Consider the following 51,057-nt stretch of genomic DNA (forward strand, 5'->3'; position numbering starts at 1 on the left):
TTTTAATCTTCAAAAGTTTAATCAGAACTGGATTACTAATCCGGTCTAAATCTCTTATAACCAAACTTGAGAAAGAACCCGATTTTAGATTACTGGAGCCTTTTGTTTTTACTTGTTCTTTTTAACTAAACTATGCCAGTATCCATAACCGAAATAGATGACTAGTCCAATTCCAGTCCAGATGCCGTACATTTGCCACGTGAACGGTTGTAGCTGTGTCATTAGATAAATACATGCAACAAAGGAAATCAATGGGAAAATCGGGTATAAGGGTACTTTGAAAGCTGGAGTTAATTCTCGGGTATTTTTACCATGTCTTAGGAAGATAACTCCAATTGAAGTTGAGGCAAATGCTAATAATGTACCAATATTAACCAATTCAGTTATTTTATCGATTGGTAATGCCGCTGCAGCAATGGCCGCAGCCAATCCTACTAATAATGTACTATTTGCTGGAATACTATTTTTATTTACAGACTTAAACTTCTTAGGTAATAGTCCATCACGACTGAATGAATAGATTAAACGTGTACCACCGTACATGATAACTAGTAAGACAGTGGTCATTCCCATTACTGCCCCAAGAGAAATAATTCCAGAAGCCCAATTTTGATTGAGAATATTTAATGCGTGTGCGACTGGATCAGCAACATTTAGTTTTTTGTAATTAACAGCCCCAACTAAAACAAATGAGACAAGACTATAAAGAACTGCTACAACTAGTAATGAGGCAATAATACCGATAGGCATATTACGTTTAGGATTTTTAACTTCTTCGCTGGCTGTAGAAACAACGTCGAAACCTAAGAAGGCGTAGAAAGCAACTGAGGCTCCTTTACCAATACCACTCCAACCAAACGGTAGGAAAGGATTATAATTTTCTGGCTTAACAAAAAAGGCTGCTACTACGACGAATAGTAAAATAACGAAAATTTTGACGTATACCATAATGGCATTGATGCGGACTGATTCTGTTAGCCCTTGTAGTAGGAGCACTGTTGCTAATAGAACAATTACAAATGCGATGATGTCGAAACGACCCTGAGGATTGCCATTAGTGTGTGCAGCTGATTGCAATGCTTTTGGTAGTGTAATTCCAAAACCTGCTAATAGATTTCGAAAGTATGCCGACCAGCTTACAGCTGTTGACGCGGCTGCAAATAGATATTCAGAAACTAAGGACCAGCCAACTATCCAGGCAACTATTTCCCCATAAACAGAATAAGAATAAGTGTATGCACTACCTGCTAGAGGAATAGTTGATGCAAATTCGGAATAACAAAAGGCTGCACCGATACAAACTAATGCCGCAAATAAGTATGTGAAGATAACACCTGGACCAGCGTAGTTAGCGGCGATGATCCCTGGAGTAATGAAAATACCAGAGCCGACAATAACCCCAACCCCCATGATAACTAGGTCTTTAGCAACAAGGGTTCTAGTAAGAATGACATTTTTATTTTGTAGGTCATGTATAACATCTTTTTTTCTAAAAAGTGACGGCATTTGTTTCTCCTCTAATTTGACTCTAATCTTATTAGTATAATATGAATTACACATTGATTGAAAGTTACAAAATAACTTTTTTGAACTAAAGTGATACTATTTTAATTAATGACTATTAACAATTATTGAGGGGTGAAATTATGTCATTTGATTTTGATAAAGTAAACAATCGTCGTAATACCGCTTCGGAAAAGTGGAACGTTAAAGAAAACGAGTTACCAATGTGGGTAGCTGATATGGACTTTCAAACTGCTCCTGAAATTCTTGAAGCTATGCATAAGTCAATTGATGGTGGTATTTTTGGTTATCAATTCGTACCGGATAAGTATTATGAAGCAGTGGCAAATTGGTTTGAAAAGGAACATAATTTCAAGCCTGATACTAAATGGATGCTTTTTAGCACAGGAGTAATTCCTAGTATATCTGCTGTTATCAGACATTTTACAGACGTTGGCGATAATATTCTATTGCAAGAGCCTAATTATAATTCATTTTATGGTGTAATTGAGCATAACGGTCGTAACGTTACAAATAATGAATTGATCTATGAAAATGGAACATATAATGTGGATTGGCAGGATCTAGAAAAGAAATTATCTGATCCACAAACTACCATAATGATAGTTTGCAATCCTCACAATCCAACCGGCCATATTTGGAGCAAAGATACACTAACTAGGATTGGTAAATTAGCTAAGAAGTACAATGTTATGATCATTTCCGATGAGATTCACGGAGATATTTCAATGCCAGGACACGGTTATATTCCATTTTCATCATTGGATAGTGAAGTTGCCGAAAATAGTATCTCTTTGGTTTCACCAACTAAGACTTTTAATATGGCACAATTACATGCTTCGACAATTATTGCACCAGACAGCAATATTCGCACTAGAGTTGAGCGTGCACTTTCGATTGATGACCAAATTGAACCTGGAATTTTGGCTATTGATGGAACTATTGCAGCATATACAAAGGGTCACGAGTGGTTATCAGAATTGAAACAATATATCAGCGGCAACCGTCATTTGTTATCTGATTATGTGTTAAAGAATATACCTGAATTAAGTGTTATCAAGAGTGATGCGACTTACTTGGCCTGGATCGACTGTACTAAGGTTACTGATAATTCAGCTGAATTAAATGATTTTATTCGTAAAGAAACTGGATTGTACTTGGCAGAAGGTACTAAGTATCGTGGTAATGGTAATCAATTCTTACGTATTAACTTAGCGACAAACAGATCTCGTGTTCAAGATGGATTAGAACGCTTGGAACGTGGTATTCATGCATATTTAAATAATAAATAGTTATTTATAAAGACCTGGATCGATAATCCCAGGTCTTTATTTTTGGTTGTTGATAATTTTTCTCCCGTAACAAATTGTAGCTATCAAAAATCCGACTATTACCGATAAGCCAGTAGTAACTTCAAGTGGCCCATTGAAGAATAAATTAATTAACAATATAACAACTAGGATACCAATCGCTAAGTATAGTCGCTTAATAGTTTTGTTTTTCATGATTGCTCCTCCATTAATAAAAATAGCGTAACAGACATTAGGAGCTTATAAAATCAATATCATATATAATGATATTAATAAAAAATGGAGGTGTCACATGCCACAACAAAAAACTGGATTTACCAACATACAATTGCTGGATCCTAGCATTATTGTCGACTTGCGTTACGCCACTACCAATAATTTTACCGGTAAGGTTATTTATGACTTTACAACTGCAATTGCTAGGGCCGGTACTGCTGAGAAATTAGCATTAGTCAGCAAATCTTTGAAAAATCAAGGATATAGAATTAAGGTTTGGGATGCATATCGTCCTGTAAAAGCTCAAGAAAGATTGTTTGAAGTTTATCCAGATCCAGAGTTTGTCGCTAAACCCAATCCTAATTTTTCACATCAAAAAGGTGTTACTTTTGATTTAACACTTTGTGATATAGATGGTAATGAACTAGAAATGCCAACAGCTTTTGATGATTTTTCAGAGAAAGCACATCGGGATGCACCGTGCACTCCTGAGGCAGAGTCTAACTATCAAATATTAGATACTGCTATGCATAAGGCAGGATTTGTAGGGTATGAAAACGAATGGTGGGATTATCGAGATGCTGACATGGATGATTATGGTCCAGCGAGTGCTGATCCTAACGATTATAAATAATTGACATAATTTTGAGATTACTATAATCTCAATGTAACTTATATACAGGCTTCTTTTAGAAGAGCCTGTATTTTCTTTTTGAGGGGGGAAAACAAAAATGGGACTGTATATTTCAGCAGTTGTTATTTTGGTACTTGTAGCTATCAGTAATTTAGCCGCCAAGTTTATCAGAGTAGTACCTAGGTCATATATTAATTTACTTATGGGTATTATTTTTGCATGCATACCTCTCATAAATGAACTGGTAATTGGTTTCGATTCTGAATTTTTCATGGCCTTTATCATTGCACCGTTATTGTTCTTCGAGGGACAACAAACCAGAAGTTTCTTGGTTCAACGAAAGTTCAAAGAAATATTGGGTACCGCAATTGTCTTAGCCTTGTTATCAGCAATTGTTGGATTGTTTGCCGTCAATCAAATCTTTAATATTGGATTGCCTCTCGCATTGATCATGATTGCTATCAGTACACCAACCGATGCAACAGCGTTAGATTCGGTTCGTGAAGGTCGAGATGTTCCTAAAAGAACAGAAGTCGTTTTGAAAATGGAGTCATTGTTTAATGATGCCTCCGGCATTATTTTATTGCAGGCGGCTGTCTTGTGGTTTAAAACTGGAGAATTATCCTATACCAAAAACTTTAGTGATTTCTTGATCTCGGCTGTGGGCGGCGTGATTTTAGGTGCTGGTGTAGCATTTATAACGATGATTATTCGTCAGATGATTATCCGTAGTCGTTGGAATGAAACTTCGTCGCATTTGATAATTTATTTTGCGACACCAATACTTATTTATTTGATTTCTGAACGTATTGAATTGTCAGGAATTATTGCAGTTGTTAGTGCTGGATTGATTTTTAACGGGGAAATGAGTCGAAGTAGGTTTTCAATTCCTCGCTATCTTAGTTTTTTCAATCAAACAGTTAGCTTTGTTGGTGGAGCGTTGAATAGTTATGTGTTTGTTGTGCTAGGTATTTCAATTGCAAGAATTGTCACAGATCAGCGTGAAGAAATGACCTCGACTTTGGAATGGCTCTGGATCGGTATTACCATCTACGTTTTATCAACCACGATCAGATATTTGTACGCCAGATTTTTATCTAAGAATTCTCGAATTGAGGCAGTGACCTTTGCATTCGGTGGAGTTCACGGCGCAGTTACCCTTGCTTTGGCCTTTTCATTGGCGGGGATGGGTATTAAAGGTACCAACTTTGATTTGATATTATTGACAGAATCAGTTGTTATTATTTTGAGTATGTTGGTGCCAACGATATTGTTCAAATTCATTTTGAATCCTATTCTTAATGAAGGTGATATTCGTTTAAAGTCGAAGCGAGTTCGTGAGAAGATGGTGGGAATAGGTATCAACTACGTTCATGATTTGGAGATATCTCCGGCGGTCAAAGAAAGTGTCACGTTTGATTTGTTGGATCAGACACGTCGAACAACCGTTAAACAATTTCTTGATCAATGGCGTGGTGTTAATAATAGACGTTATGTTTTTACAGGTTTTCAAGCCGTGGAAGAAAGACAAATTTTGATGAATGCTTTTGAAAAAGAAAGAGAGTTTCTGTATGAGTTATTAGATGGTGTGGCCTTAGACGAGGCACAATATATTTATAATGTTTACAGTGAATTGTTAATATCCGAATCTTTAGTTTTGGATTATTATGAGTGAAAATAGTGCAATCTAAAATACCCCTCGTATTTACATAGTAAATGCGGGGGGTATTTATATCTATTAATCTTTTGAATTATTTAATTATCATCATTAATACAGGAACGACGAACAAACTTAAAATAGTTGTCTCAGTGACCATAATAGCCGCATAGTTTGAATCAGCGTGATACAATCTGGCGACAACCGGTGCATTGGTCATAACTGGCATAGCTGCTTGAATTATGAAGACTTGTTTCATCAAAGCAGGTCCAGGGATGAATAAGAATAAAAAGCTCATCAGTAGTGGGGCACAGATGAATCTTCCGAATAAGATGCCGACGTTTTCTTTGTGAAGTGCGATGTTTGTTAAACCGGCATTGTAAATTGAAATACCTATAAAAATCATTGATAGTGGGATAGTCAAATTACCAATGTATTGAAAGTCGGACATTAGGAATGTTGGTAATTGAATGTGTAGTATGACCAAAATCAAACCAATGATGAATCCTAATAGTGGTGGGGAGAATAATTTTGATAAGGTTGTTTTCCAATTGAAGGAACCCTTTTTTTCTCCGTCCACTTGGATCAAATAAGTTCCCAAAGTCCAGAAGAAGGTCGTATTAGCCATGTAGTAAACTAAAACATAAGGCAAGCTCTCAGGCCCAAATAGTGCCATATTTACAGGTAGACCGACGAAAACCGTATTGGAGTTAAAAAACATAGAAGAGAACAACCCTTGGTGATCCTTATCTATGTGAAGAACTTTTATCATTAAAACAGAGATACCGATCAATATTGTCATTGATAGGCAAGGTATTACTAGATTAGGTAGCAACTTGATTAATTTTCCAGCTGTAAAATCATGTGTGATCGTATAAATCATATATGCAGGTAAGGCAACTTGAGTAACTAACTTTGCAATTAATTTTGTTGCATCATCTGAAAACCAGTCTTGTCTAGCTAAATAGTAACCTACTGCAATTAAAACGATAATTATTAAAATACCTTGAACACTCTGAAAAAATACTCCCATTTGAATTGCCTCTTTAGAAAAAATATATGTATTTTATCTTACACCTTTTTTGAAAAGTGTTAAAAGCTAATCTTCCATAGTTTCTGTTTCTTCATCGGCATCAGAAGCAGTTGCTAAGCTGTTTTTTGCAGCTGCTTTATCAAGTCTATGTTCCCTGACGAAATAGACTATTGTCATAACCACAAGAAATACTACACCAACTAATAGTGAAACGGTAGTTTCTGGATTGAGAAACATGAAGAATAAAATAACAAGTAATGAGGCAATAGCAAGGTAGTTACTTAGTGGATAGAACGGCATTTTGAAGGGATGTTCAGCCATATGTTTGGCGTTTACCTTCCTAAATCTAAGTTCACTGAACAAAATAACAAACCATGGGACCATACCTGGTAAAACACTAGAGCTGTATACGATTACGAAGATATTGTTGGAAGTGTGAAAAATTGCTGGCAAAGCAAAATTTAAAACTAAACCTAACAAGATCCCTACAGACATAACGATTACAGGAAGATATGGTACGTTATGACGAGATAACTTTGTGAAAGCCTTGGGAAGACGGTGTTCTATACCTAATGTATAGAGCATTCGGCTAGAACTAAAGATTCCTGAATTACATCCTGATAAGGCAGCAGTTAAAACAACGAAGTTGATGATTTCAGCCGCAAAGGTGATTCCAAATTTAGCAAATGTTTCTGTAAAGGGAGAACCAATAGTTCCCAATTTGTTCCATGGATAAATAGTAACGATGACAAAAATTGCTCCAATATAGAAGATCAAAATTCTACCGACGATAGATCTGATTGCATGAGTAATAGTTTCTTGGGGATTTTCTGCTTCACCGGCAGTAATACCAATAACCTCAATTCCTTGATAGGATGCTACAACGATAGATAAGGCGAAAATAAATCCTTTGAGTCCACCAGTAAAGAACCCGCCATTTTTCCAAAGATTGCTAAAACCTATTGGATGACCGCCGTTACCAACTCCCAAAAGAATTATTAGTAATCCTAAGATGATCATAAAAATAATTGTAACTACTTTGATGATTGAGAACCAAAATTCCAATTCGCCATAAGCCTTAACAGAAGTCAGGTTGGCAACACCTAATGTCACGACGACAACAACTCCAACTATCCATTGAGGCATATTAGGCCACCAAAAACTCAAATAAGTTCCAACAGCTATAACTTCACTAATACCAACAACTAGCCATTGAAAGACGTTGCTCCAAGCTGTAAGGTATCCGACTACGGGGTGAATATATTCAGTTCCAAATTTGGCAAATGAACCAGTTGATGGGTCAACATAGAGCATTTCGCCAAGCGCACGCATAACCATGTACAAAATTAATCCTGCGAGACCATAAGCAAGTAATACAGAAGGACCGGTCCACTTGATTGTTGAAGCAGATCCCATAAATAACCCAACTCCAATAGTTCCACCCAGAGCAATCATTTGCATCTGACGTGAAGAAAGGCTTCGTTTTAGTTTTTCTTCTTCCATAGATAAATCCCCTTTCACCTGTTTAAGGATATTAAACAAATGTACGATATGTTGATACCATAATACTATATATTTTCAGTAAAGTACGTAGTTTTATGAAAATAATTCCATTAAAAATACAAAAAACACAAAAAGAGTTCCTAATTATTAAGATTAGAAACTCTTTTTATAAAAATGTTCGTATTTTAGATTAAAATTCTTCTTCAGCTTCTTCTAAAGCCTCATCAGTCGAAGTAGTATTGATTGGCTGATGGTCACGTCCGCGTTCACGAACGAAGTAAATAACAGTCATAATAACTAGGAAGACAACACCGACCATTAGTGAAACAGTCGTTTCTGGATTCAAGAACATGAAAACCAGGATAACTAATAATGCTGCAATGGAGAGATAGTTACTAATAGGATATAAAGGCATTTTGAAAGGATGATCTTTCATGTGTTTTGCATTTGATTTTCTGAATCTTAATTCACTTATTAAAATAACAAACCATGGCACCATACCTGGTAAAACACTAGAACTATAAACAATAACGAAGATATTACTTGAAGTATGGAACAGTACTGGTAATGAATAGTTCAAAATCAAACCAATCAGAATTCCTAGTGAAATTGTGATGACAGGAATGTATGGAACTTTGTGATGTGATAATTTCGTGAATGATTTAGGCAAATATTTTTCTATACCTAATGTATACAACATACGGCTAGAACTGAAAATACCTGAATTACATCCTGACATGGCAGCCGTTAACATGACAAAATTAATGATTTCAGCCGCGAAGGTAATACCTACTTTGGCAAATGTTTCTACAAAAGGTGAGCCGATAGTACCTAATTTATCCCAAGGATAAATTGAAACGATAACAAAAATAGCACCAATATAGAAAATTAAAATTCTACCAACGATTGAACGAATGGCGCGAACGATATTTTCTTGAGGATTTTCAGCTTCACCAGCAGTAATACCGATAACCTCAATACCTTGATAGGATGCCACGACAATTGATAGGGCAAATATGAATCCCTTCAGTCCGCCGGTGAAGAAGCCACCATTAGTCCAGAGATTGCTAATACCAACGGGATGTCCACCATTACCGACACCCAAGACAATGACTAATAGTCCTAAAATAATCATAAAAATAATTGTAATAACTTTAATTAAAGCAAACCAGAATTCCAATTCACCATATGCTTTAACAGAAGTGAGGTTAGCGACACATAATGTTACAACAACAACAACTCCGGCAATCCATTTAGGCATTGTCGGCCACCAGAATTCTAGATAAGTTCCAACGGCAATAACTTCACTGATTCCCACTACTAAGTACTGGAAGACATTACTCCATGCCGTTAAATATCCAACTACGGGATGGATATATTCAGTCGCAAATTTTGCGAAAGAACCAGTTGATGGATCAACATAGAGCATTTCCCCTAATGCTCTCATGACCATATATAAGATTAAACCTGCCAATGCGTAAGCCAACAATACTGAAGGTCCTGTCCATTTAATTGTTGATGCAGAACCCATGAAGAGTCCTACACCGATTGTTCCACCTAGAGCAATCATCTGCATTTGTCTTGATGATAAGCTACGACTAAGCTCTTTTTTTGCCATACATAATCCCGCCTTTGAAACTGTTCATTAATAGTGAACATGTGTGTTAATAGTATGAAACATATCATACACTTTGTTTGTGAAATTGTCATATTTTTTTGAAAAATTTTTTATTCATTGGATATTTACGATAAATTGCCTATTATTTATAGTAGGCATTTGAAATGCCACAAGGAGAAGTCAATTGAATACTAGAGAAAAACGTTACTTGATTGTCGCAGATATTTTTATTTTAATACTCGCAATCTATCCGATTTTTTTGGGCGCCGTTGTTGGTGGCTATGATCCAGGATTTCATATGGGAAGAATTCAAACTCTTGCTAGCAATATTTCAGCGGGACACTTTCCTAATCCAATCGGTTATGAGTATTTGAACAAATTTGGATATGGGGTAGGATTTTTCTACGGAAACCTGTTTATTTATCCATTTGCACTTTTACACCTGTTAGGACTGAGCCTGTATCGTTCTTACATTGTTTATATAGTTAGTTTTGTTATTTTAAATATTTTTTCAATTAACTTTGTTGTTCATAAGCTATTCCATAACTCTTGGGCAACAATTATTTCAGCCCCCATCTACTTAAGTTCATATTATTTATATGGGGTAATGTATTATAGAGCCGCTGCCGGTGAACTTGTTGCTCTGGCAATTATACCTTGGATATTGTTGAGCCTATTTAAGATAGTAAAAGGCGAATATAAGTATTGGTATATGTTAGGAATAGGTTTTAGTTTATTGTTAGCAACGCACGTGTTGTCATTTTTAATCACTGTAAGTGCAGCAATCTTTATTTTTATTTTAAATTTAAAGTCGGTCTTTAAAGACAAGAAAATATTCTATTCATATGTTAAAGGGGCATTTTTATTCTTAGGATTATCAGCTGTCTTTTTATTCTCATTTGTTGAGCAGTACTTGGTACAAAAGTATGTTAATACTTCCATTGATGGTAGCGGAAAATATCTGATAATACTCAATGCTAGTTCAATGAAGCCAGTATTTGATACTAAGCAATTTATAGCGGTCAATGGAACGTTTTTAGTTTTATTACTATTATTTTCTTTCGTTTATTATTTGTATAAAGGAAGAGGATTTCATTTTCCTGACAGAATCATTCCGCAATCGTTTTTGATGATATTGGTATATGGTCTACTGATGTTGTCGCCATACTTATTACATATTGTCGTACATTTTTTCAAACCAATAGTGCTGCTGCAGTCAGCAACGAGAGTTAATGTTGTTATATTGCCTTTATTAACATTTATCGTGGCAAATACTTTAGGAAATATAATTAGTAACTTTGGTAAATTAAAATTTCCTACAGTTGCAGTTTTGTTTGTTGTTATAGCCGTTATAACGGTAATGTTTCCAATCAAAACTAACTTGGATATTGTTGCCCAGAAAAAAGGACCAATTCCGACAGATAACGTAAGTATGGGAGAATATGAGCCTAGAGAATTCTTTAATTACAATATGGCTAATGAATTCAAGACAAATGATAATTTTCTTGGAAAATCTGAGAAGTACAATGTTATTAAAAATAATCATAAGCAGGTGCTTATTAAGGTAGAAGATAACAGTCATTCTCGAACAATAATGTTACCGAGAGTATATTATAAAGGCTATCAAGTTAAATTAAGTTATAACGATAAGTCAGTTACTGTTCCAGCTGCAACTAAGAATGGATTAGCCGCAGTTAGATTACCTAGTGGTTTCAAGTCAGGTACGATAACTGTTATGTATAAAATGACAATGGCTGCTCGCATTGGTTGGACGATATCAATCATTAGCTTGCTTTATATAATATGGGCAGCTTTGAAACGATTTCGAAAGGTAAAGATATAGTTCAAAATATTTGAAATTACTATCTTGTTAATTTAAAGTACTAGGGATATATGTATAAATTAATATTGAGAGGGAAATATTATGAAGGCAGTAGTTATTAATAAATACGGTAATAGAGACGAATTGCACATGGAGAACATTGCAATTCCTGAAATTGCTGATGATGAAGTATTAGTTGAGGTTAAAGCAACTTCAGTTAATCCAATTGATTGGAAATTACGTGAGGGTTATTTGGCGGAAATGATCCCGTTGAAATTCCCGATTGTATTGGGATGGGATGTGGCTGGCGTTATAACGCGTGTTGGTCAAAAAGTTCAGAACTTTAAGACTGGAGATAAGGTGTTGGCCAGACCTGACCTAACTAACCGTGGAACATATGCAGAGTACACAGCTGTTAAAGAAGATAAGTTAGCTATGTTACCAGATAATGTTTCATATGAGGAAGCAGCTGCCTTACCATTAGCAGGACTGACAGCTTGGCAAGGTATTTATGAGAATCTAGATGTTAAGTCTGGGCAAACCGTTCTAATGCAAGGTGGAGCCGGTGGTGTTGGAATTATCGCTATTCAGTTATTGAAACATATCGGAGCGCATGTAGTTACAACTGCAAGTTCAAAGAATAAAGAATTCCTTGAAGATTTGGGTGCTGACGAAATCATTGATTATCATGATACTGATTTTTCAACAGTATTAAGTAACGTTGATGCGGTCTTTGATACTATTGGTGGAGATACTCTTGAGAAGAGTTATTCAGTCTTGAAAGATGGTGGACGTCTAGTTACTATCTCTGGTGCTATCGATGAAAAATTGGCTGCTGAAAAGAATATTAAGGCTAATAGTGTTTGGTTAAGACCTAATGGTAAACAACTTACTGAGCTCGTTAACTTGGTTAGTGAGGGTGTCGTTAAGGTCATTATTGATAGTACTCATCCATTCAGTGAAGATGGCGTTAAGAAGGCTCAAGAAGTTAGTGAATCGCATCATGCTAAAGGTAAAATCGTTATTACGATGAAATAGAAAATAGTCCAACAAAAATGTATTTTTTGTTGGATTATTTTTTTAAAATTTGTATAAAAAATCATGGATTCATTGCAACGTATGTTCGCATACTAGTATATTTAAGATAGCTTTAAATAATTTTTGGGAGGAAAAGTTTAATGAAGAAATCATTGATTGTAAGTGGATTATTGTTTTCAAGCATGATTCTAGGATCAGTTGCTACACCTGCTGTAGTTCAAGCTGCTGATGATAATACAGTAACTGAATCTGCCACTACATCAGATTCTACAAAGACTGGCCAAATTAGTAATAACGTTACATTTAAAGATCCAGATAATAAGACATTGGTTACAATGACAATGTATGGAAAAGTTGGCGAAAACTTAACTGTACCTCAAGGTTCAGATGCATTGAAAGGTTATTACTTCAATGGGGCAGTTCCTGTATTCCAAGCCGATGGTAGTTCATATTCTGTTACTGTCACAAAGGCTGGTAACTATGACAATGTTGCTACTTTGAACGTTAGTTATTATGCTGGTGACAAGACTAATATCGTTGGTACAGAACAAGTTTCAGGACCTAAGAACACTGTTAAGAAGTTGAGCAGTATTCCATCAGGTTATAAGTTGGCAAACGCAGCTGATGTTAATGTTAACTTAGGTAAGGAAACTACAAATTCTGTAAGTATCGAAGTTATACGTCCAGTTGCTAATACAATTATTTTTAAGACAGCTGAAAACCAACAAGTTGGTACAACAACTGTTTCTGGTGAAAAAGTTGGAGATTCTGTTGCTATGACAGATGCTCAAATTCCAGCTAATTACACAGTTACAAATAAGAATGTAACATTACAAGCTGACGGTAATACTCAAATTGTTACAGCTACAAAGGCTGATGCATCAGGTATTACTAGTTATAAGACCGTAGGTACAACTGGTGAATTTGGTGCTAGAATCTATAGACAAGATGGAACACTAATTAAGGGTCGTGGATTAGGTTCTAAGACAGCTTGGAGCATCGATAAGAAGTTAGTTCTTAATGGTGTTACATACTATCGTGTTGCTACAAACGAATTTGTCAAAGCAGCTGATGTTACATTGTCAGGTGTAGAAGATGGTTCAAATACTGATAATAATGGATCAGAAACTACTGTAACAACTCCAACGGACGCTGTAAAAGCTGATAGAGCTGTTGTTACAACAACTTCAGATGATCCAACATACTTGTACAAGGGTAACGGCCAAAAGATTTCAAACCGTGCCTTGCTACCACATTCAGCTTGGCAAACAAGCAAGATGGCAACTATTAATGGTGTAAAGATGTATAAAGTTGCTACAGATGAATGGGTTCCAGCTACTGATATTAAGTAATTTATATAGTTTTATATTTATGAAAGTCCTTTTCAAACTTATGTGTAAGTTTGAGGGGGCTTTTTTTGTTTTCTTTTGGTTTTTATTTATTTGGATTTGAGTATAAACGGTTCATATGCTGTTTTTAACAATATTTTAAATATGGAAAAAAATACTGATTTTACAACTATTCAGTTAATTAAGATAAAGGGAGTAATTTGGTTGTTAAGCTGGGATTTAATAATACTAATTCAAAGGGGCAATTAAACAAAATACGTGCCCTAGCAAGCAATACGAGTTGGGTAACTGATAAAACTGCAATGATTAATGGCGTTAAAATGTACCGCGTAGCAACTAATGAATGGGTTGCTGCCAGTGATATTAAGTAAAATAAAAACACACGAATTCTTTGGAATTTGTGTGTTTTTTTAAACTTTTCAAAATACGTTTTTTAATACATATTTTGAAAAGTTAATTTTTGGAAATGTTCAAAAACCAATTGATATAGGCGTTTTGATGTAATATATTGAAGTTGTTCCAAAGGAACGGTGCGAAAGTTTCAAGGTCTTGAAACAAAAAACAACTCAAAAATGAGTTGTGAATGTATATTAATCTTTTGATTTATCCATGAAGTTTAGCAAAGCTAATATCTTTTCGGATAGTGCTTCACGATCATCACGAGATAGGTGAGCAAGGTAATCTAATAATTCTAGATATTGAATACCTGAATGTTCGGGCTTATCAAATAATTCAGGTAATTTTAAGTTAACAGCGTTAGATATTCTGGTTAACTTATTTAATGAAATGTTACTGTTAACGCCACGTTCGAGTTGAGAAACCAAACTCTCGCTGACATCGGCTTTTTCTGCTAATTGTTCAATGGTTAAACCCAGTGACCTTCTTTTGTCACGTATTATTTTACCGATTTCGTTTATCATTCATATACACCTCAAATTGTTCCTTATGCAACCTTAGTTGAGAACTAAGATGATTTGAACAGATGATAGTACATTTTTTAAATCGGATTATGTAATATAATGATTTTAAATACATGTACTTTATAGTCAAAATTACAATAATGCAAAAGAGATTGATTTTCTTAGTAATAAAGTTTTACAGTACTTGTTTTATAAAAATCAAGAAGAATAGTGAGGAATGCAAAATGCTACAAGTTGAATTAGTTCCGTATCATCATAATGTAGATAAAGAAGAAAGAAAATATGTTTTTACAGAGAATTTGAATATGAGTATAGATAAGTTGGAAAGGGATCATAAAAAGGTAATAGATGTGGACTTTTTTAACACTAAGGATGCATCTTATGCTGCTATTAAGTATAAGGATCTAAGTTTTAGCGAGAAGCAGTATTTGGTAGAGAAGGAAAAATCTCGTCGAAGAAACCTAGCTAAACTTCAAAATAAAACTGAAGATAAGTAGAGAATGCTTTTTATTTTATCTTTATATGTAATATAATACATATTAGATATTAAAACAGGTATTATTATAATAAGAAGGAGCTTTAGTTTTTTGAAGAAAAAATATTTATTCTTTTTTTCCTTACTTGTAATAGTTATTTCTCTTACAGGATGTTCACCATTGGGGAGAATGAAGAAAATTACAGAATATAATCATTTATCTAGTGATGATAAGAGATTGGTTACTATCGTATTTCGTAATGCTCGATCAACGGGTGTCGTTGGGGGTGGTGGACAAACTTTGGATGTTGATATGAAAATCAAGAACAATACTAAAAAAGCTATTCGATTTGATAGCTCGAAAGTAAGAGTTACAGCTGGCGGTCCACCGATGAAATCTGCCTATAACAAAAAGTTTGTATTAGTACCTGGAGCAAGTAAGACACTAACTAGTATTTTTCCTAGATTACCTGGTCAAATGACCGTTGGAGCTGGATATTTTTATTATGACCAGAAGAAATACAAAATGACATACACGTACTTACTATTTAATGGTCATGTAACATCTAAGAATTTATTTGATGTAGTGGCACAAGAGATAAATGGCAAGGGCAAAAGGTAATTTTAGGCCAGCTTCAGAAGAATACCAATATTGTGCATTAACAAGGGGGAAGTAGTATGAAATATTGTCCAAGATGTGGCAAACAAGTTCCTGATGGTTCGCAATATTGTACTTCTTGTGGATTGAGGTTGAATGAGGCATCAGAAATAAATTCGAATTCAAAATTTAATCAGCAGAATGAGGAAAATCGGCAACAACAAGCGAAGCAGGGAACGGGCAAGGAAATGTCATCGGAATCAACGAATATTAGATATGCAGGAGGATTACTTGGAAATATTAAACCAGAAATATTTTGGCCTATTGCAGGAATTGCATATTTTTTGATTTGCATATTCAATCGATCGAGTTTTATTTTTGGATTTATACTTCCAATTATTAGGGATCCAAAGGATTCACGGGAATGGAAATATTGTATAATCACGATCTTAATAGTACTAGTTTTAGTAAATCTTTAAAAATCAGGGGGAATTATGTTAAAAGGACAAATGAATTTAAATTCAATCTATTCATATAAGAACAATCTAGGGTATCTATCGAAATCAAAAATGATGATTTTAGTACATGCCCGAGGTAACTATGAGTTCTTCTTTGGTAGGAGAGCATTAGGTGGAACTGCTAGTAGAAGTGGTAATGAATATATAATCAGTTTTGAAGATTCAGGATTAGTTTTTATGCAAGTTAATAAAGGTGGAATGTTTACAGGTGATAATTCATTTATGCCCAGGAGCAAATTTTCTCGCATACAATTTGAGAAGAGAAGTTGGATAGGCGGACATTACACTTCTAGTCAGTACAATATGAGCTTGTGTAGTAATAGTGGAGAAGTGATTGATTTTACTGTTTATACTATTAAATCCGGAATAGATTGGTTGGAACAGTACACAGTGACAACTATTAGTAACTTGGACTATTATTTGCGAGAAACAGGATGGTCAAACACAAGTAGTTCAGTAGCTCCTGCTTCATCAGAGCAAGGAACTGTTACGCCCGAACTGGCTACAATCAATGATGTTGAAGATGAAAAACAAGTTGAAGAACCACAACCGGTTGCCGTTGAAAAAACTACTAATGTAGTACCTAATCCATCGAGTCAAAATGACGATACAAAGTCACAATTTAAGTTTTGTGCAAATTGTGGAAATAAGATGGACATTGATGATGTATTTTGCCAAAAATGTGGGACTAAATCAGAAGTATAGGGGGATGTATTATGAATAAATGTCCTAATTGTGGACAACCAGTTAATGAGAATCAAGATTTCTGTATTAATTGTGGATATGATTTAAAGCAAAATAACAATATAAGTTATCAACATGTGCAAGAAGTACCAACGACATCTAAATTGCCAGAGATGACATTTGAACGGCTAAAGAATGATACTACTGCCAGTGGTCTGAGTGGAGCGAGTCAAATTGTTGGAGTAGTTGGACTTTGGATGGACTATACGATGATAAGTGCGATTGTAGGTATTGTCTTGGCTATTATGGCGAAGAAAAGAGCAATCAATAAAAAAAGCTTAGTCCTTGCTAATAGAGGATTATTATGGTCAATTGTTTCATTAATATTCAAGATCATAGGTATTTTATCTTATTTGTTTATTATTGCTGTATATTTATCAGCTTACTATTATTAAAAAGACGAAATCTGATGATTTCGTCTTTTTATTCAAAAACATTGTATGTAATTTCGTCGTCTTTGGCTTCCATTAAGTATCTGTCAGAATTATCTGGATTGAGGATTTTTACAGTATATTTATTGCCCCACATTTTGGTAACGTGTTCTGACAATTTGAGTATTTCATGTTTAAGTTCTTTATCAGAATCATCGGTATCATCGTAATAAAGGTAGTAGTGATAATAATTAGCAAAGTTACTGTCATCGCGCGGATCCAGAATAATATCTGATCCATCAATAGAGACATCGACACCAAGTATAATATCGTGTTTATTACTCCATGTAATTAACTCACTAACCTTTTCTTTATCAGAGGTATGCATATCACGATATGAAGGTGTTTGACTCCATACCGCGAATGATGTCACGATAATAAGTGTTAGAAGCATTATTATTCCCCAGAGTGTGCCATGGTTTGATTTTTTATTGCTGACACTTATGGGTTGATTGTTAGACAATTTGTTTGGATTATCATTCAAAGTCGTTGAACGGTGTTCTTCCTCAGAAATTTTAAATTTGTATCCACATTTAGTACAAAAAGCGGCTGAATCAGCAAGCTGTGTTCCACATTTAGGACAGTATTTCATATAAATATCCCCCTTTATAGATATTATATTAACTATTATATTATATAATGGTTAATATAATACATAAATGCGAAAAATAAGGGGATAATTATGCAGAAGTGTAAAAACTGCGGACATATGAATCCGAACCAAGCAAAGTTCTGTGAAAAGTGCGGTTCATTATTGTCCAAAAATAATATTGTAGTCAAGGATTCGAAAAAAACAAAATATATTCCATGGATTGTAGGAGTATTATTAGTTTTTGTATTTATAGGCGGGAGTGGTTATTTCATCTTTAATCACTTTAAGCCGGTTCATCAGCGAGAAACTAGGAATGAGCAAACAACCAAAAATAAAAATAAATCTGTTTTATTTGATAATAAAGGTTCGGATTCAAAGAAAACAAAAAAGTCGGGAATAACAACTGATTCATCAATTGCATCAATATTATCTAATGATTTGTCAGGAATAAATGGTGAAACTTCAGCATATTATTTTGGAATAAACGATAATAAAAAAGCGTCATATGGTAATTATGACGCTGAGCAAAGAGCTGCTAGTGATATAAAATTATTTATTATGGCGGCGGCATATCGAGAAGTTTCTCAAGGAAATATTTCTTTATCTGATAGATATACATTAACGGATGCTGATAAAGTTAGTGGTACCGGTGTTGTACAAAGTATGCAATCGGGTGATTCACTGACTTATGAAGATTTAATTAACTATATGATTACTAAAAGTGATAATACTGCAGCAAATATTATTACAAAACAAATTGGTGGTATTTCAGTCGTCAATGAAGAGATTAACAGATTAAATTTAAACGATACAAGAATGGAAAGAATGTTGATGGATCAAGATGCGTTAGATTCTGGCAAGGATAATATGAGCTCAGCCTATGATCTGGCATTGTTCCTGAAAAAATTGTATGAGCACAAAGTTGTGTCAACTAAGTATGACAATGAAATGTTATCTATATTGTCTAACGACAGTAATCATTCCAAATTGCCGAACCAGGTAAATACTGATACTGTGATTATTTATAACAAGACTGGTGAATTCGGAACGTATGGTGTTGAAAACGATGCTGCAATATTCAAACATGATAATAAGGCTTTTGTTTTGGTAGTAATGAGTCAGGACGGAAGTTCTTCTGAACAAAAATCAGCAATGAGTTCACTAGGTAAGGACGTTACCCAGAAAGTTCTAGGAGATTGATATGAAATTCTGTGTATATTGTGGTAAAGAAATACCTAACCAAGCAAAGTTTTGTGTATATTGTGGGCAGCAGCAACCAAAAGGTTCAATAAGAGAAGATTCACAACCCGTTAGTTCTAAATCAGAAGGAATCTACGATATGGCTACCGGTAAATTAAATTCGTATACTGGAGGACATGGTTCGGTACATGTTAATTTAACTGAAATGTTCAGTGAGGTTTTTGAACACCATACCTCTGAAGAAGCCGAAAAAATATTTATTGCGGGAACTAAATATACAACTCCAGATTTAGATGACACTTCTGATAACTGGACTAAACCATGGTTATTTTTCAGAGTTTTAAGTTATTTTTCGTTGATTCTAGTGGTTCTTCTTGGAGCCGCATATCTTCTGGGTGGCGTTATGGCGGTCCCAGGTGTAATGATTGTTTCAGCACTTGCAGTTCCGTTTTCAGCCGTTATTTTTTATTTTGAATGTAATGCTTTTCAGAATATTAGTATTTTTACGGTTATGAAAATATACTTTATTGGTGGTGCACTTTCACTATTGGCAACAATGTTTTTGTACCAGTTTGCTATTTATAGTAATAGTGGAGAGGTAGGGTTGTGGAGCGCATCAGTTATTGGTTTCGTTGAAGAATTGGGTAAGCTAATAGTAATAATATATTTTGTTAATAAAATCAAAACTAACTATATTTTGAATGGTATTTTAATTGGTGGATCAGTTGGCGCAGGATTCGCTACGTTTGAAACGGCCGGATATATTTATTATTCTGGAGATTCATATATCATTACCGCACTTCTTCGTGCAGTCACAGCTATAGGTAGTCATTTAGTCTGGGCAGCGATTACTGGTGGAGCAATAATGCTATTGAAAAAAATGGGTACAAATATATCGTTTGAAGAATTATTTGATTCACATTTTTTGATATTTTTTGGATTAAGTATTTTCTTACATGCAATGTGGGATTGGACATTCATCGGTTGGGTTAAATATATCTTTTTGATTACCGTGGCATGGATAATATTATTTGTCTTAATGAATGCTGGAATTAATCAAGTGCATGCGCTTAAGAGTCAATCATGACTCTTAGTAACAATATTTAGTGACCAACAAGCAATAATTAAGAATATTAATAACATTAAGAATGAGTTTTTAGCACCGACAGCGGTCTTGGCAGAATAGCTAAGGCCGTTGTTTACGTTTTGTGAGAGAGAAATAACGGTTGAAACGAGTGCTGTACCCACTGCTCCAGCAAACTGTTGGACAGTATTGAACATACCATTACCATCAGCGTTTTGACTTTCATCTAATTGTTGTAAAGCGTTAGTCATAGTATTTCCCATAACAGACCCCATACCAATCATTAGTAGAATATAAATCGATAGTATATATAAAGTTGTTAGATTTTTTCCTTTAATGAAAAACAGGAACATGGCAATTATCTGTAGAGTGATCCCAAACATTATTGGTTTTCTAGCTCCCAACTTGTCATAAATCGTACCACTCAATGGTGCTAGAACGGCACCAAGTGCAGCTCCCGGTAAAACAATAAGGCCTGCAGTTAAAGCAGTCTGATGATTTACTAATTGAATATAATTGGGAAGTATGAATGATATTCCCAAGGCGATGATTTGAATTAAAAAGAAGGCCACCAAATGTAACGAAAATGATTTGTTTTTGAATATTTTTAAATTTAATAATGGGGAATTTGTTCTTGATGAGTGTCTGATAAAGAGAATTAGGGCAATGATTCCAATGACGATAGGAACGAAAAAATTAAATGGTGTTTCTTTAATTGATGATAAATTGCTAAAACCAATAATGGTTCCAACAAAAGTAGCTGCTACGTAGATTAATCCAATTACGTCTAGTGAGCTATGAGTTGGTTTAGAGCTCTGATGAATGGATAATAACCCTAATATTAGAGCGAGTATAACTACTGGCATTAAAAATAGGAAAATTTCACGCCATCCATAAACATCAACAACTAATCCACCATAAGTCGGACCAATTGCTGGAGCAATGGCTGTGATTAATGTTCCGATTCCCATTAAGAGACCGATTTTGTTAATGGGAGCTTGTTCCAGTATGATATTGAACATTAGTGGTAGGGCGATTCCAGCACCGACACCTTGTATAACACGACCACCGACTAACTGAATGAAGTTAGTGGCTGTAATATCTAAAATCAAACCAATAAGAAATAATATGGCCGCAGTGGTGAACAGCTTTTTTGATGTGAAATTCTTTTTGAGGAAGGCTGATAAAGGCATCATAATAGAGGCGACGAGCAAGTATCCAGTTGTCATCCACTGGATGCTTGCGGTGTTGACACTAAATTCTTTCATTAGAGTGGGAAAGGTAATGTTAGTCGCAGTTTCAATAATTACCCCACAAAATGACAATAATCCGGTGGCAATAATTGAAAGCACTAGTTTTAAATTTAATTTACGGTTCATGAGATCTTCCTTTTTTTAAATTTGTTAGAATTAGAACTAAACAATAAAGTTATAACATAAGTCGGCAGATATATGCTAGTATTGATTTAAAGTTCGAATTATAACAATTGGAGAAGATCATGGATAGATCATTGGGAATATTGATTAAAAAAGCTAATAATGCGGTTAATAGGGATGCGGATAAGTTTGCACAAACACTTGGATTGACGAGCGTGCAAATAAGTATTATTGACTATGTATCACGTGAAGAAAACAAAAAAGATATTTTTCAAAAAGACGTTGAAAGTGAATTTAATATTCGTCGAGCTACTGCCACTAGTGCTCTAAAGTTGATGGAAGAACGTGACTTGATTGTTCGAGTACCTATGAAAAAGGATGCCAGACTGAAAAGAATTATTCTTACGCCTAAATCACATATCTTATCTAAAAAGATATGTGAATATTTTGATCATGCCGAACAAAATATGATAGCAGCAATGGGGGATAAAAATAAATCCGTTTTTAAAAATGCTTTAAGACAAGTAATAGATAAATTATCGGATTAGAATTAAGCGTTATAACGATAAAAGAAATTTGACAAAAATCAAATTCAAGCATATTCTCATAACCATAAACCAAACGGGAGGTCATACAATATGTTTTTAGCCTATACTCAAACAAATAACAGTTGTTGTTGTGGTTCGCATCTTACGCGATCCACTAGTTTGAGTTGCTAATCATCATTGATTGACTCAAGTTTAAGGATAATCGCGTAAGGTGCAGATAAATTTATCTGCACCTTTTTTTATATCCTAGAAATGATTTTAGAGGGGGAGAATTAATACTATGAAATTTAATACAAAACTTATTCACGGCGGTTTCAGTGAAGATCCTACAACAGGAGCTGTCTCAACACCTATCTATCGTTCTTCAACGTTCCATCAACACGAATTGGGTGCCAATCCAAAGTGGGAATATGGACGTACTGGTAATCCTACACGTGCTTCACTAGAAAAGTTGATTGCCCAAATTGAAAATGGTAAGTACGGCTTTGCTTTTGCATCTGGTTCGGCGGCCATCCATGCGGTATTTTCAACGTTTTCAGCTGGAGACCATATCGTTGTTGGAAATGATGTCTATGGTGGAACATTCCGCTTGATAAACAAAGTTCTCAAACGATTTGGTATGGAGTTCACATCGGTTGATACACGTGATTTTGATGCGGTTGAAAAGGCTATTCAAGATAATACTAAAGCAATTTATTTAGAAACTCCTACGAATCCTTTGTTAAAGATTACTGATGTCGAAGGTATTTCTAAAATTGCTAAGAAACATAATTTAGAGACAATTGTTGATAATACTTTTGCTACACCATACAATCAAAATCCATTGACCTTAGGAGCGGATGTGGTGGTTCACAGTGCTACTAAGTATCTTGGTGGACATAGTGATGTTGTTGTTGGATTAGCTGTTACAAGTGATGAGAAAATAGCTGAAGACTTGGCATTTTTACAGAATTCGATTGGTAGTGTTCTAGGACCTGATGATAGTTGGTTATTGATGCGTGGAATCAAGACTCTTGGAGTTCGTATGCGTGTCCATGCTGATAATGCAAGATTAGTTTATGATTATCTTGATAATAATGACAAGGTATCTAAGATTTATTACCCTGGTAATCCAGAATCAGTTGGTTATGAAATTGCCAAGAAACAAATGCGTACATTTGGCGCTATGATTTCATTTGAGTTGCAACCAGGACTTGATCCTAAGAAGTTTGTTGAAAGTTTAAAATTAGTAGACTTAGCAGAGAGTCTTGGTGGAATTGAAAGTTTGATTGAGGTTCCCGCCGTTATGACGCATGCTGCTATTCCACGTGAGATTCGTTTACAGAATGGTATCAAAGATGAATTAGTCAGATTGTCAGTTGGTATTGAAGATTCAGAAGACCTCATTGGTGATCTCAAACAAGCTTTTGATCAGATTTAAATTAGAGAATGTGGTAAAGTACGTTTAATTTCTGAGTATAACCTAGAATGCCCCCGTATTTACGTCAGTAAATGCGGGGGTATTAATATTTAAACGGAAGAAGTTGTGCTTTTTTGCGCGTTTACGCTACAAATTTAGTTATGTCACAACTACTTTACTTTATTTCGTAATGAATTTTCGTTGTATTTGTTCAAGCGTTAAACCTTGTGTTTCAGGGACACATGCGTAAGCAAATATCCATGCAAGTACGTTGAATGCAGCAAACACAATAAAGGTTTTGCCAATTCCTAAACCTGAAATCATAATTGGAAAGATATATCCGACGATGAAATTTGACATCCATAAGAAGAATGTTGCCAATCCCATTCCAAATCCTCTAATACTCTGTGGGAATATTTCTGATAACAAGACCCAAACTATTGGTGCAACGGATCCTTGGTAACATGCCAAAAATGTCATTAAACAAAGAATTACGCCATATGGAAGTACGGCTCTGCTTAATATCTTAGTCATAGCTACCAAAGCAATCAATGAGACGGTCGTACCTGCTATTCCTGTCAGCATATATTTACGTCGACTTACCTTGTTAATAAGGCGCATACCAATTATTGTAACGACAACAGCTACAATACCGTTACCGATATTAGCGATTAATGATGCGCTCTTAGTGAATCCAGCATTGGTGAGGATAGTAGTACCGTAATACATCATTATATTTATACCCATGAATTGTTCCATTATTCCTAAACCAGCACCAATGAAGACTAATCTGCGTATCCATGGTTTCTTTAGTTCTTTAACGGGTTGAACTTTTTTATTATTTAATTTCATTATTGAATGAACAGTTTGTATTTCACGATCACTATCTGAACTTTTTCTTCTGATTTTTGATAGAACCTTTTTTGCCAGTTTGTCTTTACCCATCATAACTAGCCAACGTGGTGATTCTGGTGCAAATTGCATTCCGATAAAAAGTGCGGTGGCTGGAACCATTCCGAATCCCAGCATATAGCGCCAAATGTGTGGAACATGGACAAAGGTTCCTAGTAGGGCGTTAATTACGAATGCCAATAATTGTCCACCAACGATCATTAATTCATTTTGGGTGACCATTTGTCCACGAAGTTCAGTTGTGGATATTTCTGACAAGTAAGTGGGAACAACTACAGATGCACCGCCGACACCTAATCCAACTAAAATTCTAAATAAAATAATAGATGTAACATTAGGTGATAAGGCGCATCCAAGAGTTCCTACAAAAAAGAGAATTGATAGTGCAATAATTAGACGTTTTCTACCAGCTTTATCTGATAAGTGACCAGAGATAATAGCCCCGAATGCGGCACCTAAGGTTACACTACTGGTAACTAGTCCTTCGTTAGAAGGAGATAGATTCAACTCCTTAGGACTTGCCATATAATCAATGGCTCCATTGATAACACCAGTATCAAATCCGAATAGTAGACCACCTAACGTAGCAATTTTAGCGATACGTTTTAAATGGCGATCTGACTGAGTATTTATAACTTGTAGTTTATTTTCATTGAGTATCTCATTTTCTTCTCGCATTTAACCACCTCTATATTATTTGGAACTTAAGAAAATTTGATTGAAAATAATGTAAACTACACAAAAAAGCCGAGTATTAAAATACACGACTTTCATATTTTTATGGTAATAAGTGTGTAGCTAATACACTTTTCACTATAACACTAAAGTTTTTCTAATGTTTAGTACTACCCTTATTACGACTGATATAAGTAATTTTGTTTGCCTTTTTCTGTAAATATTTTAGAAATATTCGAGTAGATCTTCTTCTTTAAGTTTAGCTTTTGCTTCACTATCAAGATCTAAGACGATTTTACCTTTCTTTAGAACGATCAATCTATTACCGTATTTAACGGCTTCAGTTAAATTATGTGTGACCATTAAGCAAGTTAGCTTCTTTTCTTGAATGACTTTGTTAGTTAGTTCCATTAACTCTTGACTAGTTTGTGGATCGAGTGCAGCAGTATGCTCATCTAGTAATAGTAATTCAGGTCTTTGGATGATTGCCATTAAGAAACTGAGTGTTTGTCTTTGACCACCAGATAGCTTTTCGGTGAATGTATTTAAACGGTTATCTAGGGTGGGTAAGTCTTTTGTAAATGATTCAAATTCCTTCATGTGATCATTTAGTTTACGTAATCTTAATCGTCTAGGGAGTCCACGACGTTTAGCTAATAATAAGTTTTCGGCGACTGTCATTCGTGGTGATGTCCCCAACTTTGGGTCTTGGTAAACACGACTTATATAACGGCTTCTTTTAGCAAGATTTGTAGAAGTAATATCATCGTTGTTAAGTAATATCTTGCCTGACGTCAACGTATTTGCACCCGTAATAGCGTCTAGTAATGTTGATTTACCGGCACCATTAGTACCTAGAACTACTATGAAGTCTTGTGGTTTGATTGATAAATTAATGCCATCGAGAATATTCAATTCTTGATTGTCATTGTAGATAGTTTTAACGGCATTGTCTATTTCTAATAATGATTTCATTTACTTTTGACCCCGTTTCTAAAAACTCTGAAAAATTGTGCTCTAATTGTAGGTAATGCAAGACATAATGCAAGGATGATAGCTGAAATTAATTTCAAATCATTTGTATTGAATCCTAATTGTAGGACGATCATCAAGATCAAGCGGTAAACAATAGAACCAATTACGATTGTAATGAGTCTGGCACTGAGTGAAACATCTGGGTAGATAACTTCACCGATAATAATGGCTGATAAACCTATAACGATAGAACCAATACCCATGTTGACGTCGGCAAATCCGTTTTGCTGTGCAATGAGACCACCTGTTAAAGCGACGATACCGTTAGAAACCATAATACCGATAAACTTCATCATAGTTGTGTTGATACCCATAGAGGCTGCCATGGTTTCATTGTCACCTGTTGCGATGACTGCTTGGCCTTTTTCGGTATTTAAGAAAATAATTAATAAAAAGGTAATAATAGCGATGATGACAATTCCTAAGAAGATGCCATTGAAGTTAACTGGTAATTTATCCAATCCGTAACGGTTGAAGATGTTATTTGGTTTTGTTAAGGACATATTAGCTTTACCAAGAATACGTAAGTTAACTGAATATAATGCTGTCATGGTCAAGATCCCGGCAAGTAAACTAGGAATATGTAATTTTGTGTACATAAATGCTGTAGCGAAACCAGCTAGTGAACCGAAGATAAAGGCGATGAGTAAAGCTAGTTCAGGTGAGTAACCATGTTGAATGAAGATAACCGCAGTAACAGCTCCTAATGGAAAACTTCCTTCAACGGTCATATCAGGAAAGTCGAGAATTCTAAATGTGATGAAAAGGCCGATGGCCATGATAGCCCAGATGAAGCCCTGGCTGATTGTTGATATTATTAGATTCATTTTATGATCTTCCCTTCTTTTTGAGCTCGTTTGATGACAGATTCTGGGAACGTAATATTAAGCTTTTGAGCTTGTTTTTCGTTCAAAATCAAATGGCCTTTTTTAATGAATGTAACGGGCATTGTGGCTGGCTTACCTTTGCCGCGAAGAATCTTAACGACATCTTCACCAGTTTGTTCGCCGAGTTCATATTGACTTAATCCATATGTAGCAAGTCCGCCGTCAGACACCATAGTTGTGGCGGCTGGAAAAACAGGAACATTTTGTTTAGCAGCAATGCTCGATAGTAATTTCATACCACTAGCAACAGTATTGTCAGTAGGTACGAAGATTGCTTGTACCTTTTGAGAAAGACTAGTGGATACTTGTTCCAAATCATTAACGTTACTAATACTTGAAACCGAAACGGTCATACCTTGCTTGGCGGCTAACTTCTTCATTTTTTTCATTTCAGTTGTTGCTGACATATCACTTGAAGTATAGATAATACCGATATGTTTGAGATCAGGCATTATATCTTTAATTAATTGGAGTTGGCTATCTAGTGGAGCTTGGTCTGATACACCAGTTATATTACCGCCTGGTTTAGTATTGCTAGGGATGATACCAAATCCCTTAGGATCAGTAACAGCACCCATGACGATAGGAATAGTTGAAGTTGCATTTTTTAGTGATTGAACTGAAGGAGTAGCAATTCCGACAGCAACATCGACATTGTCTTGAACAAATTGTTTACTGATAGTTCTTAGATTACTTTGGTCCCCTTGAGCATTTTGAAATTCAATTTTGATGTTTTTACCATTGATGTATCCATGTTTCTTTAAAGTATCGTCAAGTCCCTTATTGATCTGATCTAAGGCTGGATGTGACATCAATTGAAGTACACCTACTTTAGGAATCTTGTTCTTAGCTACCGTTTCATTGTGGCCTGTGTAGAAGAACGCGAATATTAAAAAGACAAATAAGAAAATAATAGTTCCGTATAAACGTTTCATATGTTTCATTTTTTTCTCCCCCGTAATCCTGATAATAAGTATTATAAAAAACAAAAAGACAATCTCATAGCTTGTGAGATTGTCTTTGAACAAAAAAATCCCACATGGACTTAATCTAGAAATTCCATGTGGGCTTAAGTTTTAAATTAAACTAGTTTAATAGGCCGACACGGATATGATCCTCTTCAGGTCACATCCATATCGGATCAACCTGAATTATCGGCTTTGCCAACGCTTATTTACAATGTTTAGAGAAATAGTATTTGTCATAATGAAAATCTCCTAACAGTTTTTTTCAGCTGAATTCAGTTGAGTAGTTGATGTCAAAAATCATATTTCAAACTTTAAACTTTGTCAACGGTTTAATTTAAAAAGGTCATATCTGTGTTCAATGAAATAGAGTATTTGTTACCATAGAAGCCTTGATAAATAAGGGATATACTTACACTATTGGCTCAAATATTTTTTTATAAATAAAACATATTACTAAATAATGTTAAGTAGTGATATTATTAAATAATAATTTAAGGTGACGATATGAATAAAAAATATTTACGAATAGGTGTAGTAATTATCATTGCTATTTGTGCAACGGTTTTTACACACTTTGACTCATTTCTATACAAAGATCCAATTATAAAAGTAGAATCAGTGAAAACTTTGGAAAGAAATAAAAGTACTGATGAGTATAAAAATACAGATACTCAAGTAAAACAACGTCTTACGGGCAAATTCTTGAATACCGATAAACGTGGACAACCGATATCCGTTGATAATACATATTATCAATCACAGTTAGTTGACCAGAAGTTCCGAGTGGGACAACAAGTCATGCTAACAAAAACTGGCAGGCACTATTCGGTTAACGATGTTAAGCGAGATACTGTTTTAGTGTTCACGATTGGTATCGTTTTGGTACTGCTATTTTGTATGCAGTTTAGTCGAGGTAAACTTCTAACTAGTGTGCTATTGAATTTGGCAGTTTATTATGGATTTATGAGAATTCTAATTAATACACATAATAGTATCTTATTACTCATGACTGTTATAACGGCATTACTGATTTCTGGAATTGCTTTGATAGTAATTCTGGGGCCGACAACGGATGCATTAATGGCATATTCTAGTACAGTTATATCAACCACTATCGCAATTTTATTGAGTGTTCTCTTATTAAGTATTTCCAACAATAGTGGTGTTCATATGGAACTGACGGACTTTGGATTACAACCTTATTTTAGTGTATTCATATCACAGGTTATCTTCAGTGTATTGGGTGTTATTTTGGATGAAACAATGGATATATCTTCATCGTTGATAGAAATGAAAAAAGAAATTTCAAATGTATCGGAGAAAACATTATTTCAATCTGGAATTAATATTGGAAGAGAGCTAGTGGGACCGCTAATAAATATTCTTCTGTTTATTGTAATCGCTGAGCACTTGAATGTTGTTTTACTTTATTTGAGTAATGGAAACTCAATTAATTATACTTTTGAAATGACTTTGAGTTTAGGCTTTGCACAACTGTTGATTAGTGGAATTGGGATTGTTTTAACCGTTCCAATAACTAGTTTCATTGCTAGTAAAATAATTACAAGGAGGGCAGTCTAATGCTATATCTATTAGGTGCTTTCGTAATTTTGTTGTTATTAGTGGCCGGAAGCCGAGGATTATCACTCTTATTTGGTCTAGGAATAAATATTATTTCAATTGTGGCCTTGTTAATCCTCATTGCGGATGGATTCAATGTTTTAATAACTACAATGATTGTATCAGTAATTATTTTAATTGTAGCTATATTTATGAATGTAGAGAATCCAAGTACTGCTAATATTGCTTTTAAAACGTCGCTATTGATTATGGTTGTGATTATTCTAATAACGATACCAATAGAATATTGGGCTAGCGCTCAAGGAATGGGTGTTGAAGATCAGGAAGAGTTAGAAGGATTTTCATTAGCTGCAGGAGTTTCGTTCCCTCAATTAGCTGTTGCAGTTATTGTAGTCAATAGTTTGGGAGTGATATCTGAAACGAGTGTGGCCATTACTAGTGGATTGAATGAAATTGTTGAGAATAAACCAACACTTACGCCGACTGAGATTTTTAATGATGGATTTTCAGTTGGAAATAGAATTTTGATTACACAGACAAATACACTGTTGTTCAACTTTTTTGCGACAACTTTTCCGTTGTTCTTTTTAATTCATTCATTGAATGATAATCTAGGAGAAATAGTTAATGACAAATTAGTTGTAGCAGAGGTTGTAACGATGCTAATATGTGCAATTGGTGTCATATTAACAGTGCCCATCACTTCATACTTGGTATATCGTAACGTTAAGCTAAAAAAAATCTAATTGATATTAAGTATGGAATTGACTATTAATTCTTTTGAAGCACGAGAAAAGGCCGTGTAAATCCTATTTTCCCCAAATTTAGTATTTTGATAATAGTTAGAATTAATGTCAGCAATTATAACGTTGTCGAACTCTAATCCTTTGGCTAATGATAGAGGAAAAATAATAACACCATTTTCAGGCAGTTTTTCGGTACTGGTACCGATAACTGTCTGTTTTATTTTGGAATTAATAAAATTAGTCAAATCGGCGTTACTAGTAATAAGTGCAGTAAGTTTTGTCTGATCAAGTGACTTTATTTGTGCTTTTAAATTGTCGATAAATACGTCTAAGTTGTTGTTTACAATGAATTTACTTTTTTTACCACCGGTTTGAATGGTATTGATTTTATCAATTAAGTCAGGTGATCCGTGTTTGATGAATTCTTTGGTGATTTCACCACTGGATCGATAGCTGGTATACAAGTTCCTTTGAGTGACTTTTATATTGTGCTGCTCGAATAATTCTTTTAATTTATTAAAAGCTAACGGGTTTTGAGTTTCAATGATAGATTGAAATTGATCACCAACTAATGTCCAATTGGCCTTTGGAAAAGCGAGAATTAAGAATAAAATTTGATCGATAGAATAATCTTGAATTTCATCAATCATGATAAACTTCATAGATTTTTTGGATAAATTCAGAAGTTTCAGTTTGGCAAATGTATAATCTAATTTACTTGTTTCATCTACTTTTAAAATCGATTTAACAATTTGGGTAATATTTAGCCAATTCTTTTGTTCGAGTTGTTTTAGTAAGTTTCGATACTTCCATTGCAGCATTTTCTTTGTAGCATTCTGGAATTCAATATCAGAATTAGGCGAAATAATCTTTCCAAAGATTTTTTCTTGTTCAGAACTGGTTAAGTCGGATAATTCTGCCTGAATTTTCCCGCTTTTAGAGTCCTGTTCAATCTTTTCTTCTATTATGCCGCTCATAATGGAAGTTAAGGCGGTAATTCGCTTGTTTGGTGCGAGATTACTAGGTGTCTGATCATAGAGATTTTTTATATTTTGTTGGCTAAAAATGGTTTTGCCATTTAATTTGATGTTTCTAAAGGATTTTTTATTAAATTGGCAATAATCTAACGACATGGTTAGTTCTTGAATGTGGCTAATATTGGATTCAAAATGATCTTTTGCGTTTGTAAAATTGGTTATTAACTGTTTGAACGTCATTTGTAACGGTGATTCTTCTCCTAAACTTGGAAGAACCCGGTTAATATAGTTTGTAAATAGTACATTAGGCGTCAGTAATAAAACGTCATCAGCGACTAAATTATCTCTGTAACGATACAGAAGATAAGCAATTCGTTGTAAGACAACCGAAGTTTTACCACTACCAGCTATGCCATTAACTAATAATGCTTGACTTGAAGTATCACGGATAATAACGTTTTGTTCCTTTTGAATTGTAGCGGTTATAGAGCCCATTTTACTTTGTTTATTTTCCTGAAGAGTTTTTACTAATAGTGGATCTTGAATTGCAATATCTGTATCAAAAATATCTTCAAGTACATCATCATGCAATAAGAATTGTCTACGTGTTTCTACATCGACATCGATTTTTCTATTATTGGCTGTGTAATTTGTTGGCCCTATCTTATTGTTGTAGTATAAGTCGGCAATTGGTGAGCGCCAGTCCAATATCATCGGTTCTTCAGGGGTTAGAGAAAATCCCGCAGATCCAATATAAAAGGGAATAGATTCTGTTTCGTCCGGATATTTTAAATCGATTCTCGCAAAATAAGGAGCTGGAAGTAATCTTGTTACTCTGGATTTTGTGCTTTGAAGTTGTGTTTGTTTGCTGTTAAATGAATCTATTTGTTTATTCATAGTTTCTATTGCTGCAAATGTATCTAAGTTGTCAGCATAACTATCAAAATTTAAGGCTGTTTCCTTACCAGCGCTTTTTTTGAAATTTTTAGCCTTGTCAGCATTTTTTGATATTTGATTATCAATACTATTTAACGTCTGCTGTAAGGTTTGATGCACCATAGTTAAATGTTTTTGCTCAGATTTGAAAGTATTATCCATAAATGATACCCCCTTATATTAGGTATTTAATACTAGTACGATAAACCGATAAATAACAGTCTTGTATTGGCTAAAAAAATCCTTCATAATATATATGAGGAAAGAAACGAATATGTAAAAAAGAGCTGGCATTTTAATAAATGTCAGCTCTTTTTCTATTACATCTAAGTTCTAGATGTGTTTATGTTTTAATCCGTATCCAGCAAGTCCAATTAATAAGAGGAATCCAATTAGAATTGCAACGATACTTTGTTTATTTCCGGTTTGAGGGAATCTGCCAGATCCAGGGTAGGTAATTGATGGGTTGCCGGATCCAAGAGATGATCCGCCGTTGCCACCATTATTGCCTCCAGGTAATCCTGGAATTACTGGAAATACAGGTTTGCCAGGTTCACTTGGGTTAGTTGGTTCAGTAGGTCCTGGTACAACTGGCTTTTCAGGCTCAGTAGGTTCACCTGGATTACCGGGCTCAGGTTCTTCGGGTTCAGTAGGAGGTATGATTGGTACTTCGGGTTCTTTTGGAGATTTTTTATCTTTAGCGTTTAGTTCGCTAGTTTTATCTTTTGTTACAGTTACTTCAATTGGAGTCTTGTCTAGCTCATAACCATTAGGAGCTTTGATCTCGGTCAAAGTATATTTACCTTCAGCCAAATCTTTGATAGTAATTTTACCGTTTTTATCGGTAGTATATTGTCCAATGACTTTGCCATTACTATCTTTAAGTTCGTAAACAGCATTTGCTAATAACTTGCCAGATTCATCAGTCTTAGTAAGAATGATCTCACCTTTGTCAGGTTCGACAACAGGAGGAGTAGTTGGAGACTTTTTATCTTTTGCAGTTGCTTCTGCTGTCTTGCCTTTTTCGACAGTGAGTTCAATAGGTGTTTTATCAAGTTCGTATCCATCAGGAGCTTTGATTTCAGTTAAAGTATATTTACCTTCAGCCAAGTCTTTGATAGTGAATTTACCGTCTTTGTCAGTAGTATATTTACCAATGACGTTACCTTCGCTGTCTTTGAGCTCGTAAACAGCATTAGCGAGGAGTTTACCAGATTCATCGGTCTTAGTAAGAGTTATAGCACCCTTATCTGGTTCAACAACAGGAGGAGTAGTTGGAGACTTCTTATCTTCAGCAGTAAATGTTGTTTCTTTACCATTCTCGATGGTGAATTCCTGTGGAATTTTATTAAGTTCATATCCATCAGGAGCTTTGACTTCAGTTAAGGTGTATTTACCCTTAGCTAAATTATCAAATGTTATTTTACCATCTTTGTCAGTAGTGAATTGACCAATAACATCTCCGTGTGAATCTTTTAATTCATAGACTGCTCCGGCTAAAGGATTACCTTCAGCATCAGTCTTGGTGAAGATAGCTTTTCCAGGTTCCTCTTCTAGGTTAGTCAGGTTGTCTTGTGCATTTACATATGTATATTGATCTTTTTTAACTGTGAATTTTATTAATTTATCAGATAGATCGTAACCTTCAGGAGCTTTTGTTTCTTTGAAGGCATAGTCGCCGACTTTTAATCCACTAACTGATATACGACCTTCAGAGTCAGTTACTAGGCCGCTCTGGATAACGTTACCTTCAGCATCCAATAGGTCGAATTCAGCACCTGGTAGTAAGTCACCAGTAGTTACGGATACTTTATCAAGAATAACATTACCAGTATCCGGTTCGACCACAGGAGGAGTGGTATCTGGATGGTCAACTTGAGTTAAGTCTATTGTATTACCTTTGAATGTTCCTGGAATTGTGAATTCCATAGGTGTTTTATTTAATTCATACCCATCAGGAGCTTGTATTTCAGTTAATGTATAGGTTCCGGCTGGTAGGTTACTAATTGTCAATAATCCACCTGCTTCAGTTTCTACACGGCTCATTATTACTTTTCCAGTACTATCCTTTAGTTCATAAACAGCACCTCTTAAAGGCCTGCCTAATTCGTCGGTTTTCTTTAGAATTACGTTTCCGACAGCATTAGCTCCGTTACCAGATCCAGAACCACCGTAATGAACGCTACTACTTACATCACCAGTGATTTGATCTGAAGTTAGGGAAGCATCGTCTGACCATGTATTGTCAGCGTTTGGATCAGGCTGGATCTCAACTCTGAACGTCATATCAACGGCAGTTGAAACATCACCAAATATAAATTGAACCGTGTCGCCGTTAACAACGACTTTTGGATTCAATGTTCCACCATCAGCTACGAAGTTACCATTCTTATCGTAAGATCCAGTAGGTGCATAAACAGAACCATTTACGAATGTTTGTCCGGGACTTAATTTATCCGTAATGACTACATTGGTTAGTTTTTCACTTCTTGGGTTGTAGGCAATATTCCAAGTAATGTATTGTGGTTCTCCATTTTCACCAGATCCACTCAACCAGCCACCTTTATTGATATTCCAGTACAAATTGCCAGGATTCTCAGTATTGGTGTTAGTCCCTCTAACGTGGAAGGTTAGGTGACCACCTCTGTCAACAGTGGTTGTCGATAATACATCGTTGAATGTAATGGTACCTGTTTTTTCACCAGCTTTGATGGTGTAAGTACCAATTTGTTCACCCTTATCATTGTACATTGGAATATTAGTTAAATTAGCGGTTAGTCTAATATTTTCAGGTAATTCAAATGTAGCGGTATCGCCAGCTTTAATTGGTTCGCCGTCAGGAAGAGACCAGTTATATGAAACATTGTAGTGATCCCAATAGTAAAAAGGGTCGTTACTCGTAACCGGATTTCCATTAACGTCGGTAATGATCGCATCGTTTGGTCCAAGTCCATTGATCTCAATACTACTCTGAGGTTGAGGATTTGTGGCAGTTGCCGCATGGGCGATTTCAGAGTTAGGGATTATCCATGCAAGAAGAGCCAACAGAATTGCAACCATGCTGATCAAAAAGGACGTTCTCTTGATTCTCATGATTAACATCTCCCTTAGCAATTTGATGCTATTTATTTGATTCAAAATGAATTATAGTTCCTGATTATATTAAGGGTTAATAATTAGCCCAATTGTTTATTTATAGTTGATATATAAGTAATCACATGATATACCAATTGATTTTTTATAAAAAAAATAAACCGGAATTATATTCTCGGTTTATTGGTTTTCAGATTTATTTTGTTCGGTTTTGAAGCGCTCTGTTGAAACGCGTTTACAAAGAACAACAACCTCCGCTTACTACGAATAAGCAATGCACCACTAACGTGGCACCTTTCTTATCCTAGGTAATGCTCAGTTGTTCCCGTTCTTTGACACGCTCTGTTATGGCAAGTCATTTCCTGCTGCAAAGTATACGTCATACCATTCTTGTTTGGTTAATTCGACATCTGCACCTTTGGCACTGTCAGCAATGTGTTCTGGATTCATTGTTCCAATTATAACTTGCATATTGGCAGGGTGTCTTAGAATCCATGCGGTCGCAATACCATTCTTTGATACTCCATATTTATCGGCCAATTCTTGGAGCTTTTTATTTAATTCAGGGAATTTGTCATTATCAATAAATACTCCCTCAAACATTCCATATTGGAATGGTGACCAAGCTTGAATTGTAACACCCATACGTCTTGAAAATTCAAGAATTCCACCATCATGGTTGATTGAGCGTGTATCAGCCATATTAGTATGCATTCCGAAGTCCACCATGCCGGTGTGCATAATACTAAATTGTAATTGATTGATAATAAGTCTTTGATCGACAGCCTCTTGAACCATCAAGTATTGTTGAGGATTAAAGTTTGAAACACCAAAATGACGAACTTTACCTGAATTTTGAAGTTCGTCAAAGGCTTCTGCAATTTCTTCTGGTTCCATCAATGGGTCAGGTCTGTGAAGTAGGAATGAATCGAGATAATCGACTCCCAAACGTTCCAAAATGCCATCCACGGCATCTAATAAATGTTGCTTTGAAAAGTCATAACGAGTATCTGGTACAATTCCACCCTTTGATTGAATGTATAAATCGTCTCGTTTAACGGTGGTCTTCTTCATTGCCTCACCGAAGATTCTCTCAGATTCGCCGTCACCATAGATATCAGCCGCATCGATGAAGTTAATACCATTATCAAATGCTGTGTCGATTGACTTAGCAGCTTGATCAGGTGTTAAAGCGTTCATACGCATAATTCCTAATGCAACTGCTGATGCTTCCCAACTTGTTTCGCCAATGTAACGTTGTTTCATATAATTATCCTCCTATTATTAGTAACGGTTTAATTATCGTAGTTACTAATAAGGTAGTCAATTAATTAGTGAAAAGGATTCCAAGAACTGGTGCGAGGTTCTTTACTTTTTAAATCATAGGGGTAGTAATCCAGTGTTTCATATTTGCTACGTGGGTAACCCCAATATTTTTTCTCAATAAGTTTCAAACTGTAAACATAAGATCCTTTATGTAGAACCATTGCCCAATGTTCATCTTTATCCATAATACCTGCGTAAACCTTCTGCCAAAACCCATTTCCATAAGTGTCAGTTTGAATATAGATATCCTTTTTAGGGATTGGTTTGTCAGTTATAGGCATGATTGCGTAGCTAGTTTCAGTTTTTAAAAATGGATTAATCAAATCAATATATTCTTTTTGATAATGATGTCCATAGCTTAATACACCAAGAAATGATAGCGTCATAACGCCAATAATCGATAATGCAATAGCAAGTCGTTTATACCTTTTCTTACCTTTAACATCTAAACTGATTTTTTCGACCACGTTATTGTTCTCCCCTTTGAGTAATTCATCAGTTGAAAGATTCAGAATTTCGCTGATTGATATTAATACATCCAAGTTAGGATAAGTTTCGTTATTTTCCCATTTAGAAATAGTTTGTCGACTAACGTGCAATTTAATTGCTAGTTGTTCTTGAGTAAGTTGTAATTCATTGCGCTTGTTCTTGATTACGTTTCCCAGTTCCATTTCATCACCTCGATAAATATTATCTCAAGGAATAGGGATGAAACCTAGCTAAATTGACGGGCATTGTGTAAAGATTCGTTTACATTTGGATATAAAAAAAGACACCCGAAGGTGCCTCATGAATTAGAACGGACTTTGCATTTGTAAAATGTAATTATAAATACGTTTGGCGTATCCAGACTGACTAAAATTGCTTTTGATTTCAGCCTTTAAATCAGATAAGTTATCAGTAATTATTCCATCTACGTCAATGAACATCATGTGGCTCATATCTGTGGAGTCATTGACTGTCCAAGCGTAAACTTTTTTGTTGAGGGCATGTGAACCATCGATAAAACTAGAGTTTAAAGTGGAGTATTCCATGGTAAAGCCATCTGCATCACTAATAGGTACTCCAGTTAGATTGAATGACAGTATATAGTTTGCGGCAACTTTTGGCATAGCCTTCTTACTTTGTTCAATGTAACTATACTTCAGCGAGTGAACCATATCGCCGTTCTTTTGTAGTTGAGCACCATATTTTTTGGCGAAGTTTGTAACAAATCCATTGCTATTACCTTTGACGGATTTAAATTCTACTAATAATTTTTGATGCAATTTAGTAGCTGTATTTAAATAATCATCGAAGCTAGCAATGTAGGCTGTTTTGTCATTTTCGTGAATTTGGGTCTGTGTTAATTCATCTAATGTCATTTGGCTAGGACGCTTATTAATACCTGCTAGACCCTTCAAAGTATTGTCGTGATAAACAACGTATTGATGATCTTTTGTTTCTTGAACGTCCATCTCAATGTAAGTTGGCTTCTCCTTTGAGGTTGCCTCTAATGCGGGGATAGAGTTTTGAACGCCGTTACCATCGTCAACACCACGATGAGATATTGTAACGGGTGGCTCCATCAACCAGCCTTTGAAGTAAATAGTGTCATAAGTAACAAAACTGAATATTGTAGCTGCGGCAAGTAAGATCCAAAACCATTTATGAGAACGATTTTTGTGAGCAGTCTGTATATATTGGGTCTTTGTTTGACTGAGAACAATTAACGTTGATATAGAAGTCGCATATAAACTGCTAAGAATATTAATCAATTGTACTAGTGTCAGATTGATAATTGCGGTTGGAAATTGGATAACCGATACATGATCAAATCCCAGTTGTCCGGCCAAGATAATTCCGAACATAGCGAATGAAATCACCGACATAACGATGAAAGATATAACAAATGCTCCCAGGTAGTAAAGAGTCTTTCCTTTAGTCATTCTCCAGCTATGATGCAGGGCGTTTTTGATTGTTCGATTATCAAATATCATGAGTGGTAGAACGAATAGCCAGCGCATACCGATATAAAAAATAATAATGTAAACTAACACCAGCGTAATGCCCCATGGTAGATGTTCTGTAAAAAGCCAATCCATAATAAATTGAGGTACTTTTACTTTACTTAATAGATTAGATGAAAATCCCATTCCTACAAAAGGGGTAATCAGTAAAAAGTAAATTAGGAAGAATCCAAATGCTCTAAATGGTAGACTTACTATCTCTCTGAAAATGGTTTTTAAGTAATCCCACCATTTCATATTGGCTTTTGATTTTATGGCCTGAAAACTGATTAGTACTAATGCAAATTGACTGAATACTAGTAATAGTATCAGTAGTAGAACCATAATTAATCCAATGAATACCAATGGTCTTTTAGTAATAATACTTAATAAATTAGTATATGAAACATATTTAATACCACCTAGCATCAGTATCCAATTAGTTAGGATATTGAGTGTTGGAACTAAAATAAAGTTGATTAAAAGTTCTACTAGGATAATAACCTGACTGTATTTCCAAAAGTAACGCCAAAAATTACTATTTTGCTCCTTAAAAAGTCTGAAACTCCCCATAAGTAACCCCCAATAATTTCACTAATATTAATAATAATACTAGTAATGATTATTAAGTAAATAAATTTTAGATTATATGTTGGTCTTGAGAGTATGTTAAGAATTATTATTAATTCTGGAATAATAGGATTTTAAGTTCTAAAATTTGTTTAAAAAGAGGGAGAGATATTATGTATGGGATTCATAGTAAAACTATTGGTGCAAAACTTTTTATTCTAATTGCACAGTTATTATATATTTTGGTTGATTTTCTACTGATTTTTCCACATTTAACGATTAATGCAACTATTAATATGGGACTCTTGGTTTTTATTACTTTTATCCGTTTGAATTGTATGATGTTTATCTGGTTACCTAGGGGTATTAGCTGGAAAGAGGCTATTGGTAATAGTACTGCCTTTGCTTTGTATTATTTGTTATTTCCTTTTTTGGCGCAATGGAATTCAGTTAACTTAATTGTAATCGGTTGGGTATTATTCATCGTTGGCTCACTTATCAATTCCGTATCTGAATTATTGCGGAAACCCTTTAAGGATAATCCTGCTAATAAGGGTAAGCTATATACTGGTGGCTTGTTCAAGTATGCTGTTCACATTAATTACTTTGGAGATGTTTTATGGGTCTTAGGATTTGCATTAGTTACAGGAAACCTTTGGTCATTGCTTATTCCACTGTTTCTTTTATCTATGTTTATCTTTTCTTATATTCCTACCGCCGATAAATATCTAAGCAGCCATTATGGAAAAGCATTTACTGATTACAAGAAAAACACCAAGTCTTTGATCCCGTTTATTTGGTAATGTTCCAATATGACTAGCTTTGAACATATTTCTTTAATGTAGGTATAGATATTTTTTCGTGATATGTTTCATCCAGATAAACTTGGATTTTTGCAATATCATTATATTTTGAAGCCAATGATTTGATGAATATGCGAGCACTAGCTGTTAATCGGCCACGAGGAGAATTTGTCATTCTGAACTTGCCGGTGAATTTAGAATCATCAGTACTTGTTTCAACGGTATTTGTGACTGTTTCCCGTGAAACAATTTGTTCTGTATTGTTTTTTTGAGCAAGTTGTTTCTCAAGAGAATCAATCTTTAAGACTAGATTTGCTGTAACAGTTTGGTATTGTTCAATTTTTGTTTCATATCCTTCAATTCTGGCTAGTAGAGTATTTAGTTCAGTCTTTGTCCAAACGATTGCATCATTACTTAGGCTGAGATATCCGAGTTTTGAGTCTTCTTTAAACTGGAGTGGACTAATGGGTCCATCAGGAGTTTCTCTAAAGGTAAAGTAAGGCAAATTGTGAAAGAATCCCTTTGTGTGAGCTGTGTATTTCTTTGTCTTACTATGAACATCGTCATTAACATCTTTAATGAATGATTGAATTATTCTTTTGAGATTGTCCTTATCTTTGAAATGTATTATCAGTAGAGGTATATTATTTTTTTCGCAAAAGTTTAGCCGAGAAGTTCCATTCATGGATAATCTTCTAAAAGCACTCTTTGCGTTCTCCGAGCTATTTTTGGGAGAGTAGTGTTGAGGACCATTATATTCAATTATTGCTAGAAAACCATTAATATTCAATGCAAAATCAACGGGTAGCATTGAATGGTCACTTTTACTTCTTAGATCGTTGAATTTCCGTTCACGATCAAATAAAATCTGGAGATTATTTAAGATTCCGATGATTTGTGATTCAGGTTCAGAGGGTTGATCCATTATGTGCTCCCATAATTATGTTATTTATTCATAAGTAGTTCAGCTTACGCATTTTTTTATAGTTGGAACGGAGATATTTTCGTCGTAGTTAATTTTTAAAAATCTGTGAATTTCGAATAAATCATTGCTGTATTGGCTGGAAAGCAATCTAATAAAGGTTTTTGCGTCGTCGGTCAGTCTGCTTCTGGGTGAATCGTTTAATCTGAATCTACCAATAAAATCGGGTAGATTTTGATTCACCGCTTGGGATTTAGAATCTTTTTTTGATTCGGAAACAGGCTCAGTTAGAGATTGAATTAATTCTGATTGCTGTTCCACTTGTTCTTCTAGCTCGTGAATATGCATGACCAATTCTGAAGTAACGCTCTTGTATTGTTCAATTTCAGATTTATAATTTTCCTCTCTAGCCATCATGGTTTCTAATCCTTCTTGGGTCCAAAGAATGGCATGGTCAATATTGAAGCACCCAAGCTCTTCGATTTTTTCCATTTTCAGAGGGTTTACTGGGGCTTCTGGTGAATCGTCAGTTTTATCAAAATTATAATAGGGAAAAGCTGCAAAATATGCTTTGGTGTTTTTGGTGTAGCGAGGTTTGGTGTCATGAATATTAAATTTGATATCTTCAATAAACTTTGGAATTAAATGTTTCATTGCTTTACGATCTTTATAATGAATGACTAGTAGAGGAATATTATTTTGTGTTGCAAATTTTATTCGTGCTGAACCATTCTTTGTTAAACGCCGCCACGCAGCAATCGCACTTGGAGTGTTGTTGATGGGACGGTAGTGCTGAGCACCATTGTATTCAATAATAGCTAGAAAGCCGTTGATATTTATTGCAAAATCAACGGGTAGTGAAGAGTTATTAGTAACACCTTTAAGACCTGAAAAAATTTTTTCTCGTTCAAAAAAAATATTGTGTCGATTAAGTATATCGATTATCTCTGATTCTGAGCTTGAAGGTTGGTCCATTGTGTTAGTCCTCCTTATTAAAGCTACGTTTATTTTATATAACGGAGTTAAGACTAGTCTAACGAGAACACTTCATATTTGAATAAAAACGTTTGAATAGTTTTTTTGATAATTTTGATTAATTTAATTGTTATAAATAATCAAAAATTAGATCGGTGGACTAATATACTCGCCAAAGTTTTCGGCAGTTTACTTTTTTAATGTCTAAATGGGAGATGCATCCATAAAATGTATAAATATTGTGATACCAACATTTAAATGCTAGGCTGTACTTGAAGTCACTAATTGTAAATTGATATAAATAAAAAGTCACCACATTAAATGTGATGAATAACGTCCGCGTGGTAAGTTTATTCTTAAAAGTATCAGGATAATAAAAAAACTGATAACTTTAAAAGTTATCGGTTAGGTGATATTGCTATGGGTGAGTCAAGGAAAACAAAGCTATAAAAAATAATGATTTGACATATCGAAATATAACGATATAATAGTTTTCATGAAAGTAGATGTCAATGTTTTTAAGGCTTTGTCAAACCAGACTCGTTTAGATATTCTTCAATGGTTAAAGGATCCAGAAAGGGAAATCACATCAGTCTCATGTGAGACGGTTCGTTTTATGATGGATGAGAGAGGAGGCATTTGTGTGCAAGATCTCGTGAAAAAGGCAGGGCTAGCACAATCGACAGTTTCAAGTTATCTATCCATGATGGAAAAATGTGGTTTACTTATTTCTGAAAGACATGGTAAATGGACGTATTATCGTCGAAATGAGTCTGAAATTTTGGGTTTAAGTGAAAAAATAAAAAAAGAGTTGTAAAAACTCTTTTTATTTTTAGAAATATATATCTACAATTTGCGATATGTAGAAAGGAGTTCGCTTTGAAAAACAATATTTTAAATATTAAATATCCTATTATTCAAGCACCAATGAACTGGGTGACAAATGCAGAATTAGTGGCAGCTGTAAGTAATGCGGGTGGAATGGGTATTTTAGGAACCAACGCTGGGCAAAGTGAAGTAGTTAATGATCCAAGAGCGGTTGCTGATAGAATGCGTCAGGAAATTAGAAAGACAAAAGAACTGACTTCAAATTCATTTGGAATTAACATTTTGACCCCACCTGAAGGTATGAATTTAGATTCTTCGAAGTTTACTAAAGCAATTTTAAAGTCGGCCTTCGAGGAAAAAATTCATTATTTTGCTGTTGTTGGTACGGCACATAAAGAAACATTTGATGTTATTAAACAATATGGCGGAGTGATAATTTTTAGGCCGCTCACTCCGTCAATAGAACAAGCACAGCTTGCAGAGCAATTAGGAGCGGACGTTATTGTCGCCACAGGTCATGATGAAGGTGGGATATTGCCAAATGATGAAAGGGGAACCTTTACCGTGGTCGGGGATATCCTCGATGCAGTATCCATACCAGTATTTGCTGCCGGAGGTATCAATGATAAGCGAACCGCCGATGCTGCCTTTTCTTTAGGAGCCAGCGGTATATATGTAGGAACCAGATTCTTAGTGGCTACTGAATCACCAGTAGCCAAGAATATAAAGGATCTAATAGTAGAAAGTGCCTCTGAAGATACAGTCATGGTTTCGGGGAATCAACGAGCTATTTCCACAAATCGTGCTAAATATTTTTCTAATTCGTTTGTTAAATCCCACGATACATCTGCGGTAAACCAAATGATCTCTAAAGATGGCGGTCTACGTAAATCAATGCTCATGGGAAATGCTAATGAAGGGGTTATTACGGTAAACAATGGAATTAGCTCAATCAAAGGTAAAAGCGCAGTATCTGAAATTATTGAAGAGTTACTCAAATAAAAGAATGGAGATCAATCATGAATACAAACAAAATAAACAAGGAAAACGTGGAAAAATTAATTGTTGATGCACTAGTAAATAATGATGTTAAAACTGTCAAAGAATTGGTGGATTCCAAAGCAGTGACACATCGTGCTGGTTTTGCTTCCTTATATAAGGCAACTGGGGATACGATACCACAGGATGGAAATTTTATGGACTGGATGCGTGATGGATGGGATGTATTACATTCAGCACTGAGTGACCAAAAAGTTAATATTGAATCAATCGTTGCAGAGAATAATCAAGTTATCGCTCATTTTCATTACAATGTTTTACATAGTGGGACATTTACAAAAATGCCAGCCACGAATAAGAGAATCGAATGGGATGAGATTGGAATATTCAAGTTTAATGATCAGGGAAAGATTCAAGAGATGTGGTATATGATTGATGAATTGCGTGTCGCTCAAGAGCTAGGCCATAGGCTAGATCAGAAAGTAAACTAATGCTATAAATTCGATTGAAATTTTTTCAATAAAATAAGCTCTACAATGATTCTATTAGCCATTGTGGGGCTTGTTTTTATATGATTCATATAATTAAAATGAGCTTTCATATCCATAAAGCATATTGCGTAATTAGCGCCAATAACTGTCTTGGATTTTAGCCAATATTAGTTGTGAAAAATTTATTCAACCAAGAATTATTTTCTCAGAAGTGCTCTTATTTATCTGTATCAAATTATATACTCAGTACCGACGGAAATTGCCCACCAGTAATTTTATTTTTTGGTAATATCTGTGGTAATCTACCATTGAAATTAGACGGTATTTATAAATCTAAGAAAATAAAAAAACCAGTTATATCAAGGCCTTTAAGCCTTAACGTAACTGGTTAAATGTGATATTATGGGTGGCCAGGGGATCGAACCCTGGACCCACGGATTAAGAGTCCGTTGCTCTGCCAGCTGAGCTAGCCACCCATGTGTTAGATGTGTTGTATCAATCAACGAGATATATAATACCATAAGGACAAAATATGAAGCAAGTACTTTTTCAATAAAATTTTTATTTTTTTAAGCTTCACTTATGTTGATTTTGTTTTAATAACATATAACTAGTATAATATTCACGTCAAGGAGAGATAATATGGCAAAAAAAATTCTAGTAGTAGATGATGAAAAGCCTATTTCCGATATTGTTAAATATAATTTGGAAAATGAAGGCTATGAAGTCATAACAGCTTTCGACGGTCAAGAAGCACTCGATAAGGTAGAAGAGGATGATCCTGATCTTATTCTATTGGATTTGATGTTGCCAGTGATTGATGGTTTGGAAGTGGCTAGAACTGTAAGAAAAACTAAAGATACACCGATTATTATGTTGACCGCTAAAGATACTGAAATCGACAAAGTTATTGGTTTGGAACTTGGTGCTGATGATTATGTAACCAAACCATTTTCTAACCGTGAATTGGTTGCTCGTGTTAAGGCTCGTTTGAGAACACAAAGAAATGTTCAAAATGACGAAAGCAAAAATAGCGAAATCAAAATTGGTGATTTAACTATTCTTCCTGATGCCTATACGGTGACTAAAAATGGTAAAGAAATTGAATTAACTCATCGTGAATTTGAATTATTGTATTACTTAGCTCAACACATTGGTCAAGTAATGAAACGTGAACATTTACTTCAAACAGTTTGGGGTTATGACTACTTTGGGGATGTAAGAACTGTGGACGTTACAGTACGTCGTCTCCGTGAAAAAATTGAAAATAATCCTAGTCAGCCAGAGTGGCTAATGACTAGACGTGGCGTGGGTTACTATCTCAGAGATCCTGAGGCAGAAGCTTAGTCATATTTGAACTGACTCATGATACGAGTCAGTTTTTTTGTTATGTTGAAAGCTGTATAATGAAAAGTAACATACTGTAATTTATAGGTGGAAATATTTTGAAAAATAGATTCGTATTTTTACATTCGATTAATTTCAAAATCGGATTATCTTTTATTTTAATTCTTATTGTCACAATCGAAATAATTGGGGCTTATTTCGTACAGAGACTGGAAGAACAAAATGTCTCAGACTTTGAGAATTCAATCGTCGTACCTGCTTATACGCTTAATCAGGTCTCGGATAATTTGAATGATAATGATAGTGCAACACGTGAAAACATCAGCAACGTGATTCAGGATTATGCTAGAAATAATTCAGATATAACTGATATTCAGATTGTTGATCGTAACGGTATTATTGTTGGTACTAAAGATGTTGATAAGTCTTCACTCATTGGTACTAAAACGATGAAAAGCCAAATTAAACAAAGTATTAGTAATGGTAAGAAAATAACTCAAATATATTATGACAAGGGTTCAGGTAGCTCATATGAATCAGTCTCACCTGTATCATCGCCAGATAATAGTTCAATTGTTGGAGCGGTATATGTCCGTGCCAGCATGGAATCCGTCTATACGGGTATAAATAATATTATCGTTATCTTTCTTACGGCTTCGTTAGTCGCTGGATTATTGGGTGCGGTCATTGCTATTTTCATTTCTCGTGCCATTACGCAACCAATTGATGAAATGAAGCAACAAGCTGTTCGTATGGCTGAAGGTGATTATTCAGGTCAGGTTCGTGTTTATTCACCCGATGAGTTAGGCCAATTGGCCATGGCGGTTAACGATTTATCTGTTAAAGTCGAAGAGGCAACTGAAAATTCGGAATCAGAACGACGACGATTAGACAGTGTTCTAACACAAATGTCTGATGGTGTTATTGCCACTAATCGATTAGGTAATATTACAGTTATCAATGAAATGGCACAGGAATTCTTGAACAAAGACGAAGAAGAGGCTGATGGTAAGTCACTAGTCGAAGTCTTGGGAATTGATGACAAAATTACATTTGATGAATTACTAGAAAACCCTGATCCAATGGTTATCGAGACCAATGACGGACCAGATGAGGATTATGATGTTAACGATGATAACTCGTTGATTTTAAATGCTGATTTCTCATTGATTCAAAGAAATAGTGGATTTATCAGTGGTATGGTCTGTGTTCTACATGATGTTACTGAACAACAAAAGATTGATAGTGAGCGTCGTCAATTCGTTTCTAATGTTTCGCACGAGTTGCGTACGCCTTTGACGAGTATCAGTAGTTATATTGATGCCTTGAATAATGGTGCTTGGAAAGATCAAAAATTAGCTCCTCAATTTTTGAACGTTACGGCTGAGGAAACTGATCGTATGATTCGTATGATCCAGGACTTATTGAGTTTGTCACGAATGGATCAAGGTCGTTCTAAGCTAGATAAGGAATTAGTGAACTTTAATGAGTTCTTCTCCTATATTCTAGATAGATTTGATATGATGTTGAAAAAAGAAAAGGCAGATGCTAAAGAGGACGATACAAAAGTCGTAAAGAACTATCGTATCAAGCGTATCTTCACTAACAAAGATCTTTGGGTAGAAATTGATACCGATAAGATGACACAAGTTATTGATAATATCATGAACAATGCTATCAAGTATTCACCAGATGGTGGCGTTATAACGTGTCGCTTGCTGGAAACTAATAAGCATATAATAATTAGTATTTCTGATGAAGGTCTTGGTATTCCAAGAAAGGATATCAAGAAAGTCTTCGATAGATTTTATCGAGTTGATAAGGCTAGATCTCGTAAGCAAGGTGGTACAGGTTTGGGATTATCAATCTCCAAAGAAATCGTGGAACAACACAAAGGTAGAATTTGGGTAAATAGTGCTGAAGGTAAGGGATCAACATTCTACATTTCCTTACCATTTGACCCTAATGAGACTGGAGGAGAATGGGATGAAATTTAGTCGTTTAATCGTACAGATTCTGTTAGTAATAGCGGTTATCACAAGTATTGTCCTATCCTTCTATATTTGGACTAATACGGCGCGATATCAAGCTGGCAGAAATATTGATGTAACAACAACAGATACTGATAAGAATAAGATTCCTATCGATCAAGTAATCAGTCCAACGCAAGTTATATGGCAAGATGGTAATGACCAACGTTTGATTTATAACAACGAAGAGAATATCTCAATGAGTATTCAAAAGGTCATGAAGGATTGGAAAATCGGTGAGCCTAAACAAGTCTTTAAGAAAGATGGAGCTAAGTATCAAAGAATGATTCAACAAAGTAATGCCATTCAATTGGTTTATCCAACGGCTATTTCTGTTAAGACCCTAGGTTATTTACTGGATAGTTCCAATCTAAGACGTTCTAAGGATTATTCTTTTGATCGCATTATCTTTACTTTAGAGAATAAAAAAGACGAATATATTTACTTGGCAAATGATAGTGACTATGCAGTATATCGTGCCAAAGTTAAGGATGCTTCATCAGAACCGATTTTAAAGCTAGCTCGTAAGACTAATATTGATTTGAAGGTTAGATTGAACTTGCTTAAGCATGGAGTCTTTACCTTCTACACGGAACCAATTAAAATGAGGACTTATTCTTATGTTATGAGTGGTAAGAAGGACTCAGAGTATACAACTGCATTATTTGATTCGAATAGTGATGACTTAGTTACATCACAAAATGAAAATATTTATACCTATAATTATGGTGAAACTAAGCGACTTATTTCTGATCACAATAAGGGCGAGTTGACTTTCTATGATTACACCGATACCTCTGTACCTAAAGATAAATTGTCATTCTTCCAACGTGGGTACAATAAGGCTGTTAACTTACAAAATTCAGTATCTAATTTACGTTTGTACAATGCTGACTGGGATTCTAAAGAATTAACTTATCGTGAATACGTTGAAGGATTCCCAATTTTTAAGAAGAGCCAATTTGGATCTATCAGAATCAAATTTAGTCGAAATGGTACGACTGAGTACTTCTTAAATAAAGTATTAGAGGTACCTGTGCCATCCAACCAGTCTGCGACAACTTTGAAATCCACAACGAGTATTTTGAAGGGATTGGAAAAAGCAGGATATTCTCCTAATGACATCCAAGATATTCAAGTTGGGTATCAGCGGGAGAGTGAGGCCGATAATGAAGATGTTATCGACTTAACGCCAACTTATTATATTAAGATCGATGATCACTGGAAGACATACAATGATTGGACAAATGAGACTGCAGAGGAGGAATAGCAATGGATTTTAGAAGAATTGAAATTATTTTTTTAATTGTCTTCTTTTCGCTAGATATTTGGTTGCTATTTTCACTTAAAAACGGTCAACAAATTGTATCTAGCAGTAACACGACGACTTCAACTGTTGCTGATATGCGTAAACGTGATATTAGTTTTGGAAAACTAGATTCCAAATCTGGTACAGCGTATTATTTAGGCTCTCGTCCTAGTAGTACACTGGCTAATAATGTCAGTCATTTGCGAAATCAGGAAGTTCAGTATGACTCAGAAGATCATAAGCTAGATAGTTCATTGAGTAATCCTATTTCGATTACCAAGTCTAATCAAAAAGAAAAGTTAAATGATTTTTTGAAAAAAGAATCAAATGTTTTATTTGGTACTAAATATAAATACGCACCACAGTTATCTACAACTTCGCAGATAGTTTATGCACAAACTGATCAAGTCGGAGAGTTGTATGACAAGTCTGGCCGTGTTACATTTGACGTTGAAAATAAAAGAGTTGTCGGTTATACGCAAACTTATGTAGATGATTTAATGATCTTACATGAAAAAGAAGCCACAAAGAGTGAAAAGGATGTTATTTCGAGTCTGTATACAAATTCAGAAATCCCTAATAACTCAAAGATAACTTATGCTAACTTGGCCTATGCTAAATTGACAGAGGCTAAAGGTAGTACGATTTATATACCAGTTTGGTTTGTGACGATTCAAAATAAGGATAGTAAGGTCAATTCACTGAAAAAGGTTAATGCCTTCACTGGTAATATTATTAAGAGTTCAACAACGGCAGCAACAACAGGAGACGAAGATAGTGATTGATGATTTAAAGGTAAGTATTTTAGTTAGCAGCAGTTCTGGGAATGTAACATATATTGAGACACCTAAGCATCATGTATTGGTTGATGCTGGTATGTCAGGTAAAAAAATTAAGGAGTCACTTGAAAGTATCGGTAAGGATATTAACGATATTGACTCGCTCTTTGTAACCCATGAACACTCTGATCATGTGAAAGGCGTTGGAGTATTGGCACGTAGATATGATTTGAATGTTTATGCTAATAAGAAGACGTGGGCAGCCATGGCATCAAAAATTGGTAAGGTTCCTGAAGAGAAAAAGAATATCTTTGAACACAACAAAGTTTTGACCTTGGACGATCTTGATATTCAAAGCTTTGCCGTGTCACATGATGCTGCTGACCCTCAATTTTACAAGTTCTATCACAATGGCAAGGAATTTGTTATTTTAACTGATACGGGATATGTGTCAGAAAAAGTTGCTAAAACAATAGAGAATGCGGATGGATATTTGATGGAATGTAACCACGATATCGAAATGTTACGCAATGGGATGTATCCATGGCCATTGAAACAACGTATTCTGAGTGAAAAAGGTCATTTGTCTAATGATGATGGCGCCAGAACGATTATGGATGTTATTGGTAATAAAACTAAGGAAATTTACTTGGGACACTTAAGCCCAGAAAATAACACTAAACAAGTTGCTCGTGATTCAGTTACTGAAATATTAGAGCAAAATGACTTCGGAGTTGGCCATGATTTTAAGATTATGGACACAGACCCTAAAGTTGCTGATCCGTTGATCAGTTTGTAAAATATAGTGAACTACTCGGCACTAAAGTGCCGAGCTTCTAGGAACACTGGACTTACCGCCAGACATTTCAGTCCTTTGGCATTGGTCATAGCTATATTACTAAGGCTTGTTCCAAGCCCTTGTTTAATATATTTTTACTGGCATTAATATCACGATCATTATCTGAATCACAGTTTGGACATGTCCATTGCCGAATATCCAATTCATGCTTCCCATCGTCATATCCACATTCGGCACAGTATTGACTTGTCTTGAATGGATTTATGACAATCAATTTCTTGCCATACCAATCACATTTATATTCAAGCATTGTTCTAACCATTCTCCAAGATTGATTAGCAATGGCTCTAGCCAGATTATGGTTTTTTAACATATTGCTAGATTTTAAATCTTCAATCGTTATGACATCATAATCTTTAACTATTTGGGTAGTGATTTTATGGATATAGTCCTTACGTTGGTTGGCAATCTTTTCAGAATACTTAGCTACCA

General features: G+C 35.0%; 47 protein-coding genes and 1 tRNA gene. 27 read left to right on the plus strand and 21 right to left on the minus strand.

Annotation, left to right across the window (positions count from 1 at the left end):
- Positions 1-108 precede the first annotated feature (108 nt).
- Positions 109-1,506: an amino acid permease gene (locus EKM79_RS06685; protein WP_125567161.1), complete on the minus strand. Its 1,398-nt coding sequence runs from the start codon at positions 1,504-1,506 to the stop codon at positions 109-111.
- A gap of 140 nt (positions 1,507-1,646) precedes the next feature.
- Here EKM79_RS06685 and EKM79_RS06690 point away from each other — a divergent pair, with 140 nt between their 5' ends.
- Complete coding sequence (locus EKM79_RS06690) at positions 1,647-2,816, plus strand: MalY/PatB family protein (RefSeq protein WP_125567163.1); 1,170 nt, start codon at positions 1,647-1,649, stop codon at positions 2,814-2,816.
- A 36-nt stretch (positions 2,817-2,852) separates the two neighbouring features.
- Here the strand turns inward: EKM79_RS06690 and EKM79_RS12215 are convergent, their stop codons facing one another.
- Positions 2,853-3,029, minus strand: a complete 177-nt coding sequence (locus tag EKM79_RS12215) for a hypothetical protein (protein WP_164506026.1) — start codon at positions 3,027-3,029, stop codon at positions 2,853-2,855.
- Between the two features lie 97 nt (positions 3,030-3,126).
- Between EKM79_RS12215 and EKM79_RS06695 the strand changes: the two genes are divergently transcribed.
- Together EKM79_RS06695 and EKM79_RS06700 are read left to right on the plus strand one after the other, a co-directional pair.
- Positions 3,127-3,684 (plus strand): M15 family metallopeptidase, encoded by a 558-nt coding sequence (locus EKM79_RS06695; protein ID WP_125567165.1) that lies wholly within the window; start codon positions 3,127-3,129, stop codon positions 3,682-3,684.
- A 97-nt stretch (positions 3,685-3,781) separates the two neighbouring features.
- Positions 3,782-5,359: a cation:proton antiporter gene (locus tag EKM79_RS06700; protein ID WP_125567167.1), complete on the plus strand. Its 1,578-nt coding sequence runs from the start codon at positions 3,782-3,784 to the stop codon at positions 5,357-5,359.
- Between the two features lie 76 nt (positions 5,360-5,435).
- Here the strand turns inward: EKM79_RS06700 and EKM79_RS06705 are convergent, their stop codons facing one another.
- The 3 genes from EKM79_RS06705 to EKM79_RS06715 all read right to left on the minus strand — a co-directional run bounded on the left by EKM79_RS06705 (position 5,436) and on the right by EKM79_RS06715 (position 9,495).
- The gene (locus EKM79_RS06705; protein ID WP_125567169.1) at positions 5,436-6,374 is read right to left on the minus strand and encodes an AEC family transporter; all 939 of its coding nucleotides are present in this window, start codon (positions 6,372-6,374) and stop codon (positions 5,436-5,438) included.
- A gap of 66 nt (positions 6,375-6,440) precedes the next feature.
- Entirely contained in the window at positions 6,441-7,877 is a 1,437-nt protein-coding gene (locus tag EKM79_RS06710) for an amino acid permease (protein WP_125567171.1), read from the minus strand.
- A 190-nt stretch (positions 7,878-8,067) separates the two neighbouring features.
- The gene (locus EKM79_RS06715) at positions 8,068-9,495 is read right to left on the minus strand and encodes an amino acid permease (protein WP_125567173.1); all 1,428 of its coding nucleotides are present in this window, start codon (positions 9,493-9,495) and stop codon (positions 8,068-8,070) included.
- Positions 9,496-9,679: 184 nt separating this feature from the next.
- Between EKM79_RS06715 and EKM79_RS06720 the strand changes: the two genes are divergently transcribed.
- From EKM79_RS06720 to EKM79_RS12220, 4 genes are all read left to right on the plus strand, one after another.
- On the plus strand, positions 9,680-11,338 hold the full coding sequence (locus EKM79_RS06720; RefSeq protein WP_125567175.1) for a glycosyltransferase family protein: 1,659 nt from the start codon (positions 9,680-9,682) through the stop codon (positions 11,336-11,338).
- Between the two features lie 81 nt (positions 11,339-11,419).
- Positions 11,420-12,355 (plus strand): NADP-dependent oxidoreductase, encoded by a 936-nt coding sequence (locus EKM79_RS06725; protein ID WP_125567177.1) that lies wholly within the window; start codon positions 11,420-11,422, stop codon positions 12,353-12,355.
- A 140-nt stretch (positions 12,356-12,495) separates the two neighbouring features.
- Positions 12,496-13,707, plus strand: a complete 1,212-nt coding sequence (locus EKM79_RS06730) for an SLAP domain-containing protein (RefSeq protein WP_125567179.1) — start codon at positions 12,496-12,498, stop codon at positions 13,705-13,707.
- A 197-nt stretch (positions 13,708-13,904) separates the two neighbouring features.
- A complete protein-coding gene (locus EKM79_RS12220; protein ID WP_164506027.1) occupies positions 13,905-14,075 on the plus strand; it encodes an SLAP domain-containing protein in 171 nt (56 codons plus the stop codon).
- Positions 14,076-14,294: 219 nt separating this feature from the next.
- On the opposite strand, the gene EKM79_RS06735 is transcribed toward EKM79_RS12220, so the two are convergent.
- Positions 14,295-14,624 carry a helix-turn-helix domain-containing protein gene (locus EKM79_RS06735; protein WP_125567181.1) on the minus strand — a complete coding sequence of 110 codons (330 nt, stop codon included), beginning with the start codon at positions 14,622-14,624 and terminating at the stop codon, positions 14,295-14,297.
- A 224-nt stretch (positions 14,625-14,848) separates the two neighbouring features.
- On the opposite strand from EKM79_RS06735, the gene EKM79_RS06740 reads away from it, so the two are divergent.
- From EKM79_RS06740 to EKM79_RS06760, 5 genes are all read left to right on the plus strand, one after another.
- A complete protein-coding gene (locus tag EKM79_RS06740) occupies positions 14,849-15,121 on the plus strand; it encodes a hypothetical protein (RefSeq protein WP_125567183.1) in 273 nt (90 codons plus the stop codon).
- A 168-nt stretch (positions 15,122-15,289) separates the two neighbouring features.
- The gene (locus EKM79_RS06745; protein WP_125567185.1) at positions 15,290-15,721 is read left to right on the plus strand and encodes a hypothetical protein; all 432 of its coding nucleotides are present in this window, start codon (positions 15,290-15,292) and stop codon (positions 15,719-15,721) included.
- A 56-nt stretch (positions 15,722-15,777) separates the two neighbouring features.
- Positions 15,778-16,176: a zinc-ribbon domain-containing protein gene (locus EKM79_RS06750; RefSeq protein ID WP_125567187.1), complete on the plus strand. Its 399-nt coding sequence runs from the start codon at positions 15,778-15,780 to the stop codon at positions 16,174-16,176.
- A 15-nt stretch (positions 16,177-16,191) separates the two neighbouring features.
- Positions 16,192-16,920 carry a zinc ribbon domain-containing protein gene (locus EKM79_RS12390; protein WP_246005645.1) on the plus strand — a complete coding sequence of 243 codons (729 nt, stop codon included), beginning with the start codon at positions 16,192-16,194 and terminating at the stop codon, positions 16,918-16,920.
- An 11-nt stretch (positions 16,921-16,931) separates the two neighbouring features.
- Positions 16,932-17,354, plus strand: coding sequence for a zinc-ribbon domain-containing protein (locus EKM79_RS06760; RefSeq protein ID WP_125567189.1), 423 nt, complete (start codon positions 16,932-16,934; stop codon positions 17,352-17,354).
- Positions 17,355-17,382: 28 nt separating this feature from the next.
- On the opposite strand, the gene EKM79_RS06765 is transcribed toward EKM79_RS06760, so the two are convergent.
- On the minus strand, positions 17,383-17,982 hold the full coding sequence (locus EKM79_RS06765) for a zinc-ribbon domain-containing protein (protein WP_125567191.1): 600 nt from the start codon (positions 17,980-17,982) through the stop codon (positions 17,383-17,385).
- A gap of 90 nt (positions 17,983-18,072) precedes the next feature.
- Here EKM79_RS06765 and EKM79_RS06770 point away from each other — a divergent pair, with 90 nt between their 5' ends.
- Positions 18,073-19,182 carry a serine hydrolase gene (locus tag EKM79_RS06770; RefSeq protein WP_125567240.1) on the plus strand — a complete coding sequence of 370 codons (1,110 nt, stop codon included), beginning with the start codon at positions 18,073-18,075 and terminating at the stop codon, positions 19,180-19,182.
- 1 nt (position 19,183) lies between these two features.
- Entirely contained in the window at positions 19,184-20,269 is a 1,086-nt protein-coding gene (locus tag EKM79_RS06775; protein WP_125567193.1) for a PrsW family glutamic-type intramembrane protease, read from the plus strand.
- Here EKM79_RS06775 and EKM79_RS06780 read toward each other — a convergent pair.
- A complete protein-coding gene (locus EKM79_RS06780; protein ID WP_125567195.1) occupies positions 20,260-21,645 on the minus strand; it encodes a DHA2 family efflux MFS transporter permease subunit in 1,386 nt (461 codons plus the stop codon). The genes EKM79_RS06775 and EKM79_RS06780 overlap by 10 nt on opposite strands.
- A 119-nt stretch (positions 21,646-21,764) precedes the next feature.
- Between EKM79_RS06780 and EKM79_RS06785 the strand changes: the two genes are divergently transcribed.
- Both EKM79_RS06785 and EKM79_RS06790 read left to right on the plus strand, forming a co-directional pair.
- Entirely contained in the window at positions 21,765-22,190 is a 426-nt protein-coding gene (locus tag EKM79_RS06785) for a MarR family winged helix-turn-helix transcriptional regulator (protein ID WP_125567197.1), read from the plus strand.
- Positions 22,191-22,470: 280 nt separating this feature from the next.
- Positions 22,471-23,610 (plus strand): trans-sulfuration enzyme family protein, encoded by a 1,140-nt coding sequence (locus EKM79_RS06790; RefSeq protein ID WP_125567199.1) that lies wholly within the window; start codon positions 22,471-22,473, stop codon positions 23,608-23,610.
- 159 nt (positions 23,611-23,769) lie between these two features.
- On the opposite strand, the gene EKM79_RS06795 is transcribed toward EKM79_RS06790, so the two are convergent.
- From EKM79_RS06795 to trpX, 4 genes are all read right to left on the minus strand, one after another.
- Entirely contained in the window at positions 23,770-25,179 is a 1,410-nt protein-coding gene (locus EKM79_RS06795; RefSeq protein ID WP_125567201.1) for a sugar porter family MFS transporter, read from the minus strand.
- A gap of 222 nt (positions 25,180-25,401) precedes the next feature.
- On the minus strand, positions 25,402-26,151 hold the full coding sequence (locus tag EKM79_RS06800; RefSeq protein WP_125567203.1) for an ABC transporter ATP-binding protein: 750 nt from the start codon (positions 26,149-26,151) through the stop codon (positions 25,402-25,404).
- Positions 26,148-27,038 carry an ABC transporter permease gene (locus EKM79_RS06805; protein WP_125567205.1) on the minus strand — a complete coding sequence of 297 codons (891 nt, stop codon included), beginning with the start codon at positions 27,036-27,038 and terminating at the stop codon, positions 26,148-26,150. Before EKM79_RS06805 ends, EKM79_RS06800 begins: the two co-directional genes overlap by 4 nt.
- Positions 27,035-28,033, minus strand: coding sequence for a tryptophan ABC transporter substrate-binding protein (trpX, locus tag EKM79_RS06810; protein ID WP_164506031.1), 999 nt, complete (start codon positions 28,031-28,033; stop codon positions 27,035-27,037). The genes EKM79_RS06805 and trpX overlap by 4 nt, the downstream gene beginning before the upstream one ends.
- A gap of 537 nt (positions 28,034-28,570) precedes the next feature.
- Between trpX and EKM79_RS06815 the strand changes: the two genes are divergently transcribed.
- Together EKM79_RS06815 and EKM79_RS06820 are read left to right on the plus strand one after the other, a co-directional pair.
- Positions 28,571-29,647: a YibE/F family protein gene (locus tag EKM79_RS06815; RefSeq protein ID WP_125567209.1), complete on the plus strand. Its 1,077-nt coding sequence runs from the start codon at positions 28,571-28,573 to the stop codon at positions 29,645-29,647.
- A complete protein-coding gene (locus tag EKM79_RS06820) occupies positions 29,647-30,393 on the plus strand; it encodes a YibE/F family protein (RefSeq protein ID WP_125567211.1) in 747 nt (248 codons plus the stop codon). The genes EKM79_RS06815 and EKM79_RS06820 overlap by 1 nt, the downstream gene beginning before the upstream one ends.
- Here EKM79_RS06820 and EKM79_RS06825 read toward each other — a convergent pair.
- The 5 genes from EKM79_RS06825 to EKM79_RS06845 all read right to left on the minus strand — a co-directional run bounded on the left by EKM79_RS06825 (position 30,390) and on the right by EKM79_RS06845 (position 39,286).
- Complete coding sequence (locus EKM79_RS06825; protein WP_125567213.1) at positions 30,390-32,468, minus strand: HelD family protein; 2,079 nt, start codon at positions 32,466-32,468, stop codon at positions 30,390-30,392. The two genes, EKM79_RS06820 and EKM79_RS06825, sit on opposite strands and share 4 nt — an antisense overlap.
- Before the next feature lie 171 nt (positions 32,469-32,639).
- Positions 32,640-35,399, minus strand: coding sequence for a SpaA isopeptide-forming pilin-related protein (locus tag EKM79_RS06830; protein WP_164506028.1), 2,760 nt, complete (start codon positions 35,397-35,399; stop codon positions 32,640-32,642).
- Between the two features lie 345 nt (positions 35,400-35,744).
- Positions 35,745-36,665: an aldo/keto reductase gene (locus tag EKM79_RS06835; protein ID WP_125567215.1), complete on the minus strand. Its 921-nt coding sequence runs from the start codon at positions 36,663-36,665 to the stop codon at positions 35,745-35,747.
- A 65-nt stretch (positions 36,666-36,730) separates the two neighbouring features.
- Entirely contained in the window at positions 36,731-37,396 is a 666-nt protein-coding gene (locus tag EKM79_RS06840; RefSeq protein ID WP_125567217.1) for a helix-turn-helix domain-containing protein, read from the minus strand.
- Between the two features lie 123 nt (positions 37,397-37,519).
- A complete protein-coding gene (locus EKM79_RS06845) occupies positions 37,520-39,286 on the minus strand; it encodes a glycerophosphoryl diester phosphodiesterase membrane domain-containing protein (protein WP_125567219.1) in 1,767 nt (588 codons plus the stop codon).
- A 170-nt stretch (positions 39,287-39,456) separates the two neighbouring features.
- On the opposite strand from EKM79_RS06845, the gene EKM79_RS06850 reads away from it, so the two are divergent.
- On the plus strand, positions 39,457-40,086 hold the full coding sequence (locus tag EKM79_RS06850; RefSeq protein ID WP_125567221.1) for a methyltransferase family protein: 630 nt from the start codon (positions 39,457-39,459) through the stop codon (positions 40,084-40,086).
- Between the two features lie 13 nt (positions 40,087-40,099).
- Here the strand turns inward: EKM79_RS06850 and EKM79_RS06855 are convergent, their stop codons facing one another.
- Both EKM79_RS06855 and EKM79_RS06860 read right to left on the minus strand, forming a co-directional pair.
- Positions 40,100-41,011, minus strand: a complete 912-nt coding sequence (locus EKM79_RS06855; protein ID WP_125567223.1) for a hypothetical protein — start codon at positions 41,009-41,011, stop codon at positions 40,100-40,102.
- Positions 41,012-41,050: 39 nt separating this feature from the next.
- Entirely contained in the window at positions 41,051-41,983 is a 933-nt protein-coding gene (locus tag EKM79_RS06860; RefSeq protein ID WP_125567225.1) for a hypothetical protein, read from the minus strand.
- 496 nt (positions 41,984-42,479) lie between these two features.
- Here EKM79_RS06860 and EKM79_RS06865 point away from each other — a divergent pair, with 496 nt between their 5' ends.
- The 3 genes from EKM79_RS06865 (at position 42,480) to EKM79_RS06875 (ending at position 44,301) form a co-directional block, all read left to right on the plus strand.
- Positions 42,480-42,800: an ArsR/SmtB family transcription factor gene (locus EKM79_RS06865; RefSeq protein ID WP_125567227.1), complete on the plus strand. Its 321-nt coding sequence runs from the start codon at positions 42,480-42,482 to the stop codon at positions 42,798-42,800.
- A 62-nt stretch (positions 42,801-42,862) separates the two neighbouring features.
- The gene (locus EKM79_RS06870) at positions 42,863-43,813 is read left to right on the plus strand and encodes an NAD(P)H-dependent flavin oxidoreductase (protein ID WP_164506029.1); all 951 of its coding nucleotides are present in this window, start codon (positions 42,863-42,865) and stop codon (positions 43,811-43,813) included.
- A 17-nt stretch (positions 43,814-43,830) separates the two neighbouring features.
- Complete coding sequence (locus EKM79_RS06875; protein ID WP_125567230.1) at positions 43,831-44,301, plus strand: ester cyclase; 471 nt, start codon at positions 43,831-43,833, stop codon at positions 44,299-44,301.
- A gap of 403 nt (positions 44,302-44,704) precedes the next feature.
- Here the strand turns inward: EKM79_RS06875 and EKM79_RS06880 are convergent.
- Positions 44,705-44,777: transfer RNA gene (locus EKM79_RS06880), tRNA-Lys, on the minus strand.
- Between the two features lie 166 nt (positions 44,778-44,943).
- On the opposite strand from EKM79_RS06880, the gene yycF reads away from it, so the two are divergent.
- From yycF to EKM79_RS06905, 5 genes are all read left to right on the plus strand, one after another.
- Positions 44,944-45,648 (plus strand): response regulator YycF, encoded by a 705-nt coding sequence (gene yycF, locus EKM79_RS06885; RefSeq protein WP_025023587.1) that lies wholly within the window; start codon positions 44,944-44,946, stop codon positions 45,646-45,648.
- A 98-nt stretch (positions 45,649-45,746) separates the two neighbouring features.
- A complete protein-coding gene (gene walK, locus EKM79_RS06890) occupies positions 45,747-47,645 on the plus strand; it encodes a cell wall metabolism sensor histidine kinase WalK (RefSeq protein ID WP_125567232.1) in 1,899 nt (632 codons plus the stop codon).
- Positions 47,635-48,948: a YycH family regulatory protein gene (locus tag EKM79_RS06895; RefSeq protein WP_125567234.1), complete on the plus strand. Its 1,314-nt coding sequence runs from the start codon at positions 47,635-47,637 to the stop codon at positions 48,946-48,948. The genes walK and EKM79_RS06895 overlap by 11 nt, the downstream gene beginning before the upstream one ends.
- Positions 48,949-48,950: 2 nt before the next feature.
- On the plus strand, positions 48,951-49,772 hold the full coding sequence (locus tag EKM79_RS06900; protein ID WP_125567236.1) for a two-component system regulatory protein YycI: 822 nt from the start codon (positions 48,951-48,953) through the stop codon (positions 49,770-49,772).
- The gene (locus EKM79_RS06905; RefSeq protein ID WP_425454024.1) at positions 49,765-50,565 is read left to right on the plus strand and encodes an MBL fold metallo-hydrolase; all 801 of its coding nucleotides are present in this window, start codon (positions 49,765-49,767) and stop codon (positions 50,563-50,565) included. Before EKM79_RS06900 ends, EKM79_RS06905 begins: the two co-directional genes overlap by 8 nt.
- Positions 50,566-50,656: 91 nt before the next feature.
- Here EKM79_RS06905 and EKM79_RS06910 read toward each other — a convergent pair.
- Positions 50,657-51,057, minus strand: a 401-nt coding sequence (locus tag EKM79_RS06910) for an RNA-guided endonuclease TnpB family protein (RefSeq protein ID WP_164506030.1), incomplete at its 5' end; no start/stop codon positions are given.

It is taken from the genome of Companilactobacillus insicii (genome assembly GCF_003946015.1).
GTDB classification, from domain to species: Bacteria; Bacillota; Bacilli; order Lactobacillales; family Lactobacillaceae; genus Companilactobacillus; species Companilactobacillus insicii.

What these genes read in the sequence shown, in the direction of transcription:
- EKM79_RS06745 (WP_125567185.1), top strand. Translation starts at nt 15,290, where the DNA reads ATGAAGAAAATTACAGAATATAATCATTTATCTAGTGATGATAAGAGA.
- EKM79_RS06780 (WP_125567195.1), bottom strand. Translation starts at nt 21,645, where the DNA reads ATGAACCGTAAATTAAATTTAAAACTAGTGCTTTCAATTATTGCCACC.
- trpX (WP_164506031.1), bottom strand. Translation starts at nt 28,033, where the DNA reads ATGAAACGTTTATACGGAACTATTATTTTCTTATTTGTCTTTTTAATA.
- EKM79_RS06705 (WP_125567169.1), bottom strand. Translation starts at nt 6,374, where the DNA reads ATGGGAGTATTTTTTCAGAGTGTTCAAGGTATTTTAATAATTATCGTT.
- EKM79_RS06875 (WP_125567230.1), top strand. Translation starts at nt 43,831, where the DNA reads ATGAATACAAACAAAATAAACAAGGAAAACGTGGAAAAATTAATTGTT.
- EKM79_RS06785 (WP_125567197.1), top strand. Translation starts at nt 21,765, where the DNA reads ATGGATAGATCATTGGGAATATTGATTAAAAAAGCTAATAATGCGGTT.
- EKM79_RS06690 (WP_125567163.1), top strand. Translation starts at nt 1,647, where the DNA reads ATGTCATTTGATTTTGATAAAGTAAACAATCGTCGTAATACCGCTTCG.
- EKM79_RS06825 (WP_125567213.1), bottom strand. Translation starts at nt 32,468, where the DNA reads ATGGATAATACTTTCAAATCTGAGCAAAAACATTTAACTATGGTGCAT.
- EKM79_RS06695 (WP_125567165.1), top strand. Translation starts at nt 3,127, where the DNA reads ATGCCACAACAAAAAACTGGATTTACCAACATACAATTGCTGGATCCT.
- EKM79_RS06815 (WP_125567209.1), top strand. Translation starts at nt 28,571, where the DNA reads ATGAATAAAAAATATTTACGAATAGGTGTAGTAATTATCATTGCTATT.
- EKM79_RS06860 (WP_125567225.1), bottom strand. Translation starts at nt 41,983, where the DNA reads ATGGACCAACCTTCAAGCTCAGAATCAGAGATAATCGATATACTTAAT.
- EKM79_RS06715 (WP_125567173.1), bottom strand. Translation starts at nt 9,495, where the DNA reads ATGGCAAAAAAAGAGCTTAGTCGTAGCTTATCATCAAGACAAATGCAG.
- EKM79_RS06730 (WP_125567179.1), top strand. Translation starts at nt 12,496, where the DNA reads ATGAAGAAATCATTGATTGTAAGTGGATTATTGTTTTCAAGCATGATT.
- EKM79_RS06805 (WP_125567205.1), bottom strand. Translation starts at nt 27,038, where the DNA reads ATGAATCTAATAATATCAACAATCAGCCAGGGCTTCATCTGGGCTATC.
- EKM79_RS06850 (WP_125567221.1), top strand. Translation starts at nt 39,457, where the DNA reads ATGTATGGGATTCATAGTAAAACTATTGGTGCAAAACTTTTTATTCTA.
- EKM79_RS06900 (WP_125567236.1), top strand. Translation starts at nt 48,951, where the DNA reads ATGGATTTTAGAAGAATTGAAATTATTTTTTTAATTGTCTTCTTTTCG.
- EKM79_RS06795 (WP_125567201.1), bottom strand. Translation starts at nt 25,179, where the DNA reads ATGCGAGAAGAAAATGAGATACTCAATGAAAATAAACTACAAGTTATA.
- EKM79_RS06710 (WP_125567171.1), bottom strand. Translation starts at nt 7,877, where the DNA reads ATGGAAGAAGAAAAACTAAAACGAAGCCTTTCTTCACGTCAGATGCAA.
- EKM79_RS06790 (WP_125567199.1), top strand. Translation starts at nt 22,471, where the DNA reads ATGAAATTTAATACAAAACTTATTCACGGCGGTTTCAGTGAAGATCCT.
- EKM79_RS06800 (WP_125567203.1), bottom strand. Translation starts at nt 26,151, where the DNA reads ATGAAATCATTATTAGAAATAGACAATGCCGTTAAAACTATCTACAAT.
- EKM79_RS06770 (WP_125567240.1), top strand. Translation starts at nt 18,073, where the DNA reads ATGCAGAAGTGTAAAAACTGCGGACATATGAATCCGAACCAAGCAAAG.
- EKM79_RS06840 (WP_125567217.1), bottom strand. Translation starts at nt 37,396, where the DNA reads ATGGAACTGGGAAACGTAATCAAGAACAAGCGCAATGAATTACAACTT.
- EKM79_RS06835 (WP_125567215.1), bottom strand. Translation starts at nt 36,665, where the DNA reads ATGAAACAACGTTACATTGGCGAAACAAGTTGGGAAGCATCAGCAGTT.
- EKM79_RS06845 (WP_125567219.1), bottom strand. Translation starts at nt 39,286, where the DNA reads ATGGGGAGTTTCAGACTTTTTAAGGAGCAAAATAGTAATTTTTGGCGT.
- EKM79_RS06740 (WP_125567183.1), top strand. Translation starts at nt 14,849, where the DNA reads ATGCTACAAGTTGAATTAGTTCCGTATCATCATAATGTAGATAAAGAA.
- EKM79_RS06750 (WP_125567187.1), top strand. Translation starts at nt 15,778, where the DNA reads ATGAAATATTGTCCAAGATGTGGCAAACAAGTTCCTGATGGTTCGCAA.
- EKM79_RS06735 (WP_125567181.1), bottom strand. Translation starts at nt 14,624, where the DNA reads ATGATAAACGAAATCGGTAAAATAATACGTGACAAAAGAAGGTCACTG.
- EKM79_RS12390 (WP_246005645.1), top strand. Translation starts at nt 16,192, where the DNA reads ATGTTAAAAGGACAAATGAATTTAAATTCAATCTATTCATATAAGAAC.
- EKM79_RS06765 (WP_125567191.1), bottom strand. Translation starts at nt 17,982, where the DNA reads ATGAAATACTGTCCTAAATGTGGAACACAGCTTGCTGATTCAGCCGCT.
- EKM79_RS06820 (WP_125567211.1), top strand. Translation starts at nt 29,647, where the DNA reads ATGCTATATCTATTAGGTGCTTTCGTAATTTTGTTGTTATTAGTGGCC.
- EKM79_RS12215 (WP_164506026.1), bottom strand. Translation starts at nt 3,029, where the DNA reads ATGAAAAACAAAACTATTAAGCGACTATACTTAGCGATTGGTATCCTA.
- EKM79_RS06700 (WP_125567167.1), top strand. Translation starts at nt 3,782, where the DNA reads ATGGGACTGTATATTTCAGCAGTTGTTATTTTGGTACTTGTAGCTATC.
- yycF (WP_025023587.1), top strand. Translation starts at nt 44,944, where the DNA reads ATGGCAAAAAAAATTCTAGTAGTAGATGATGAAAAGCCTATTTCCGAT.
- EKM79_RS06760 (WP_125567189.1), top strand. Translation starts at nt 16,932, where the DNA reads ATGAATAAATGTCCTAATTGTGGACAACCAGTTAATGAGAATCAAGAT.
- EKM79_RS06725 (WP_125567177.1), top strand. Translation starts at nt 11,420, where the DNA reads ATGAAGGCAGTAGTTATTAATAAATACGGTAATAGAGACGAATTGCAC.
- EKM79_RS06830 (WP_164506028.1), bottom strand. Translation starts at nt 35,399, where the DNA reads ATGAGAATCAAGAGAACGTCCTTTTTGATCAGCATGGTTGCAATTCTG.
- EKM79_RS06775 (WP_125567193.1), top strand. Translation starts at nt 19,184, where the DNA reads ATGAAATTCTGTGTATATTGTGGTAAAGAAATACCTAACCAAGCAAAG.
- EKM79_RS06865 (WP_125567227.1), top strand. Translation starts at nt 42,480, where the DNA reads ATGAAAGTAGATGTCAATGTTTTTAAGGCTTTGTCAAACCAGACTCGT.
- EKM79_RS06895 (WP_125567234.1), top strand. Translation starts at nt 47,635, where the DNA reads ATGAAATTTAGTCGTTTAATCGTACAGATTCTGTTAGTAATAGCGGTT.
- EKM79_RS06855 (WP_125567223.1), bottom strand. Translation starts at nt 41,011, where the DNA reads ATGGATCAACCCTCTGAACCTGAATCACAAATCATCGGAATCTTAAAT.
- EKM79_RS06685 (WP_125567161.1), bottom strand. Translation starts at nt 1,506, where the DNA reads ATGCCGTCACTTTTTAGAAAAAAAGATGTTATACATGACCTACAAAAT.